The organism is Cellulosimicrobium marinum (assembly GCF_020551945.1).
Classification (GTDB): domain Bacteria; phylum Actinomycetota; class Actinomycetes; order Actinomycetales; family Cellulomonadaceae; genus Cellulosimicrobium; species Cellulosimicrobium marinum.
Map to the genome: position 1 here is coordinate 114,052 of NZ_JAJBZH010000005.1, position 57,671 is coordinate 171,722.

A 57,671-nucleotide genomic window follows, 5' to 3' on the forward strand; every position below is an offset into this window, starting at 1 on the left:
GGCGCATGACGTCCCAGCCGCTCGCGCCCACCGGCGCAGACCTCGACCTCGACCCGGCCAACCCGTTCGCCGCGCCGTCGACCCTGCCCTACGAGCTCCCCGACTACACCGCCGTGCGGGAGGAGCACTACGCCCCGGCGCTGCGTGCCGCGATGGCCGCGCAGCGCGCCGCCGTCGAGGCGATCGTCACCGACCCCGACGCGCCGACCGTCGCGAACACGCTCGACGCGCTCGAGCGCTCGGGGCGGTCCCTGGCGCGCGTCGCGAACGCGTTCTACAACCAGCTCAGCGCGGACGCGACGCCCGGCCTGGAGGCGATCGAGGAGGAGCTCGCGCCCGAGTACGCGGCGCACCGCGACGCGATCTCCATGGACGCCCGGCTCTTCGCGCGGGCCCGCGCGCTGCAGGACGCGGCGGACGCGGGCGACGTCGTCCTCCAGCCCGACGCCGCGTGGCTGCTGCGCACCCTGCTCGTCGACGTCCGTCGTGCGGGCGTCGAGCTGGGCGCCGCCGACCAGGAGCGCCTGCGCGAGATCAACGGCCGCCTCACGAGCCTGGAGGCCGCGTTCGGACGCCGGCTGCTCGCGGGCGCGAACGCGGCGAGCGTGCTCGTCACCGACCCGGCCGAGCTCGACGGGCTCCCGGACGACGCGGTCGCCGGGGCCGCCGCCGCGGCAGCCGCACGCGGGCACGACGGCGCGTGGCTGCTCGAGATGCAGCTTCCCACCCAGCAGGGCGTGCTCGCCTCCCTCACGGACCGGGACGTGCGCGAGCGCGTGCAGCGCGCGTCGGAGGCCCGCGGCGCGACCGGGGACGACCACGACACGCGCGAGATCGTCCTGGAGACGGTGCGCCTGCGCGCCGAGCGTGCGCGGCTGCTCGGGTACGAGCACCACGCGGCCTACGTCGCCGAGGACGCCACGGCGAAGACCACCGAGGCCGTGGACGCGATGCTCTCCCGTCTCGCCCCTGCCGCCGTCGCGAACGCGCGGCGCGAGGCCGCCGACCTGGAGGCCGCCCTGCACGCCGACGCGCCCGGCGCGACCCTGCGCGCGTCGGACTGGTCGTTCTACGCCGAGCGGGTCCGCAAGGACCGCTTCGCGCTCGACGACGCCCTCCTGCGCCCCTACCTCGAGCTCGAGAAGGTGGTGCACGACGGCGTCTTCCGCGCCGCGAACCGCCTCTTCGGCATCTCGTTCACCGAGCGCACCGACCTCGTCGGGTACCACCCCGACGTGCGCGTGTTCGAGGTGTTCGACGCCGAGACGCCCGGCGCGCCGGGGGAGGGCATGGGCCTGTTCCTTGCCGACTGGTACACGCGCGAGGCCAAGCGCGGCGGCGCCTGGATGAACAACCTCGTGGACCAGAACCACCTGCTCGGCCAGAGGCCCGTCGTGGTGAACAACCTCAACATCGTCAAGCCCCCGGCGGGCCGGCCCACGCTGCTCGTCTGGGACGAGGTCATCACCCTCTTCCACGAGTTCGGCCACGCCCTGCACGGCCTGTTCTCCGACGTCCGGTACCCGTCCCAGTCCGGCACCGAGGTGCCGCGCGACTTCGTCGAGTACCCCTCGCAGGTCAACGAGATGTGGGCGTGGGAGCCGGAGATCCTGCGCGCCTACGCCGTGCACCACGAGACGGGCGAGCCGATGCCGTCGGAGTGGGTCGACACGATGCTCGCGTCGCGCCAGTTCAACGAGGGCTTCGGCACGACGGAGTACCTCGCTGCCGCCCTGCTCGACCAGGCGTGGCACCTGCTCGGGCCCGACGCCGTCCCGTCCGCCGTGGACGACGTCGTGCCGTTCGAGGTGGCGGCGCTCGAGGACGCCGGGGTCGCGTTCGCGCCCGTCCCGGCGCGCTACCGCACGACGTACTACAACCACGTGTTCGGGGGCGGCTACGCGGCCGGGTACTACTCGTACATCTGGTCGGAGGTGCTCGACGCCGACACCGTCGAGTGGTACCGCGAGAACGGCGGTCTCACGCGCGAGAACGGCGAGCGGTTCCGCCGCGTCCTCCTCGCGCGCGGCGGCTCGCAGGACCCGCTGGACTCGTTCCGCGACCTGCGCGGCCGCGACGCCGACATCACCCCGCTCCTCGCCCGCCGCGGCCTCGACGCCTGACCCGCCCGACCTGCGGTACTACCCCGCGACCGGGGTAGTACCGCAGTCCAGGACGAGGCACCGCGGTGCCCTGTGCCCCCGGGACCAGGGTGAGGTGGTGCAGGGAGGGCGGGTGGGGGCGCCGCGTCGTGGTGGGCCTGGCGGGAGCCGCGAGGCACGAGCGGCGGATGGGAGACGCGGCGCCCCCGCCCGCCCGACACCCAGGGCGACCACGCGACGTCGGGCGACCGGGGTACTACCTCGCGCACCCGGGGTACTACCTCGCGCGACCGGGGTTTCGCCTCGCGGGTGCCGGTAGCGTGGGGTCATGACCACCGCTCGTCCTGAGGACCTCGCCGTGCCCGTTCCCACCGCCCAGGACGAGGTGGTGCGGATCTGCCAGGAGCTGCTGCGCATCGACACGTCCAACTACGGGGACGGGTCGGGGCCGGGCGAGCGGGCCGCGGCGGAGTACGTCATGGGACTGCTGCACGAGGTCGGGCTGGAGCCGGAGCTGTTCGAGTCGGCGCCGGGGCGGGCGAGCGTCGTCGTGCGGCTCGAGGGGCAGGACCCGACGCGTCCGGCGCTGGTACTGCACGGCCACCTCGACGTGGTGCCCGCGCAGGCGGGGGACTGGTCGGTCGACCCGTTCGCGGGCGAGGAGCGTGACGGCCTGCTGTGGGGTCGTGGCGCGGTCGACATGAAGGACATGGACGCGATGATCCTCGCGGTCGTGCGGCAGATGGTGCGCGAGGGGCGCAAGCCGGCGCGTGACGTCGTGGTCGCGTTCTTCGCCGACGAGGAGGCGGGCGGCACGTTCGGGGCGCGGTACGCCGTCGATCACCGCCCGGAGCTGTTCGAGGGGGCGACGGAGGCGATCAGCGAGGTCGGCGGGTTCTCGGTCGAGGTCGGGGGGCGCCGGGCGTACCTGCTGCAGACGGCGGAGAAGGGCATCGCGTGGCTGCGGCTCGTCGCCGAGGGGCGCGCGGGCCACGGGTCGCAGGTCAACCCCGACAACGCGGTGACGCACCTCGCGGAGGCGGTCGCGCGGATCGGCACCCACCACTGGCCGTACACCCTGACGCCGACGGTCGACGCGCTGCTGCGCGGCGTGGCCGACCTCACGGGCCTGCGGTACGACCCGCAGGACCCGGGCAGCGTCGACGCGCTCGTGGCCGCGCTCGGCCCGGCGTCGCGGTTCGTCGGCGCGACGGTGCGGCACACGTCCAACCCGACCCAGCTCGACGCGGGGTACAAGGCGAACGTCATCCCGGGGCGGGCGGAGGCCGCGATCGACGCGCGCCTGCTCCCGGGGCACGAGGAGGAAGGCTTCGCGCGTCTGCGCGAGCTGGCGGGCGAGCACGTGCGGGTCGAGGAGATCCATCGTGACATCGCGCTGGAGGTCCCGTTCTCCGGTGACCTCGTGGACTCGATGGTCGACGCGCTCGTCGCGGAGGACCCGGGGGCGACGGTGCTGCCGTACACGCTCTCGGGCGGCACGGACAACAAGTCGTTGGCGCGTCTCGGCATCACGGGCTACGGGTTCGCCCCGCTGCGTCTGCCCGCGGACCTCGACTTCTCGGGGATGTTCCACGGGGTCGACGAGCGGGTGCCGGTCGACTCGTTGCGCTTCGGTGTGCGCGTGCTGGACCGTCTGCTGCGCACCTGCTGAGGTCGGCGGGTCAGGGGGTGCCGAGGAGCGCGGTGACCGCGGCGCGCAGCTGCGCACGGTAGCCGCCGCCGAAGAGCACGGCGTGCACGGCGAGCGGGTACACCTGGTGGAGGGTGACACGGTGCCGCCAGCCGCGCGCGAGCGGGTGGACCTCCTCGTAGCCCGCGACGACCTCGGCCAGGTGCGGCGCGCCGAACAGCGCGAGCATCGCGAGGTCGGCCTCGCGGTGCCCGCCGTGGGCCGCCGGGTCGAGGAGCACCCCGTCGACACCGCCCGCACCGTCGGCGACCCACATCACGTTGCCCGACCACAGGTCGCCGTGCACGCGCGCGGGCGCGTCGTCGAGAGCGGGCCGGGCCAGGTCCGCGAGGCGGTCGGCGAGGCGGCCGAGCAGGGCGGCGTCGTCCGGCCCGAGGGCGCCGCGCTCGCGACCCAGCCGGGCGACGGGCGCGAGCCGGGCCTCGGCGTAGAACGTCGGCCAGTCGCCCCAGGCCCCGGTCGCCATCGGCAGCGGGTCGGCGAGCGGTCCGAAGAACGCGTCCCCCGCCCACCCGGGTGCGGGTGCGCCCCAGGCCGGCGCCCCGGCGTCGTGCACGACGGCGAGCCCTCGCCCGAGCGCACGGGCGGCGGCGGGCGTCGGGCGGACGGGGTGGAGACGTTCGAGGGCGAGGTGGTCGTCCGCGACGCCGAGCACGCGCACGACGCGCGGGCCGCCCGGCACGCGCAACCAGTCCAGGCCGGCGGCCTCGCACGCGAAGAAGCCCTCGGGCGCGCCGACGCGGGACTTCGTGAAGACGTCCTCCGCGGACGGCGTCACAGGGTCGAGCGGACCCGGATGATCTTGCGGCGCAGCCACACGCGGCGCTCCCCGCCGACGTACAGGCGGGTGCGGGCGAGCTCCCACCGCCCGTACTCCGCCTCGTCCGTGAGGAGCCTGCGCGCGTCGGACCGGCTCGTGGAGCGGTCGATCGTCAGGACGCGGTACTCGTACTGCCCGCCGTTCGTGGCCCGCCCGGGGCCTCGGCGTGACGTCGGCCTGCTCTCCACCTGTCACCGTCCCTCTCGCTCGCGCTAACGAGTGCCATTGTGCCCCTCCCAGGGCTACCGTCAGGGTATGACCGCTGACCCGCGTGCCGCGCTCGACCGGTTCGTCGCCGCTCTCGAGGCCCACTACAACGCCGTCGCCGCACGTCGCGGGGAGGACGACCCCGCCGTCGACGACGCCTACTACGTGCTCGCGGACGCCTTCGAGGTCTACGACGAGGCGCTCGGGCAGGTGCACGGGGAGGCGACGCCGTTCTACCTCGCGGAGGAGGACGACGACGAGGACGAGGACGAGGACGACGACGAGGACGACGAGGAGGACGACGAGGAGGACGACGACACGCTCGACGCCCTCGACGACTCGCTCGACGACGCGCTCGACGACGACGAGCTGGAGGGCGAGCTGGAGTCCGACAGGGCCCGTTGACGAGCGCGACGTCGACGAGCGGGCCCCTGTCGGGCCGGGCTCACCAGCGCTCGGGGTAGCCGATCTCGATCTCGCTCACGTCGTCGAGCGCGGCGCGCACCGCATCGGGGAGCACGAGGTCGACGGCGTCGAGCGACGCGCGCAGCTGCGCCGGGGTGCGGGCGCCGACGAGCGCGCTGGCGACCGCGGGCCGCCCGAGCAGCCAGGACAACGCGACGTCGAGGGGGGCGCGCCCGAGCCCGTCCGCCGCGGTGACGACGGCCTCGACGACGCGCGACGCGGTCCGGTCGAGGTACGGCTCGACGAAGCCCGCGAGGTGCGGTGACGCCCCGCGGGAGTCGGCGGGCAGGGTGCGCCGGTACTTGCCGGTGAGCACGCCGCGTCCCAGCGGCGACCACGCGAGGAGCCCCAGTCCGAGCTCCCGTGCGGCGGGAACGGCCTCGCGCTCCGCCCCGCGCTGCAGCAGCGAGTACTCGAGCTCGGTGGCCGCGAGGCCGACGTCGTCGGCGCCGCCGAGCAGCGCCGACGCGCGGGCCGTGGACCACCCGGGGTGGTTCGACAGGCCGACGTAGCGGGCCCGGCCCGAGGTGACGGCCTGCCGCAGTGCGGAGACGGTCTCGAGGAACGGCGTCGTGGGGTCGGGTGCGTGGACGAGGAACAGGTCCACGTGGTCCGTGCCGAGCCGTGCGAGGGACTCGTCGAGGGAGTCGAGCAGCGCGCCCCGGGAGGCGTCGACCACGGGCCCGTCCGCCGTGTGGCGCACGCCCGCCTTGGTGCACAGCACGACCTCGCGCCGGTCGACCTTCGTGCCGAGCAGCGACCCGATGAGCGACTCGGCGTCGCCGTCGGCGTACGACGCCGCGGTGTCCACGAGGGTGCCGCCCGCGTCGACGAAGTCGCGCAGCTGCTCGGCGGCGTCGATCTCGTCGGTGTCCCGGGCCCACGTCATGGTGCCGAGCCCGAGGGCGGACACGCGCAGACCGGTACGGCCGAGCTGGCGGAGTTCCATGGGAGCCGAGGGTACCGGCGACCACCCCCAGGCGCGGGTCGGGCGGGCCGTGCCGGGCGGGGTGGCGGCCAGGTTCACCCGGCGGGGGAGCGCAGCGCCGCGGGTGCTCCCGGGCGTCGCCCCGGGCGGGTAGGGTGACCGCTCGTGAACGCGTGGGAAGCCGTCCTCCTCGGCCTCGTCCAGGGACTCACCGAGTTCCTCCCCATCTCGTCGAGCGCGCACCTGCGCATCGTCGGTGAGCTGATCGGGTCCCAGGACCCGGGCGCGGCGTTCACCGCCATCACGCAGATCGGGACCGAGACCGCCGTCCTGCTGTACTTCCGCCGCGACATCGCGCGGATCTGCGCGGCGTGGTGGCGCTCCCTGCGCGGCGACCACGGCAGCGACTGGCGCTCGCGCATGGGACGCGCCGACCACGACGCGATGATGGCGTGGTTCATCGCGCTCGGGTCGGTGCCGATCGTCGTCCTCGGCCTGCTGTTCCAGGAGGCGATCGAGAACACGTTCCGCAACCTGTACCTCACGGCGCTCATGCTCGCGGTCTTCGCGCTGCTGCTCGGTTGGGCGGACCGGGTCGGGGCGAAGCGCCGGACGCTGCGCGAGCTCAGCGCGCGGCAGGCGATCGGGTTCGGCTTCGCGCAGGCGCTCGCGCTCGTGCCGGGCGTCTCGCGGTCGGGCGGCACGATCACGGCGGGGCTGCTCATGGGGTTCACGCGCGAGGCCGCGGCGCGGTACTCGTTCCTGCTCGCGATCCCGGCGGTGCTGGGCTCGGGCCTCTACCAGCTCGTGAAGTCCGCGGGGGAGGAGCCGCTGCCGGGTGCCCCGGACGCCGGTGCGACGCTCATCGCCACCCTCGTCGCGTTCGTCGTCGGGTACTTCGTCATCATCGCGTTCCTCAAGATCGTCTCGACGTTCTCCTACACGCCGTTCGTGGTGTACCGGCTCGCGCTCGCGGCGGTCGTCGTGCTGCTGCTCCTCACCGGCGTGCTGGAGCCGGGCGGGACGCAGGCCGCGACCCCCTGACGGCGCCGCCGCGGCCCGTGCGGGCGTGGGATCCGTCACGCCCGCGGGGACGCGTCCCCGGTCACGTCCCGGTCGGGCGTCTGCCGGGCGGGACGACGGCGCGGGGCCCGCGACCTGGCCGTTAAGGTGGTCGCGTGCACAGCTGGCCCGCCCCGCAGATCCCCGAGCTCCCCGGCCGCGGCCACCCCGTCCGGGTGCACGACTCCACCACCGGCGAGCTCGTCGTCGCCGCCCCGGGCGAGACCGCGCGGCTCTACGCGTGCGGGATCACGCCCTACGACGCCACGCACATCGGCCACGCCAACACCTACGTGGCGTTCGACCTGCTCGTGCGGGCGTGGCGCGACGCCGGCCAGCACGTCACGTACGCGTCCAACGTCACCGACGTCGACGACCCGCTGCTGGAGCGTGCCTCCGCGACGGGCGTCGACTGGCGGGCCCTCGCCGCGGAGCAGATCGCGCTGTTCGCCGAGGACATGACCGCGCTCGGCGTGGTCCCGCCGGACGTGTGGGACGGCGCGGTCGAGAAGATCCCGGCCGTGGTCGACGCGGTGAGCGAGCTGCTCGCGGCGGGCGCGGCGTACCGCGTCCCGGTCGAGCCCGGCGCCGGCGGCACCGACCCGGGCCTCGGCGACGTCTACGCCGACCTCTCGGCCGACCCGGCGTTCGGCTCCGTCTCCCGCTTCCCGCGCGACGTCATGGAGCGGCTGTTCGCCGAGCGCGGGGGAGACCCGGACCGCGACGGCAAGAAGGACCCTCTCGACCCGCTGCTGTGGCGGCGTGAGCGACCGGGCGAGCCCGCGTGGGACGGCGGCGTGCTCGGCACGGGCCGGCCCGGGTGGCACGTCGAGTGCGCGGTCATCGCGCGCGACGCCCTCGGCCTGCCGTTCGACGTGCAGGGCGGCGGCGCGGACCTGCTGTTCCCGCACCACGAGATGTCGTCCTCGCACGACCGGGTGCTGTCCGACGGCGCCGCGCCCCGCGTGCACGTGCACGCCGGGCTCGTGGGCTACGAGGGCCACAAGATGAGCAAGTCGCTCGGCAACCTCGTGCTCGTCTCGACCCTGCGGGCCGGCGGCGCGGACCCCATGGCGATCCGTCTCGCGCTGCTCGCGCACCACTACCGCGCCGAGTGGGAGTGGACCGACGACGACCTCCCGCGCGCCGCGCAGCGTCTGGAGACGTGGCGCGACGCCGTGTCCGGCAACGGCGGCCCGGACCCCAGCGTGATGCTCGACGCCGTGCGCGCCGCGCTCGCCACGGACCTCGACGCCCCCGCGGCGCTCGCCGCGGTCGACACGTGGGCGGCGACCGCCCTCGCGCCGGGCCGGGACACGACCGCCGACGACGAGGGTGCGCCCGGCGTCGTGGCGCGCGCCGTCAACGCGCTCCTCGGCGTCCGCCTCTGAGCGACGCGCCCGCGGTGTCCCGGCCTGCCGGGCGACCGGGCCGTCCGCCTCAGACCGTCGGGCCCTTGCCGCGCTCGCCCGGGCTGCCGGGGTCGCGGCGGCGCAGGTAGCGCTCGAACTCGCGAGCGATCGCCTCGCCGCTCGCCTCGGGCAGCTCCGCGGTGTCCTTCGCCTCCTCGAGCTGCTGCACGTACTCGGCGATCTCGGCGTCCTCCGCGGCGAGCTCGTCGACACCGTGCTGCCACGCGACCGCGTCCTCGGGGAGCTCGCCGAGCGGCACCGGCTCCGACAGCATCTCCTCGATGCGCGCGAGGATCGCGAGCGTCGCCTTGGGGGACGGCGGGTGCGCCACGTAGTGCGGCACCGCCGCCCACAGCGACACCGACTGCAGACCGCGCTCGGCGGCGGCGTGCTGGAGCACCCCGACGATCCCCGTCGGTCCCTCGTAGGCGCTGGGCTCGACGTCGAGCACCGCCTGCAGCCCGACGCTCTCCGACGTCGCCGTCATGGGGATCGGCCGGGTGTGCGGCACGTCGGCGAGGAGCGCGCCGAGCGTGACGACGGACGTCACGCCGTGCGCCTCCGCGAGGTCGAGGATCTCGCGGCAGTACCGGCGCCAGCGCATCGAGGGCTCGATGCCGTGCACCAGCAGCACCCGCCGCCCGCTCGGCTCGACGGTGGCGGCCGCGATCGTCGTGGTGGGCCACTCGATCTCCCGGCGGCCCTCGTCGTCGGTCGTGACGACGGGCCGGTTCACCTGGAAGTCGTGGTACTCCTCCGGGTCGAGGCTCTCGACGTCCTCGGCGCCCCACACCTCGTGCAGGTGCGTCAGCGCGGACGTGGCCGCGCTGCCGGCGTCGTTCCAGCCCTCGAACGCCGCGATCATCACGGTCTGCCGGGCGCCGTCCGGCGCGTTCTCGCTCATCGCCCCAGCCTATGCGGCCCGTCCGTCGCAGGTCGGAGGTTCGCGCGTGGCGAAGTGGGCACGTGTCCCGGCGGGACCCGGAGGAGCGCCACGTACCCTGGACGGGTCGGCACGCACCCGGCACCCCCTTCCCGATGGAGATCTCCCGTGACGTCCGCACGCCCGCAGCCCGCCCCGACGACCCTCCCGCAGGCGGTCCTGTGGGACATGGACGGCACGCTCGTCGACACGGAGCCCTACTGGATGACGGCCGAGCACGAGCTCGTCGCCGCGCACGGCGTGTCGTGGACGCACGCGGACGCGCTGTCGCTGGTGGGCAGCCCGCTGACGGTCTCCGCGGGCATCCTGCAGGAGCGCGGCGGTGTCGACCTGCCCGTCGACGAGATCGTCGGGTTCCTCCTGCGCCGCGTCGTCGAGCAGGTCCGCGTGGCGGTCCCGTGGCAGCCGGGCGCGCGCGAGCTGCTGGCGTCGCTGCGGGACGCGGGCGTCCCGTGCGCGCTCGTCACCATGTCCTACCGGGAGCTCGCCGTCCCGGTGGCCGAGCTCGCCCCGGAGGGGTCGTTCGCGACGCTCGTGTGCGGGGACGACGTCGAGCACGGCAAGCCGCACCCGGAGCCGTACCTCGAGGCGGCGCGCCGACTGGGTGTGGACGTGACGCGCTGCGTCGCGATCGAGGACTCGCCGACGGGCATCGCGTCCGCACGAGCGGCCGGCGCGGCGACGCTCGGCGTCCAGGCCGTCGTCCCGGTGACGGCCGCGCCCGGGCTGAGCCGCACGCCCTCGCTCGAGCTCGTCGACGTCCCGCTCCTCGGTCGGTTGGTCGGGGGCGACACGGTGGACCTGCTGACCGACGACGCGGCGTAGCCGACCGAGGCGACGCGCTGTCACGTCCGTCCCCGGCGAGCGCATACCCTTTCGGGGTGGACGGACCCGAGCCCCGAGACACCCGCACGCCCGCCGGCCCGCGCACGAAGGGCTGGGTCATCGGCCGGGTCGTCGGAGCCCCGGTGATCCTCACGCCGTCGTGGTTCCTCGCCGCCGCGGTGCTCACCGTCCTCTTCGCCCCGACCGTGCAGCGCCTCGCGCCGCGCCTGGGCGGCGAGATCTACCTCGTCTCCTTCGCGTTCGTCCTCCTGCTCTTCGCGTCCGTGTTCCTCCACGAGGTTGCGCACGCGGTCGTCGCGCGAGCCCGCGGCCAGCACGTCACCGAGCTCGCCGTCACCCTCTGGGGCGGGCACACCGCCTACTCCGGCACCTCGGCGCGCCCCCTCGACGGGTTCCTCATCTCCGTGGTCGGCCCTCTGACGAACCTCGCGCTCGCCGTCGTGTTCTGGCTGACGTTCCAGGCCCAGCCCACGTTCTCCGTCCCCGCCCTGCTCCTGTACGCGGCGGCGTTCTCCAACGCCTTCGTCGGGTTCTTCAACCTCCTCCCCGGGCTCCCGCTCGACGGCGGGCAGATCCTCGAGTCGGCCGTGTGGGCCGCGACGGGCTCGCGCACCAAGGGGACCGTCGCCGCCGGGTGGGTCGGGCGGGCCGTCGCCGTCGGCGTCGTCGCCTGGGCGCTGCTGTGGCCGCTCACGCTCGGCGTGCGGCCGGACCTGTGGACCGTGGCGTGGGCCGCGCTCATCGGCGCGTTCCTGTGGTCCGGCGCGGGCCAGGCCATCGCCGCGGGTCGCACGCGCGAGGCCGTCGCCGGGCTGTCCGTGCGGGCGCTCGCGGGGCCGGCGGTCCCCGTCGCGGCCGGAGTCAGCGTCGCCGCCGCCGGGGCCGAGGTGGGCCGCGCCGGCGGGCCGCACGTCCTCGCCGTCGTGGTCGACGCCGCGGGCGCGCCCGTCGGGTACGTCGACCCCGCCGCGGCGGCCGCCGTCCCCCCGGCCGACGCCGCCACGACACCCGTCTCCGCCGTCGTGGTGCCGCTGCCGCCCGGGGCGAGCGTCGACGTCGGGCTCTCCGGGCAGGACATGCTCGCGGCGCTGTCCCGCGCCGGCCGGCAGGCGGCCGTCGTGGCCGTGACCGACGGCGGGCGCGTCGTCGGGGTGCTCGAGGTCGCCCGGGTCGTCACCGCGCTGCGCGACGCCCGCGCCCGCTGACCCACGGGCGGGGCCGACCGGCCGCGCCGGACGGTGCGGCCGGTCGGCCCGTAGGATGGTCGCCCGTGACCCACGAGCCGAGCGCCACGACCCCGCCCACCGCACCCGGCCCCGCACGTCCGGACGGCCCCGCCCGCACCGCGACCGGAGCCGACGAACGACGCGGCCCGCTCCGCGTGGGCGACAAGGTGCAGCTCACGGACCCGCGCGGGCGCCTGCACACCATCACCCTCGCCCCCGGCGCCACGTTCCACACGCACAAGGGCTACCTGCGTCACGACGACCTCATCGGGAGCCCCGAGGGCACGGTCGTGCGCAACACCGCCGAGATCGAGTACCTCGCGCTGCGGCCCCTGCTGTCCGACTACGTGCTGTCCATGCCGCGCGGCGCCGCTGTCGTCTACCCCAAGGACGCGGGCCAGATCGTCGCCATGGCGGACGTCTTCCCCGGCGCGCGGGTCGTCGAGGCCGGTGTCGGGTCGGGCGCGCTGACCATGTCGCTGCTGCGCGCCGTCGGCGACGCGGGCGAGCTGCACTCCATCGAGCGGCGCGAGGACTTCGCCGCCATCGCGCGCGGCAACGTCGAGACCTTCTTCGGCGGCGAGCACCCCGCCTGGACGCTCTCCGTGGGCGACCTCGCCGACGTCCTGCCCACGGTCGCCCCCGACGGGACCGTCGACCGGGTCGTGCTCGACATGCTCGCCCCCTGGGAGAACCTCGACGTCGTGGCCCGCGCGCTCGTCCCCGGCGGGGTGCTCGTCTGCTACGTCGCCACCACCACCCAGCTCTCGCGCCTCGCCGAGGACCTGCGCGCCGACGGCCGGTACGCCGAGCCCGTCGCGTGGGAGTCCATGGTCCGCGGCTGGCACCTCGAAGGCCTCGCCGTGCGCCCCCAGCACCGCATGATCGGCCACACCGGCTTCCTGATCACCGCGCGCCGGCTCGCCGACGGCGTCGCGCCGCCCGAGCGCAAGCGTCGCCCCGCGAAGGGCGCCTACCCCACCGACGGCGAGCAGTGGTCGCCCGAGGAGCTGGGGGAGCGGCCCGTCTCCGAGAAGAAGATCCGCCGCGTGCGCCGCGACGTCGGCCAGGCGCCCGACACCGCACCCGACGGCCACACCGCGGACGACGGCGGCGGCAGCACCGCGCCCGCGGCCGACGCCGCACCGGACGAGTCGGGCGCGTGACGGTCGCGTAACGATCCGTCGCACGTCGTCTCAGCCCGGGTGTCGTCCGTGTACGCGCGGAAGAATTGTGTCTATGGTCGACACCCGGCGAGAGGGGACACCCGATGAGCGAGACATTCGGCCGCGGTGACGAGAGCACGACGAGCACGGCGCGCGAGCTCGCCCTGCTCTCCGCGAAGAACGAACGGCTCGCGGAGGCCCTGCGGGCCGCCCGCGACCAGATCCTCGACCTCAAGCGGCAGATCGACGAGCTCGCGAAGCCTCCGGGCACGTACGCCGTCTTCCTCGCCGCCCACCCCGACGGCTCCGTCGACGTCTCCGCCTCCGGGCGCAAAATGCACGTCGGCGCGAGCCCCAGCCTCGACGTCGAACGCCTGCGCCCCGGCCAGGAGGTCAAGCTCAACGAGGCCATGACCGTCGTCGCCGCGGGCGGGTACGAGCAGACCGGCGAGATCGTCACGATCAAGGAGATCCTCGACGCCGAGCGCGTCCTCGTCGTCGGGCGCGCCGACGAGGAACGCGTCGTGCGGCTCGCCGGCTCCGTCGCCCACACCGCGCTGCGCGTCGGCGACTCCCTGACCATCGACACGCGCAGCGGGTTCGTCTTCGAGGTCATCCCGAAGTCCGAGGTCGAGGAGCTCGTCCTCGAAGAGGTCCCCGACATCCGGTACGAGGACATCGGCGGGCTCGGCCCCCAGATCGAGCAGATCCGCGACGCCGTCGAGCTCCCCTTCACCCACCCCGACCTGTTCCGCGAGCACGGCCTCCGCCCGCCCAAGGGCGTCCTGCTCTACGGTCCGCCCGGGTGCGGCAAGACCCTCATCGCCAAGGCCGTCGCCAACTCCCTCGCGCACACCGTCGCCCGCTCCCGCGGCGAGACCCTCGAGCCCGGCACCGCCAAGAGCTACTTCCTCAACGTCAAGGGCCCCGAGCTGCTCAACAAGTACGTCGGCGAGACCGAGCGGCACATCCGCCTCATCTTCGCCCGCGCCCGCGAGAAGGCCTCCCAGGGCACCCCCGTCGTCGTGTTCTTCGACGAGATGGAGTCCCTGTTCCGCACCCGCGGCACCGGCCTGTCCTCCGACGTCGAGACCACGATCGTGCCCCAGCTCCTCTCCGAGATCGACGGCGTCGAACGCCTCGACAACGTCATCGTCATCGGCGCGTCCAACCGCGAGGACATGATCGACCCCGCGATCCTGCGCCCCGGCCGCCTCGACGTGAAGATCAAGATCGAACGCCCCGACGCCGAGGGCGCCAAGGAGATCTTCGCGAAGTACCTCACCGACGACCTGCCCATCCACGCCGCCGACGTCGCCGAGCACGGCGGGGACCAGCGCGAGGCCCTCGACGCCATGATCCGGTCCGTCGTCGAGCGCATGTACTCCGAGGACGAGGAGAACCAGTTCCTCGAGGTCACCTACGCCTCCGGCGACAAGGAGATCCTCTACTTCAAGGACTTCAACTCCGGCGCGATGATCCAGAACGTCGTCGACCGGGCCAAGAAGTCCGCCATCAAGGACCTCCTCGCCACCGGCCAGCGCGGCATCCGCGTCGACCACCTCCTCGCCGCCTGCGTCGACGAGTTCAAGGAGAACGAGGACCTGCCCAACACCACCAACCCCGACGACTGGGCGCGCATCAGCGGCAAGAAGGGCGAGCGCATCGTCTTCATCCGCACGATCGTCCAGAAGAAGGGCGAGGGCGGCTCCCCGCGCACCATCGACACCGTGACGAACACCGGCCAGTACCTGTAGCGCGACGGTTCGCCGCGTCGGTCGTCGTGGTGGTCGCCGGGACGGGGTCGGCTGTCGGGTTCGTCGCCGGGACGGGGTCGGCTGTCGGGTTCGTCGCCGGGACGAGGTCGGAGGGCGGCGGCCGTGCCGGGTCTACCATCCGCGCCGCTCGTTCCTCGCGTCGCTCCCGCCAGACCCACCACGACCCGGCACGGCCGCCGCCCTCCGACCCCCTCCCGGCTCGGCCGCGTCCGGGCCGTCACCTCGTGAGCACCGATCGGGGCCGACGGCGCCGGCTCGCCTCCCGCAGCCGACTCGCCCGGGCGACCCGCCGGACGAGGCCGGGGCACGACGTCGGACAGGGCGAGTCGTGAGAGATGGTGACGTGCCGGGCGAGCGGGCGGTGCGGCGTCGGCCCTGTCGGGCTGGGGCGATGGTGACGTGCCGGGCGAGCGGGCGGTGCGGCGTCGGATGCGAAGGGCGTCGAGCCGCGCGCGACGACCGACGGCCGAGAGACCAGGGTGACGGCGCGGCAGCCCGAGCACCGAGGTCGCTCCGCCCGCGCACCCGACCCCAGGCGCGCGACGGAACCACCCGACACGCCCGACCACCGGCAGCGCTCCGGGCCCGTGGACACGGCCGTCGCGTCGTCGCAGGTCCGACGTAGGGTGGGCGCGTGAGCGTTCGACGGGTCATGGGCATCGAGACCGAGTACGGCGTGCTGCAGCCCGGGCAGCCCTTGGCGAACCCGATGCTCATGTCGAGCCAGGTGGTCACGACGTACCGTGCGCTCGCGGCGCGCAGCGACGGTGCGCGGGGTCGGGCACGGTGGGACTACGACGACGAGGACCCGCTGCAGGACGCGCGCGGGTTCCACGTGCCGCGGGCGTCGGCGCACCCGTCGCTGCTCACGGACGACCCGGCCGCTCCGGCGCCGTCGGGCCCGGTGGCGGGGCAGCGTGAGGGCACGTTCCAGGAGGTGGCGCGGCCGACGACGGAGGAGTACGACGACCCGAGCGCGGCGAACGTCATCCTGACGAACGGGGCGCGGTTGTACGTCGACCACGCGCACCCGGAGTACTCGTCGCCGGAGGTGACGGTGCCGCACGACGTGGTGTGCTGGGACGTGGCGGGGGAGCGGGTGATGCTGGCGGCGTCGCGGGAGCTGGCGAACGCTCCGGGGGCGCCGGTGGTGCTGTACAAGAACAACGTGGACGGCAAGGGTGCCAGCTACGGCACGCACGAGAACTACCTGGTGGAGCGGGACGTGCCGTTCGGCGTGGTGGTGGAGGTGCTGACGCCGTTCCTCGTGACGCGGCAGGTGTTCGCGGGGTCGGGCCGGGTGGGTCTGGGGCCGACGGGCGACGAGCAGGGGTTCCAGGTCTCGCAGCGGGCGGACTACGTCGAGGCGGAGGTGGGCCTGGAGACGACGTTGCGGCGCCCGATCGTGAACACGCGGGACGAGCCGCACGCGGACCGGGCGCGGTGGCGGCGGCTGCACCTGATCATCGGGGACGCGAACCTGTTCGAGACGGCGACGTACCTCAAGACGGGCACGGCGTCGTTGGTGCTGTTCGTGGTGGAGAACCTGGACGCCCTGGGCGCGGAGGTGCGTGCGCGGCTCGCGGGGCTGCGGCTGGCGGACCCGGTGGCCGACGTCGCGCGCGTGAGCCGGGACCTGGACCTGACGCGCAGGCTGTCGTTGGCTGACGGTCGTGCGCTGACGGCGCTGGAGATCCAGCGGGAGTACCTGGAGGTGGCGGCGTCCGCGGTGCGTGACCTCGCGGGCCCGGGCGGGGTGGACGCGCCGACGCGGGACGTGCTGGAGCGGTGGGACTCGGTGCTGACGCGGCTCGCGACGGACCGGGACGGGTGCGCGCGCGACGTGGAGTGGGTCGCGAAGCTGCGGCTGCTGGACCGGTTGCGCGAGCGGGACGGGCTGGACTGGGGGCACCCGCGGCTGGCGGCCCTGGACCTGCAGTGGTCGGACGTGCGGCCGGAGCGGGGGATCTACCACCGGCTCCTCGCGGCGGGCGCGGTCGACCGGGTGGTCGACGAGCGCGAGGTCGGTGCGGCGGTGCACCACGCGCCGGAGGACACGCGGGCGTACTTCCGCGGCGAGGTGATGGCCCGGTACGGCGACCAGGTGTCGGCGGCGAGCTGGGACTCGGTGATCTTCGACGTGCCCGGTGCGCCGTCGTTGCAGCGGGTGCCGATGATGGACCCGCTGCGGGGGACGCGGGCGCACATCGGGGCGCTGCTCGACGCGAGCCCGGACGCGGCCGCCCTCCTGGCGGGTCTGGCGGCACCGGGCTGAGCTCCGGCGACTAGGCTGGAGGCACGACGGCGCCCCGCCCCTCGGGGCGTCGCGTGCGAGCAGGAACCGTCCGGGGCCACGGGCCGCGGCGGGTCGTGACGAGCGCCGGCGCGCCGGCGGACGAGGAGGCAACCATGGCGGGTACGGAACGCACCCACGCGTCGCACGAGGACCGACGTCCGGACGACGAGCCGGACGTCCCGGCGGTCCCGACGGGCGGTCAGGCGCAGGCGCGGGACGCCGAGGTGGACGCCCTCCTCGAGGAGATCGACGAGGTGCTGGAGACGAACGCGGAGTCCTTCGTCCGGGGCTTCGTGCAGAAGGGCGGCGAGTAGGAAGGGTGGCCGACCGCTGATGAGCACCCACATGCCCGGACGGCTGCCCGACGCCTTCACGACGCCGGGGTCGTCGTCGTTCCTCGACTTCCTCGGCGGGCACGCGCCGGACCTGCTGCCGTCGCGGCTCGCCGCGGCGGGCGGTGGCGCCCCGGACGCGCCGCACGCCACGACGATCGTCTCGGCCGTGTTCGGTCCCGACGGCGCTGGCGGCGTCGTCATGGCCGGTGACCGGCGCGCGACGATGGGCTCGATGATCGCGCACCGGGAGATCGAGAAGGTGTTCCCGGCGGACGAGTTCTCCGCGGTCGGCATCGCCGGCACGGCGGGGATCGCGGTCGAGCTGGTGCGGCTCTTCCAGCTCGAGCTGGAGCACTACGAGAAGATCGAGGGCACGCTGCTGTCGCTCGACGGCAAGGCGAACCGCCTGTCGACGATGATCCGGCAGAACCTGGGCCTGGCGATGCAGGGCCTGGCCGTGGTGCCGTTGTTCGCCGGGTTCGACCTGGACCGCGGGCAGGGACGCCTCTTCTCCTACGACGTCACCGGCGGCCGGTACGAGGAGCGCGACCACCACAGCGTGGGGTCGGGCTCGGCGTTCGCGCGCGGTGCGCTGAAGAAGCTGTGGCGTCCGGGCCTGGACCGGGACGCGGTGGTGCGGGTCGCGGTCGAGGCGCTGTACGACGCCGCGGACGACGACTCCGCGACGGGCGGGCCGGACACGGTCCGCCGCATCTGGCCGGTGGTCGCGGTCGTGACGAGCGCCGGGTACGAGCGGGTCGAGGACGACGTCCTCGCTGCCGTGGTCGAGGACGTCGTCGCGCGGCGCCGGGACGCGCACGCCGAGCAGGGAGGTGGACCCGCATGACGATGCCGTTCTACGTCTCGCCCGAGCAGCTCATGAAGGACCGGGCGGACTTCGCGCGCAAGGGCATCGCGCGCGGCCGTTCCGTCGTGGTGCTCGCGTTCGACGACGGGATCGCGTTCGCCACGGAGAACCCGTCGCGCGCGCTGCACAAGATCTCCGAGATCTACGACCGGATCGCGTTCGCCGCGGTGGGCAAGTACAACGAGTTCGAGAACCTGCGCGTCGCGGGGGTGCGGTACGCGGACCTGCGCGGGTACTCCTACGACCGTACCGACGTGAACGCGCGCGGCCTCGCGAACGCGTACGCCCAGACCCTGGGCACGGTGTTCACCACCGAGTCGAAGCCGTTGGAGGTCGAGATCGTCGTGGCCGAGGTGGGCCCGACATCGGCGCAGGACCAGATCTACCGCATCTCCTACGACGGGTCCGTCGCGGACGAGCAGGGCTACGTGGTCATGGGCGGGCGCTCGGAGCAGCTCGGCGGCGTGCTCGCCGAGGGCTGGGAGCCGGGCCTCGGGCTCGGCGAGGTGCTGGCGCTCGCGGTGCGCGCGCTCGGTACGGGCGGTGACGGCGAGGAGGTGCGCGAGATCCCGGCGAACGAGCTGGAGGTCGCGGTCCTCGACCGGACGCGGCCGCGGCGGGCGTTCCGCCGACTGTCGGGCACCGTCCTCGACGAGCTCCTGGGCACGTCGGGCGCCGCCGGGACCGGGGGGTAGGGGATGGACCGCAGGATATTCGGTCTGGAGACCGAGTACGGCGTGACGTGCGCCGCCGACGACGGCCGCGGGCTGTCGGCGGACGAGGTGGCGCGCTACCTGTTCCGCAAGGTCGTCGCGTGGGGGCGGTCGTCGAACGTCTTCCTGCGCAACGGGTCCCGGCTGTACCTCGACGTCGGGTCGCACCCGGAGTACGCGACCGCGGAGTGCGACGACGTGCGCCAGCTCGTCGCGTACGACCGCGGGGGCGAGCGCATCCTCGAGGGGCTCGTCGCGGACGCCCAGCAGCGCCTGGAGCACGAGGGGCTCCCGGGGCGCATCCACCTGTTCAAGAACAACACGGACTCGGCGGGCAACTCCTACGGGTGCCACGAGAACTACCTCGTGCGGCGGCAGGGCGACTTCTCGCGCCTGTCCGACGTCCTGGTCCCGTTCCTCATCACGCGGCAGGTCCTCACGGGCGCGGGCAAGGTGCTCATGACGCCGCGCGGGGCCGTGTACTGCCTGTCGCAGCGCGCCGACCACATCTGGGAGGCGGTGTCGAGCGCGACGACCCGGTCGCGGCCGATCATCAACACGCGCGACGAGCCGCACGCGGACGCGGAGAGCTACCGGCGCCTGCACGTCATCGTCGGGGACTCGTCGATGGCGGAGACCACGACGATGCTCAAGGTCGGCTCGACGGACCTCATCCTGCGGATGGTCGAGGCGGGCCTGCCGATCCGTGACCTCGCGCTGGAGAACCCGATCCGGTCGATCCGCGAGATCAGCCACGACATGACGGGCAAGCACCCGGTGCAGCTCGCGAGCGGGCGCACCGTGACCGCGATCGACCTGCAGGGCGAGTACCTGCAGCGGGTCAAGGAGTTCGTGGAGTCCGACGTCTCGCCGACGCCGGTCGTCAAGCAGGTGCTCGACCTGTGGGAGCGGGGGCTGCGCGCCCTGGAGACGGGCGACCTGTCGCTCGTCGACCGCGAGCTGGACTGGGTCATCAAGTACCGCCTGATCCAGCGGTACCAGGCCAAGCACGGCCTGGAGCTCGACGACCCGCGGGTCGCGCGTCTCGACCTCGCGTACCACGACATCTCGCGGACCGAGGGGCTGTACAACCTGCTCGCGGCCCGCGGCATGGTCGAGCGGGTCACGACGGACCTCGAGGTGTTCGAGTCGACGGCCGTCCCGCCCCAGACGACGCGGGCGAAGCTCCGCGGCGACTTCGTGCGCGCCGCGCAGGAGGCGCGCCGCGACTACACGGTCGACTGGGTGCACCTCAAGCTCAACGACCAGGCGCAGCGCACCGTGCTGTGCAAGGACCCGTTCCGCAGCGTGGACGAGCGCGTGGACCGCCTCATCGAGTCGATGTGACGTGCGGGGCGTGATGTGAGGACCGTGCCCGTCACGGCCGCCGGACCCCCCGTGGGGACCGCGCGGCCGCTCCCTCGTCGTGCACGGCTGCTGCGCGGTGTCGCGGCGCTCCTGTCCGTCGTGCTCGCGCTCGTGCTCGGTGCGTGCCGAGAGCCGGAGGACGTGCCCCCGACGCCGCTGAACACCGAGCTGGAGGTGACCGGGTCGGCGGGTGCGCCTCCCGCGCTCGTGTACGACGAGCCCCTCGACGTGCCAGAGACGCGTACCGAGGTCGTGTGGCCGGGCACGGGCCGCGTGCTGGAGGACGACGGCCCGCTCCTGCTCAACCTCTACGCGGAGGACGCCGCCGCCGGGACCGTGCTGCAGAACACGTACGCCGACGCCCCCCAGTGGCTCCGCCTCACGGACGAGTCCGTGGGGACGGAGCTCGCGGACCTCCTGCGGGGGCAGCGCGTGGGCGCGCGCCTCCTTCTCGTCGAGGAGGACGACGGCGTCCCGGTGGTCCTGGTCGCCGACGTCCTGCCGACGCGCGCGGACGGGGAGGTCGTCGCGCCGCCCGACGCGGACGGCGTCCCCACCGTCGAGCTCGCGGAGGACGGCGCCCCGACGATCACCGTCCCCGCCGACACGCCCCCGCCGACCGACCTCGGCGTCCGCACGCTGGTCCGAGGCTCCGGCGCCCAGGTGGAGGCCGGGCAGGTCGTCACCGTCCGGTACACGGGCGTGCGCTGGTCGGACGGGGCGGTGGTCGACTCCTCGTGGGCCGACGACGCCGCCCCGTCGTCGGTGATGATCGGGATCGGCGAGGTCGTCGAGGGCTGGGAGCAGGGCCTGCTCGAGCAGTCGGTGGGCAGCCAGGTGCTGCTCGTCGTCCCGCCCGAGCTGGGGTACGAGGGGACCGCGAACCCGCTCGCGGAGGAGACGCTCGTCTACGTCGTCGACGTCCTCGACGCGCACTTCCCCGTGTCCGCCGAGGAGGCGGCGGGGGGTGCCGACGACGCCGCACCGGACCAGACCGGCGACGCGCCGGCCGACGAAGGAGAGAACCCATGACCGTCGCGATCCGTGTGATCCCGTGCCTCGACGTCGACGCGGGCCGCGTCGTCAAGGGCGTGAACTTCGAGAACCTGCGGGACGCGGGGGACCCGGTCGAGCTCGCCGCCCGGTACGACAGCGAGGGCGCCGACGAGCTGACGTTCCTCGACGTCTCGGCGTCGTCGGGCAACCGGGAGACCACCTACGACGTGGTGCGGCGCACGGCGGAGCAGGTGTTCGTCCCTCTCACCGTCGGCGGCGGGGTGCGCACGGTCGACGACGTCGACCGGCTCCTGCGCGCCGGTGCCGACAAGGTCGGGGTGAACACGGCGGCGATCGCCCGCCCCGAGCTCGTGGCGGAGATCGCGGACCGGTTCGGCAGCCAGGTGCTGGTCCTGTCCGTGGACGCGCGGCGTACGACGGGCGACACCCGCACGGAGTCGGGGTACGAGGTGACGACGCACGGCGGGCGGCGCGGGACCGGCATCGACGCCGTCGGGTGGGCGGTGCGAGCCGCGGAGCTCGGTGCGGGCGAGATCCTGCTCAACTCCATGGACGCGGACGGCACGACCGCCGGGTTCGACCTGGAGATGCTCTCGACGGTGCGCCGCGAGGTGCGGGTGCCGCTCGTCGCGAGCGGCGGCGCGGGCACCCCGGGGCACTTCGTCGACGCCGCGCGCACCGGCGCCGACGCGGTCCTCGCGGCGAGCGTGTTCCACTTCGGCACCCTCACCGTCGGCGAGGTCAAGGGCGCCCTGTGGGAGGCCGACGTCACGGTCCGGTAGGCCCCGGAGGCGTGGGTCGCCTGTGAGAAGATCGTCGCATCCCGACGAAAGACGAGGTACGTCCCGTGCCCGGCAGCACGACGCGCCCGACCGGTGCCGACGCCCAGCCCTCCCCGCCCTCTCCCGACACCCTCCCCGCCGAGCCGCACGTCCGCCGAGCACACGCGCTGACCGGCTCGCGCGTCCGCCGATCCCTCGCCCTCATGGGGCGCGGGCTGCGCGACGAGTGGCGCACCTACGTCCTCGCGATCGGCTCGTCCGCGCTCTTCGGCGCCCTGACCGTCGGGGTGAGCCGGGCGATCGGGACGGTCACCGACGAGGTCGTGGTGCCGGCCCTCGCGGGCGACGAGGTCGCGCGCGGCCGCATCGGGGTAGCCGGTCTCGTCCTCGCGGGCATCGCGGTCACCCTGGCGGCGAGCGTCGCCGCGCGCCGCATCTTCGCCGGCAACGGGTACGCGGCCCTGCAGGCCCGGCACCGCACGGCCGTGACCCGCCAGTACCTGCGGCTGCCGATGTCCTGGCACAGGTCCCACCCCGCGGGCCAGCTCCTGTCGAACGCCAGCTCCGACGTCGAGGCCGCCACGGGCGTGTTCAACCCGCTGCCGTTCGCGCTCGGCGTCGTGGTGATGATCGGGGTCGCCGCGGTCATGCTCTTCCGGGTCGACGTGTGGCTCGCGTGCGCCGCGCTTCTCGTCATCCCGGTCGCCGTCGCGGTCAACGTCGTGTTCCAGCGCTACATGTCCCCGGCGGTCACGCGTGCGCAGCAGCTGCGCGCCGAGGTCGCGGACGTCGCGCACGAGAGCTTCGAGGCCGCCCTCCTCGTGACGTCGCTCGGCACCGCGGACCGGGAGGAGCGCCGGTTCGCCGAGCGCACCGACGCGCTGCGCGCCGCGAACGTGCGGGTCGGCGTCGTGCGCGCGTTCTTCGACCCCGTCATCGAGCTCCTGCCCTCGCTCGGCACGCTCCTCGTGCTCGGCGTCGGGACCGTGCGCCTCGCCGCCGGCGGCCTCGAGGCCGGCGACATCGTCACCGCGGCCTACCTCCTCACGATCATGGCCGTGCCCGTGCGGGCGTTCGGCTGGGTCCTCGGCGAGCTGCCCCGCGGTCTCGTCGGGTACGAGCGCATCAGCCGGGTCGTGGACGCGGGCGGCGTGCTGGCTCCCGGCACGGGACCGCTCCCCGGCACCGGGGGCGTGCGCGTCCGCCTCGAGGGCGTGGGCGTCGACGTGCGCGCCGCAGGCCGTGCCGTGACCCTCCTGCACGACGTCGACCTCGACCTCGCGCCCGGGTCCACCGTCGCGGTCGTCGGCTCGACCGGAGCCGGCAAGACGACGCTCGTCTCCCTCCTCGCCCGCCTGTCCGACCCGACCCGCGGCCGCGTGACCCTCGACGGGACCGACGTGCGCGACGTGCGCGAGGCCGACCTCACGGCCCAGGTGGCGCTCGTCGCGCAGCAGGCGTTCGTGTTCGAGGACACCGTGCGCGCGAACGTCACCCTCGCCGACGACGGCGACGGGCCGGACGACGACCGGGTGTGGGACGCGCTGCGCCTCGCGCGCGTCGCCGACGTCGTCGAGCGCCTGCCCGACGGTCTCGACGCCCCGCTGGGCGAGCGGGGTGCGAACCTGTCCGGCGGCCAGCGTCAACGCCTCGCGATCGCCCGCGCCCTCGTCCGCCGCCCCCGCCTGCTCGTGCTGGACGACGCGACGTCGGCCGTCGACCCGCGCGTCGAGCAGCAGATCCTCGCCGGGCTGCGGCACGAGAGGGCGGACCGGCCGACGGTCGTCATGGTCGCCTACCGCATGGCGAGCGTGGCGCTCGCGGACGTCGTCGTGCACGTCGAGTCCGGCCGCGTGGTCGACGTCGGGACGCACGACGCGCTGCTCGCGCGCGACCCCGGCTACCGGGCCCTGGCGACGGCGTACGCGCGCGAGGCGGAGCGGCGCGCGGCCGACGAGCAGGACGCGACGGACGACGAGATCCGCAGGCGCGAGGCGCGGGACGCCGACGCGACCGCGGAGGTGCCGGACGACGAGGTCGACCGGCGCGAGGACGAGGAAGCGGACGACCTGGCCCGTCGGGCCGAGGCAGGGGCGCTGGAGGAGTGAGCACCACGACCACGGAGGCGCGCATCGCCTCGGCGAGCACGCTGGGCGTGCTCGCGACCCTGCGCCGCGGCGTGCAGGTCTCGCCGCAGATCCTCGACGGCCTGTGGGTCACGCTCGGGCTCGCGGTCGCGGCCGCGCTCGGACGCATCGTCGTGCCGGTCGCCGTCCAGCAGACCATCGACACCGGCGTGCTCGCGGACGGCGGCCCGGACACGGGCCGCGTCGCGCTGCTCGTGGGCGCGGCGGCCGCGGTCCTCGTGGTCGCGGGGCTGTGCTCGGCGTTCGTCAACGTCCGCCTGTTCCGCTCGACGGAGGCCGGCCTGGCGAACCTGCGCGTGCGCGCGTTCCGCCACGTCCACGACCTGTCGGTGCTCACCCAGAGCACCGAGCGCCGCGGCTCGCTCGTCTCGCGCGTGACGAGCGACGTCGACACCATCTCGCTGTTCGTGCAGTGGGGCGGCATCATGCTGCTCGTCTCCGTGCTGCAGATCGGTGCGGCGACCGTGCTCATGGCGATCTACTCGTGGCAGCTCACGCTCGTCGTGTGGGCGTGCTTCGTGCCGCTCTTCCTCGTGCTGCGACCCGCCCAGCGGCGCGTCAACGAGGCGTACACGACCGTGCGGGCGCGCGTCGGCGCGATGCTCGGCGCGATCTCCGAGTCCGTCGTCGGCGCCGAGACGATCCGTGCCTACGGCGTGGGCGCGCGCACCGCGCGACGCATCGACGCCGCCGTCGACGGGACGCGGCGGGCCATGGTGCGCGCGCAGAAGCTCGTCGCCGTCGTGTTCTCGAGCGGCGTCCTCGTCGCGAACCTCGTGCTCGCCGTCGTCGTCGTGGTCGGCTCCCTGCTCGGCGTCGCGGGGGACATCTCCGTGGGCCGACTCCTCGCGTTCCTGTTCCTCGTCCAGCTCTTCACCGGCCCCGTCCAGATGGCGACGGAGATCCTCAACGAGCTGCAGAACGCCGTCGCCGGCTGGCGCCGCGTGCTCGCGGTGCTCGAGACGCCCGTCGAGGTCGTCGACCCGGGGGACGCCGGCACGACGAGCCCGCGCGGCCCGGCGCACGTGCGCCTGGAGGGCGTGCGGTTCGCCTACCCGGACGGGCCGGAGGTGCTGCACGGCGTCGACCTCGACCTGCCCGCGCGCGCGTCCGTCGCGGTCGTCGGCGCGACCGGATCGGGCAAGACGACGATCGCGAAGCTCGTCACGCGGCTCATGGACCCCACGGCGGGCCGCGTGCTGCTCGACGACGTCGACCTGCGCGAGATCCGGGGCGCGAGCCTGCGCGAGCGCGTCGTCCTCGTGCCGCAGGAGGGGTTCCTCTTCGACGGCACCCTCGCCGAGAACGTCGCCTACGGGCTGCGCGGCGAGGTCGGCGACCCCGGGCCGGGCACGCCCGAGCGCGCGCGGATCGAGGCCGCCGTCGACCGGCTCGGCCTGGTGGACTGGGTCGCGGACCTGCCCGACGGACTGGACTCCGCCGTGGGCCAGCGCGGGGAGTCGTTGTCGGCCGGCGAGCGACAGCTCGTCGCGCTGCTGCGTGCCTACCTCGCCGAGGCGGACCTGCTCGTGCTCGACGAGGCGACCTCCGCCGTCGACCCGGCGACGGAGGTCCGCATCGCCCGTGCCCTCGCGTCGCTGACCGCCGGCCGCTCGACGATCACGATCGCGCACCGCCTCTCGACGGCCGAGGCGGCCGACCTCGTCGTCGTGGTCGATGCGGGCCACGTCGTCGAGGTGGGCCACCACGACACCCTGGTGCGCGCGGGCGGCGTCTACGCCCGCATGCACGACGCGTGGGTCGCGCAGACGCGGTGAGCGCCGGACCACGCCCGGGCGGCGAGACGTGGCGCCCGGTGCCCCGCGGCGTCTGGCAGGATTCTCGGGTGCCCGACGACACGACCCTCCCCGCGCCGGCCCCGTCCCTCGACCCTGCCGTCGCGTCGCGCCTCAAGCGCGACGACGCCGGTCTCGTCGCCGCGATCGTCCAGCAGCACGACACCGGTGACGTGCTCATGCTGGGCTGGATGGACGACGAGGCCCTGCACCGCACCCTGACGAGCGGGCGCGTGACGTTCTGGAGCCGGTCCCGGCAGGAGTACTGGCGCAAGGGCGACACGTCCGGGCACGTCCAGGTCGTGCGGTCCGTCGCGCTCGACTGCGACGGTGACGCCCTGCTCGTGCGCGTGGACCAGGTGGGCGCCGCGTGCCACACCGGCACCCGCACGTGCTTCGAGGCCGGGGGCGACCTCGGCGCCGTGGTCGGCGCGCTGCCCGGTGCCCCCGGGACCCCCGACGCGCCCGCGACCGACCCCGAGGAGGAGGACCAGTGACCGCGACCGGCACCACGGAGCCCACGACCGTCCCGCAGGGAGGACCCGCCTGGGGCGAGACGTGGCCCGCGGTGGACGGCTTCCGCGCACTGGCGTCGTCGCGGCGCGTCGTGCCCGTGGTGCGTCGCCTGCTGGCCGACGACGTCACGCCCGTCGGCCTGTACCGCAGCCTCGCGCAGGGCCGGCCGGGCACCTTCGTCCTGGAGTCCGCGGAGTCGGACGGCACCTGGGGGCGCTGGTCGTTCGTCGGCGCGTCGTCGCTCGCGACGCTCACGTCCCGCGACGGCCGCGCCGTCTGGTCCGGCGACGTCCCGGTGGGCATCCCGACCGAGGGCGACGTCGTCGACGTGCTCGAGGCGACGCTCGAGGCGCTGCGCACCCCGCCGGTCGACGGCCTGCCGCCCCTGACCGGCGGTCTCGCCGGGGCGATCGGGTGGGACGTGATCCGGCACTGGGAGCCCACGCTTCCCGCCGCTGCTCCCGACGAGCTGGGCGTCCCCGAGCTCACGCTCTGCCTCGCCACGGACCTCGCGGCGGTCGACCACCGCGAGGGCAGCGTCTGGCTCGTCGCCAACGCGATCAACGTCGACGGCACGGACGAGCGGGTCGACGAGGCGTACGCGGACGCCGTCGCGCGCCTCGATGCGATGCAGGCGCGCCTCGCGTCCGGGATGTCCTCCGTGGTGTCGGTCGCGTCGGGGGAGCCGGAGCCCGAGCTCGAGTTCCGGTCGACGCGCGAGGAGTTCGAGGCGTCCGTCGTCGCGGGCAAGGACGCGATCCGCGAGGGCGAGGTGTTCCAGGTCGTGCTGTCGCAGCGCCTCGACCTCGACTGCCCGGCCGAGCCCCTCGACGTCTACCGCGCGCTGCGCACCATCAACCCCAGCCCGTACATGTACTACTTCCAGCTCACCGACGCGGACGGACGCGACTTCGCCGTCGTCGGGTCGAGCCCGGAGACGCTCGTCAAGGTCACCGCCGGTCGCGTCGTGACGTTCCCCATCGCGGGCTCGCGCCCGCGCGGGGCGACGCCGGAGGAGGACGTCGCGCTGGGGGAGGAGCTCCTCGCCGACCCGAAGGAGCGCGCCGAGCACATCATGCTCGTCGACCTCTCGCGCAACGACCTCGTGAAGGTGTGCGAGCCGACGTCCGTCGAGGTCGTCGAGTTCATGGCGACCAAGCGCTTCAGCCACATCATGCACCTGTGCTCGACCGTCGTCGGGACGCTGCGGGACGGCGCGAGCGCGCTCGACGCGTTCCGTGCGACGTTCCCCGCCGGGACGCTCTCCGGTGCGCCCAAGCCGCGTGCGATCGCGCTCATCGACGAGCTCGAGCCCGCGCGTCGCGGGATCTACGGCGGCACCGCCGGTTACTTCGACTTCGCGGGCGACATGGACATGGCGATCGCGATCCGGACCGCGCTCGTCCGCGACGGGCGCGCGAGCGTCCAGGCGGGCGGCGGGATCGTCGCCGACTCGGTGCCCGCCCTGGAGTACGCCGAGTCGCGCAACAAGGCCGCCGCGGCGGTCCGGGCGGTCCAGGTGGCGGCCGGGCTGCGGAGCCTCGCATGACGTCGCGCGGGCCGTCGCGCCGCGCGGCGATCTGGGTCCTCCTGCTCCTCGGCGGCGCGACGCTCGCCGTGTCCGCCGTCACGTGGTCGACGACGACGGGCGCGACCGCGCTCGAGCCCGTCGTGGACGTCGCGGTGAGCGGCACGACCGCGGCCCCGGGCGTCGGGGCGGCCGCCCTCGTCCTCGTCGCGGCCGCCCTCGCGCTCGGCCTCGTGGGCCGGGTCGGGCGGTGGGTCGTGCTCGCCGTCGCCGCGGCCAGCGGCGTCGTCACGACGGCCTCCGCGCTCGGTGTCGCCCTCGACCCGGAGACGTCGGCCCGGTCCGCCGTCGCGGACGCGACGGGCGTGACCGAGCTCACCGCCCCGGTGACGCTCACGCCCGCGCCCTGGGCCGCCGTCGTCCTCGGCGTGCTGACCGTGCTCGTCGTGGCAGGGGTCGCGGTCGCCGCCCGGGGCTGGACGAGCGCCTCGACGCGGCACGAGCGCGACGCCTCCGCGGCGCCCGCAGCAGCCTCCGCCGGAGCCTCCGGTGACGAGGGGCCCGGTGCGGCGACGCAGGACGCCGCGCTGAGCGACCACGACGCCTGGGACGCCCTCTCGCGTGGCGAGGACCCGACCGACACGTCCCGCTGACCGCCCCTCCGAGGTCGGATAGTCTGGGCGCACATCATGACGAAAGGCACCACCCTCATGGCCGAGAACCAGAAGACCGAGATCGCGTACCTGCCGCCCGCCGCGCCGCCCACCAACCACGGTCACACCGTCGCCGCGTGGACGACGATGATCGGGATCATCCTGGGGACGCTCGTCGCGGCCGTCGGCGTGGTGATCGCCGCGGTCTGGCTCTTCTGGGTCGGCATGGGCGTCGTCGCCGCGAGCCTCGTCGTCGGGGTCGTGCTCCGCAACATGGGGTACGGCCAGAAGACCGTCCGCCGCTGACGCTCGCGGCCGTGACGCACCCGGGCACCCCTGCGGGCACGGCAGCGGTCGTGCCGCGCGGGCTGCGCGGTGCCACGGCGCCGGTCGTGACGGGTGCCGTCGTCGTCGCGGCGGTCCTCTACGTCGCGCTGACCGACCCGCACCGCCCGGGTGGCTTCCTCACGTGCCCGCTCCTCGCGCTGACGGGCCTGGCGTGCCCGGGGTGCGGGGGCCTGCGCGCGACGTACGACATGGTCCACCTGGACCTCGCGGGCGCGTGGTCGATGAACCCGCTCTGGGTGCTCGTCGCGCCGGTCCTCGTGGTCCTGTGGGGCGCGTGGCTCGTCCGGGCGTGGCGCGGCAGGCCGGGGCCGCTCCTCTCGCCGAGGGTGTCACCGACGGTCGCGTGGACCGCGCTCGTGGTGCTCGTCGCCTTCGGCGTGCTGCGCAACGTGCCGGTCCTCGAGGCGTGGCTGGGGCCCGCCGCCGGATGAGCCGCAGGAGGGCTCGCCCCGTCTCGTGAGGTGGGCCGTGGTCAAGGTCACGCGAGCACGGCCCTACGATGGCAGGAACCTCCGTGTCAACGGTCGGGGCCAGAACCTGTGGATGATCATCGTGTGGATGGTCACGGCCCGGACCACCGACGACGGAGCCGAGGGGACGAGCACGGGGAGTGTGATGGGGCGATGACGGTTCTGGACGACATCGTCGCGGGCGTACGCGAGGATCTCGCGGTGCGCCAGGCGGCGACCTCGCTGGACGAGCTGAAGGAGCGCGCGGCGCGGGTGCCCGGTGCGCTCGAGTGCGTGAGCCGCCTCAAGGCCGAGGACGCCGTGGCGGTCATCGCCGAGGTGAAGCGCTCCAGCCCGAGCAAGGGGGCGCTGGCGTCGATCGCCGACCCCGCCGAGCTCGCGGGCGAGTACGAGAAGGGCGGCGCGTCCGCGATCTCCGTCCTCACCGAGCAGCGGCGCTTCAACGGCAGCCTCGCCGACCTCGACGCGGTCCGGGCCCGTGTGGACGTGCCGGTGCTGCGCAAGGACTTCGTCGTCACGCCGTACCAGGTGTGGGAAGCCCGGGCCCACGGCGCGGACATCGTGCTCCTCATCGTCGCGGCCCTGGAGCAGACCGTGCTCACCTCGCTCGTCGAGCGGGTCCACTCGCTCGGCATGACGGCGCTGGTCGAGGTGCACACCCTCGACGAGGTGGAGCGCGCGCTCGATGCGGGGGCACGCGTCGTCGGGGTGAACTCGCGCGACCTCAAGACCCTCGACGTCGACCGGACGACCTTCGCCCGGCTCGCGCCCGCGATCCCCGACGACGTCGTGCGCGTCGCCGAGTCCGGCGTGCGCGGGCCCCACGACGTCATGGACTACGCCCGCTCCGGTGCGCACGCCGTCCTGGTCGGCGAGGCGCTCGTGACCGACGACGCCCCGCGCGCGTCCGTGGCCGACCTGGTCGCGGCAGGGGCGCACCCGTCGCTGTGGTCCGTGCGGCCCTGAGGTCCGGCCCGAGCCGCCGACCGCAGGGCCGCGCCCCCGTTCCCCCCCCCCCCCCCCCCCGCCGCGCCCGCGCCCCGGTCCCGCCCACCCACCACGCAGGAGGTCCGGCCCCGTGCCCGACTCGACACCCCGCCCGCCGGCGCCCGCCGGTGCCGTCCCCGGCTCCGTGCGCGCCGACCTGACCCGCTCCCTCGCGAACCACGAGGGCCCCTACTACGGCGACTTCGGCGGACGGTTCGTCCCCGAGGCGCTCATCGCCGCGCTCGACGAGCTGGAGACCGAGTACCGCAAGGCGCTCGACGACCCGGCCTTCGTGGGCGAGCTCGCGCGTCTGCAGCGCGAGTACACGGGGCGGCCGAGCCCGCTGACGGAGGTCCCGCGCTTCGCCGCCGAGATGGGCGGGGATCCGGGCGCCGTCCGCGTGTTCCTCAAGCGCGAGGACCTCAACCACACGGGGTCCCACAAGATCAACAACGTCCTCGGCCAGGCGCTCCTCGTCAAGCGCATGGGCAAGACGCGCGTCATCGCCGAGACCGGTGCCGGCCAGCACGGCGTCGCCACCGCCACCGCCGCCGCCCTGCTGGACCTCGAGTGCGTCGTGTACATGGGCGAGGAGGACACGCGGCGCCAGGCGCTCAACGTCGCCCGGATGCGGCTCCTCGGCGCCGAGGTCGTCCCCGTGTCGATCGGCCAGCGCACGCTCAAGGACGCGATCAACGAGGCGTTGCGCGACTGGGTCGCGAACGTCGAGTCCACGCACTACCTGCTCGGCACCGTCACCGGGCCGCACCCCTTCCCGGAGATGGTGCGCGAGTTCCACCGCGTCATCGGCGAGGAGGCGCGGGCCCAGATCCTCGACCGTGTGGGTCGGCTCCCCGACGCCGTCGCCGCGTGCGTGGGCGGCGGGTCGAACGCGCTCGGGATCTTCAACGCCTTCCTCGACGACGACGGCGTGGAGCTGTACGGCTTCGAGGCCGGGGGCGAGGGCGTGGAGACGGGCCGCCACGCGGCGCGGTTCAGCGGCGGGGCACCCGGGGTGCTGCACGGTGCGCGGTCGTACCTGCTCCAGGACGACGACGGCCAGACGCTCCCGAGCCACTCCGTCTCGGCGGGGCTCGACTACCCCAGCGTGGGGCCCGCGCACTCGTGGCTCCACGACCTCGGCCGGGCGACGTACCGGCCGGTGACGGACGACGAGGCGATGGAAGCGTTCCGGCTCCTGTGCCGCACGGAGGGCATCATCCCGGCGATCGAGTCCGCGCACGCGCTCGCCGGGGCGCTGAAGGTCGGACGGGAGGCCGTCGCGGCCGGACGGACGGACCAGGTCCTGCTCGTGAACCTCTCCGGCCGGGGGGACAAGGACGTCGCGACCGCCGCTCGGTGGTTCGACCTCGTGGACGACGACGCGATCGCCGAGACGGCGACGGGCACGGAGGGAGAGCTGTGAACCACGCGCAGGACGTCGCCGGGACGGCCGGGCCACCGGCCGCCGTGCGCTCGCGCACCGCGGAGCGGCTGGCCGAGGTGCGGGCCGAGGGGCGTGCCGCGCTCGTCGGCTATCTCCCGGTCGGGTTCCCGACGGTCGAGCGGTCGGTCGAGGCCGCGCTCACGCTCGTCGACTCCGGTGTCGACGTGCTCGAGCTCGGCATCCCGTACACGGACCCCGTGATGGACGGGCCCGTCATCCAGGCCGCGGCGCAGACCGCGATCGACGCAGGGCTGCGCGTGGCCGACGTCCTCGGAGTCGTCGCGGCGGTCGCGGAGCACACCGACGGCCGCGTGCCGGTGCTCGTCATGACCTACTGGAACCCGGTGCTGCGCTACGGCGTCGACGCGTTCGCGCGCGACCTCGCCGCGGCCGGGGGAGCGGGGCTCATCACGCCCGACCTCATCCCCGACGAGGGGCGCGACTGGGTCGAGGCGGCGGACCGCCACGGCCTGGACCGGGTGTTCCTCGTCGCGCCGAGCTCGACGCCCGAGCGGCTGCGTCTCACGGTGAACGCCTCGCGGGGCTTCGTGTACGCCGCGTCGACCATGGGCGTGACGGGCGAGCGCACGCAGGTGGGCCCGCGCGCGGAGCAGCTCGTCGCGGACACGCGCGCCGCGGGCGCGTCGTTCGTGTGCGTGGGCCTCGGCGTGTCGACCGCGGAGCAGGCGGCACAGGTCGCCCGGTTCGCCGACGGCGTCATCGTCGGCTCGGCGTTCGTGCGCCCGCTGCTCACGGACGCGCCGTGGGGCGAGCGGCTGGCCGCGCTGCGGTCCGTCGCGTCCTCGATCGCGGCCGGTGTCGCGTCGGGCGAGGTGGTCGCATGAGCGCCGCCCTCGCCGTCGCGCAGGTCGTGGACGCCGCGGCCGTGCTGCCTGCCGCGATCCCCAGCCCGCCCCAGCACACGTGGTACCTCGGTCCCTTCCCGGTCCGCGCCTACGCGCTCGCGATCCTCGCGGGGATCGCCGTCGCGCTCTGGCTGACCCGACGACGTTGGGTCGCCCGCGGCGGGGAGGCGGACGACGTCCTCGAGATCGCGTTCTGGGCGGTGCCGTTCGGCATCGTCGGCGGGCGGATCTACCACGTGTTCTCGACGCCGGACCCGTACTGGGGGCCCGACGGCGACCCCGTGCGTGCCCTGTACGTGTGGGAGGGTGGCCTCGGGATCTGGGGCGCGGTCGCGCTCGGCGCGGTCGGCGCCTACATCGGCTGCCGCCGGCAGAAGGTGAGCTTCCCCGCGTTCGCCGACGCCCTGGCGCCGGGGCTCCTGCTCGCGCAGGCCGTCGGTCGCCTCGGCAACTGGTTCAACCAGGAGCTGTTCGGCTCGCCGACGACGCTCCCGTGGGGCCTGCGCGTGGACGACAGCGTCGCCGCGGCGGCCGGGTATCCTCCCGGGACGCTGTTCCACCCCACGTTCCTGTACGAGATGGTCTGGAACATCGGGGCTGCCCTGCTCCTGATCTACGTAGACCGTCGGTTCCGCCTGGGTCATGGTCGGGTATTCTGGTTGTACGTGTTCGTCTACACGCTCGGTCGGGTGTGGATCGAGATGTTGCGCATCGACGAGGCGGAGCTCGTCCTCGGCCTCCGGCTCAACGTCTGGACCTCGATCCTCGTCGGTCTTGGTGCGTTGGTAGCGTTTATCGTTGTCGGGCGCCGCCACCCGGGGCGCGAGGAATCGGTGTCCCTCGTGGAGTCACCCGAGGAGACGACGACCACGGCGTCCGAGGAGCCGGTCGAGGGTTCGACCGACGACGACGACGAGAAGGGCACCTCCGCCGCGGCGGAGGAGTCCGAGGAGACGGGTGCCGCGCGACCAGACCCAGGTCGCTGAGCCCCTGTCGTTCGACGGCGAATCCGCTGAGCGACCGCTCGGCGGGTTCTGTCATGTCCGTAGGGCCGAAGACGTCCCGAATCCCCCCAGCTGGAAACAGCCCGGCCTCGCGGCCGGGCGCCTGTGAGGACGGTGTTGATGACCACGCCGCAGCATCGGGAGACCGGCAGGGCTCGCGCCCTGACCGCCCCTCCCACGGCTCTCGGTCTGTACGACCCCGCCGCCGAGCACGACGCGTGCGGCGTCGCCTTCGTGGCGACGCTCCGCGGCACGCCCGGGCGCGACATCGTTGACGCGGGGCTGACCGCCCTGCTCAACCTCGACCACCGCGGCGCCGTCGGCGCCGAGGAGAACAGTGGCGACGGCGCCGGGATCCTCACGCAGATCCCCGACGCGTTCGTGCGCGACGTGGTCGACGCCGAGCTGCCGCCCGCCGGCCACTACGCCATCGGCATGGCGTTCCTCCCCCAGGACGGGGAGGCGGCGGCCGCGGCCGCGCGCGGGGTCGAGGCCATCGCGGCCGAGGAGAAGCTCGACGTCCTCGCGTGGCGCGACGTGCCCGTCACGGCCGACCTCGTCGGACCGTCGGCCCGTGCCTCCATGCCGACGTTCCGGCAGCTCGTCGTCGCCGACCCGGCGCGCGAGCTCTCGGGTCTCGACCTGGACCGGCGTGCCTACCGTCTGCGCAAGCGGGCAGAGAACGAGCTGGGCCTGTTCTTCGCGTCGCTGTCCGCACGGACCCTGACGTACAAGGGCATGCTGACGACGGCGCAGCTCGAGCCGTTCTTCCCGGACCTGTCCGACCCGCGGTACGCGAGCGAGATCGCGCTCGTGCACTCGCGCTTCTCGACGAACACGTTCCCGTCGTGGCCGCTCGCGCAGCCGTTCCGGATGATCGCGCACAACGGCGAGATCAACACCGTGCGGGGCAACCGCAACTGGATGGCGGCGCGCGAGGGGACGCTGGAGAGCGACGCCCTGGGTGACCTCGCCCCGCTGCTGCCCGTCTGCTCCGACGGGTCGAGCGACTCGGCGAGCTTCGACGAAGTGCTCGAGCTGCTCCACCTGTCGGGGCGGCCGCTGCCGCACGCCGTGCTCATGATGATCCCGGAGGCGTGGGAGAACCACGCCGAGATGGACCCGGACCTCCGCGCGTTCTACGAGTACCACGCGACGCTGATGGAGCCCTGGGACGGGCCGGCCTGCCTGAACTTCACCGACGGCACGCTCATCGGTGCCGTGCTCGACCGCAACGGGCTGCGCCCGGGCCGCTACTGGGTCACCGAGGACGGCCTCGTGGTGCTCGCGAGCGAGGCGGGCGTGCTCGACCTCGACCCGGCGACCATCGTCCGCAAGGGCCGCCTCGAGCCGGGCCGCATGTTCCTCGTCGACACCGGCCAGGGCCGGATCGTCGAGGACGAGGAGATCAAGGCGCAGCTCGCCGCGAAGCGTCCCTACGCGCAGTGGGTCGCGGACAACTCGGTCTACCTCGACCAGCTCCCCGAGCGCGAGCACGTGGCGCACAGCCCCGCGTCGGTGCAGCGCCGCCAGCGGGCGTTCGGGTACACCGAGGAAGAGCTCAAGGTCATCCTCAGCCCCATGGGCAACACCGGGGCGGAGCCCCTGGGCGCCATGGGCACGGACACGCCCGTCGCGGTGCTCTCGCAGCGCCCGCGCCTGCTGTTCGACTACTTCACCCAGATGTTCGCCCAGGTGACGAACCCGCCGCTCGACGCGATCCGCGAGGAGCTCGTCACCTCGATCGGCGGCGCGATCGGGCCTGAGCCGAACCTGCTCGTCGACACCCCCGACCACGCGCGCAAGCTCGTGCTGCCGTTCCCGGTGCTCGACAACGACCAGCTCGCCAAGATCATCCGCGTCGACAAGGACCCGAGCCTCGCCGGGGTGTTCCGCTCCGTGACGGTCAAGGGCCTGTACCGCGTCGCCGGAGGGGGAGAGGCGCTCCTCGCGCGCCTCGAGGAGATCTTCGCGGAGGTCGACCAGCACGTGGAGGCGGGGGCGAGCTTCATCGTCCTGTCGGACCGCGACTCCGACTCCGAGCTCGCGCCGATCCCGTCGCTGCTCCTGTCGAGCGCGGTGCACCACCACCTGCTGCGCCGGCACACGCGGACCCAGGTCTCGCTCGTCGTCGAGGCCGGCGACGTGCGCGAGACCCACCACGTGGCGCTGCTCATCGGGTACGGCGCGGCCGCGGTCAACCCGTACCTCGCCATGGAGACCGTCGAGGACCTCGCCCGGCGAGGTCACCTCGCGGTCGCCCCGGAGAAGGCCGTCGCGAACCTCATCAAGGCGCTCGGCAAGGGCGTGCTCAAGGTCATGAGCAAGATGGGCATCTCGACCATCTCCTCGTACCGCGGTGCGCAGGTGTTCGAGGCCGTCGGGCTCTCGCACGACCTCGTGCGCGACTACTTCGCGGGCACGACCTCCCGGCTCGGCGGTATCGGCCTCGACGTCATCGCGGCGGAGGTCGCGGCGCGCCACGCCGAGGCGTACCCGGCGTCGGGCAACCACCAGGCGCACGTGCGCCTCACCACGGGCGGCGAGTACCAGTGGCGCCGCGACGGCGAGGAGCACCTCTTCGACCCGGAGACCGTGTTCCGCCTGCAGCACTCGACGCGCGAGCGCCGGTTCGACATCTTCCGCCAGTACACGGGACGCGTCGACGAGCAGTCGTCGCGCCTCATGACGCTGCGCGGTCTCCTCGAGCTGCGCGAGGGCGAGCGCCCTGCCGTGCCGCTCGACGAGGTCGAGCCGGTGAGCGAGATCGTCAAGCGGTTCAACACCGGCGCGATGTCCTACGGCTCCATCTCGGCCGAGGCGCACGAGACGCTCGCCGTCGCGATGAACCGCCTCGGCGGACGCTCGAACACGGGAGAGGGCGGCGAGGACCCCGAGCGCCTGTACGACCCCGAGCGGCGCTCCAAGGTCAAGCAGATCGCCTCGGGCCGCTTCGGCGTCACGAGCGAGTACCTGACGAACGCGGACGACATCCAGATCAAGCTCGCCCAGGGCGCCAAGCCCGGCGAGGGCGGTCAGCTCCCCGGGCACAAGGTGTACCCGTGGGTCGCGAAGACCCGGCACTCCACGCCGGGCGTCGGCCTCATCTCGCCGCCGCCGCACCACGACATCTACTCCATCGAGGACCTCGCGCAGCTCATCCACGACGCGAAGAACGCGAACCCGTCCGCACGCATCCACGTCAAGCTCGTCTCCGAGTTCGGCGTGGGCACGGTCGCGACGGGCGTGTCCAAGGCGCACGCGGACGTCGTGCTCATCTCGGGGCACGACGGCGGCACGGGCGCGAGCCCGCTGACCTCGCTCAAGCACGCGGGCACCCCGTGGGAGATCGGCCTCGCCGAGACCCAGCAGACGCTCGTGCTCAACAACCTGCGCGACCGCATCGTCGTGCAGGTCGACGGTCAGATGAAGACCGGCCGCGACGTGGTCGTGGCGGCGCTGCTCGGGGCGGAGGAGTTCGGCTTCGCGACCGCGCCCATGGTGGTCTCGGGCTGCGTCATGATGCGCGTCTGCCACCTCGACACCTGTCCCGTCGGCGTCGCGACGCAGAACCCGGAGCTGCGCTCGCGGTTCACCGGCAAGCCCGAGTTCGTCGTGAACTTCTTCGAGTTCATCGCCGAGGAGGTCCGCGAGTACCTTGCACGCCTGGGCTTCCGGAGCGTCGAGGAGGCCGTCGGCCACGTCGAGATGCTCGACACCCGCCAGGCGGTCGACCACTGGAAGGCGCAGGGCCTGGACCTCGGTCCGGTCCTCGAGCGTCCCGTCCCCGTCGAGGGCTCGTCCCTGCGCAACACCACGACGCAGGACCACGGCCTCGACAAGGCGCTGGACAACCAGCTCGTCGCGCTCGCCGCCGACGCCCTGGAGCGACGCGAGCCGGTCCGCATCTCGGTGCCGGTGCGCAACGTCAACCGCACCGTCGGCACGATGCTCGGCCACGAGGTGACCAAGCGGTACCGCGGCGAGGGCCTGCCCGACGACACGATCGACGTGACCCTCACGGGGTCCGCCGGGCAGTCGTTCGGCGCGTTCGTGCCGCGCGGCGTCACCCTGCGTCTCTTCGGCGACGCGAACGACTACGTCGGCAAGGGGCTCTCGGGCGGGCGGATCGTCGTGCGCCCGGACCGCAGCGCCGTCCTCACCGGGTCGAGCAACGTGGTGGCGGGCAACGTCATCGGCTACGGCGCGACGTCGGGCGAGATCTTCCTGCGCGGTCGTGTGGGCGAGCGCTTCGGCGTGCGCAACTCGGGTGCGACGCTCGTCGTGGAGGGCGTGGGCGACCACGGCTGCGAGTACATGACGGGCGGCACGGTGCTGGTCCTCGGGCCGACCGGCCGCAACTTCGGCGCCGGCATGTCCGGCGGGACCGCGTACGTCCTGGACCTGCGCGAGGGGGCCGTGAACGGCAGCGCCCTCGCGACGGGCGAGCTGGGCCTGGGCCCGCTCGAGGACGCCGAGGTGGAGCTCGTCGAGCAGCTCGTGCGGCGGCACCACGAGGAGACCGGGTCGCCGCTCGCGGCGGAGCTCCTCGCCGACTTCCCCGCGGCGGCGCGACGCTTCACGCGCGTGCTGCCGACCGACTTCGCGCGCATGCGCTCCGCGCTGGAGAAGGCCGAGTCCTCGGGTCTCGACCCGGCGGCCCCCGGCGTGTGGGACCAGATTCTGGAGGTGGCCCGTGGCTGACCCCCGTGGCTTTCTGAAGGTGCGGGAGCGCGAGCTCCCGCCGAACCGCCCGGTGGCCGTGCGCCTGCGGGACTGGAAGGACGTGCACGCCCACCTCGAGGACGGCCAGGTCTTCCTCAAAGAGCAGGCGGGCCGCTGCATGGACTGCGGCATCCCGTTCTGCCACCAGGGCTGCCCGCTCGGCAACCTCATCCCCGAGTGGAACGACCTCGTGTACCGCGAGCAGTGGGCCGAGGCGATCGACCGGCTCCACGCGACGAACAACTTCCCGGAGTTCACGGGCCGCGTGTGCCCCGCGCCGTGCGAGTCGAGCTGCGTGCTCGGCATCAACCAGCCCGCGGTGACCATCAAGAACGTCGAGGTCTCGATCATCGACGAGGCGTTCGCCCGCGGGTACGTGACCCCGCAGGTGCCGCAGCGCCTGACGGGGTGGACGGTCGCGGTCGTCGGGTCGGGGCCGGCCGGTCTGGCCGCGGCCCAGCAGCTCACCCGTGCCGGGCACACCGTCGCGGTGTACGAGCGGGACGACGCGATCGGCGGCCTGCTGCGGTACGGCATCCCCGACTTCAAGCTCGAGAAGGTCCACATCGACCGGCGCATCGCCCAGATGGAGGCCGAGGGCACCCGGTTCCGGCCGGGTGTCGAGATCGGCGTCGACATCACGTGGGACGAGCTGCGCGCTCGGTACGACGCGGTCGTCGTCGCGACGGGCGCCACGGTCCCGCGCGACCTGTCGATCCCCGGGCGCGAGCTCGGCGGCATCCACTTCGCGATGGAGTTCCTGCACCAGGCGAACGCCGTCGTCGGCGGCCGCGAGGTCCCCGAGCAGATCACGGCGGAGGGCAAGCACGTCATCGTCATCGGCGGCGGCGACACCGGCTCGGACTGCCTCGGCACGTCGCTGCGCCAGGGCGCGGCGAGCGTCACGACGCTGGCGATCGGCAAGCAGCCGCCGCTGGAGCGAGCGGCGAACCAGCCGTGGCCCACGGACCCGATCCTGTTCGAGGTGTCGTCCTCGCACGAGGAGGGCGGCGAGCGCGAGTACCTCGCGTCGACCGTGGAGTTCGTCGGCGACGCGTCGGGCACCGTGCGTGCGCTGCGGGTCGCCGAGACCGAGTACCTGCCCGACGGGCGTCGCGTGCCCCGGGAGGGGACGGAGCGCGAGATCCCCGCGGACCTCGTGCTCGTCGCCATGGGCTTCACCGGGCCCGAGACGGAATCGCTCACCGCGCAGGCCGGGGCCGGGCTGACGGGCCGTGGGCTCGTCGCGCGGGACGACGACTTCGCGTCGGACCTGCCCGGCGTGTTCGTGGCCGGGGACGCCGGCCGGGGGCAGTCGCTGATCGTGTGGGCGATCGCCGAGGGACGCGCAGCGGCGGCGTCCGTCGACGCCTACCTGCAGGGAGGGACGGAGCTGCCCGCGCCGGTGCGCGCGAGCACGGTGTCCCTGCGCGCCTGACGTGCACCCCCGACGTCGGATGTCCGGCGTCGGGACGATGAGCGGGGCATCCTTGGGAGGGGCACCCCGCGACGATGATCGGCCCCGGCCGGTCGGAGGACTAGAGGCTGGAGATATGCGCAGAGCAAAGATCGTCTGCACCATCGGACCCGCGACCGCGTCGAAGGAGCAGCTCCGTGCGCTCGTCGACGCCGGCATGGACGTCGCACGCATCAACCGGAGCCACGGCAGCGCCGAGGAGCACGAGGCCGTCTACCACGGCGTCCGCGAGGCGGCCGCGGCGTCGGGCCGCTCCGTCGCCGTGCTCGTCGACCTGCAGGGCCCGAAGATCCGCCTGGGCCGGTTCGGCGGCGACGAGAAGCACTGGCTGGACGTCGGCGACGAGTTCGTCATCACCACCGAGGACGTCGTCGGGACCAAGGAGCTCGTCTCCACGACGCACAAGGGCCTGCCGGGCGACGCCCGTGTCGGGGACCCGATCCTCATCGACGACGGCAAGGTGCTCGTCCGCGTCACCGCGGTCGAGGGGCCGCGCGTCGTGACCCGTGTCGAGGTCGCGGGCCCCGTGTCCAACAACAAGGGCCTGAACCTCCCGGGCGTCGCGGTCTCCGTGCCTGCGCTGTCCGACAAGGACACCGAGGACCTGCGCTGGGCGCTGCGTCTCGGCACCGACTTCATCGCCCTGTCGTTCGTCCGGTCCGCGAAGGACTTCGACGACGTCAAGCGGATCATGGAGGAGGAGGGGCGCACCGTCCCCGTCGTCGCCAAGATCGAGAAGCCGCAGGCCGTCGACAACCTCGCCGAGATCGTCGACGCGTTCGACGGCGTCATGGTCGCCCGTGGCGACCTGGCGGTCGAGCTCCCGCTCGAGCAGGTCCCGCTCGTGCAGAAGCGCATCGTCGAGCTCGCGCGCCGCAACGCCAAGCCGGTCATCGTGGCGACGCAGGTCCTCGAGTCCATGACGACGAACCCGCGGCCGACGCGCGCCGAGGCGTCCGACTGCGCCAACGCCGTGCTCGACGGCGCGGACGCGGTCATGCTCTCGGGCGAGACGAGCGTGGGCGACTACCCGATCGTCACCGTCCAGACGATGGCGCGGATCATCGAGGCGACGGAGGAGGCGGGCCGCGAGCGCATCGCCCCCCTCGGCTCCACCCCGCACACGCGCGGTGGCGCGATCACGCGGGCGGCGGCCGAGGTCGGCGAGATCCTCGGCGTGAAGTACCTCGTGACGTTCACGCAGTCGGGCGACTCGGCGCGCCGCATGTCGCGCCTGCGCTCGTCGATCCCGCTGCTGGCGTTCACGCCGCGCGAGCACGTGCGCAACGTCCTGTCGCTCACGTGGGGCACGCAGACGTACCAGGTGCCCGAGGTGGAGAACACCGACGCGATGGTCGGTCAGGTCGACACGACGCTCCAGGCCAACGGTCTCGCCGAGGTGGGCGACCTCGTCGTCGTCGTGTCGGGCGCGCCCGTGGGCCAGCCCGGGACGACCAACTCGATCCTCGTGCACAAGATCGGTGACCACTCCGACACGCGCAAGTGATCCGCCGCCCCCACGGGGGCGGTCCGCAGCACGCCGGACGGCGGCGCTCCTTCACGGGGTGCCGCCGTCCGGCGTTCCCGACGCGAGCACGGGGTCGGGCCGAGCACGGGGTTGGTGCCGTTCCGGGGCTGTTGCCGACAACAACCTCGTGCTCGGCGTCAGCACGCCTCCGGCGGTCACACCGCGGCGGGCTCCCAGGGGGTGAGCCAGGCAGGGGCGTCGGGGGTGAGCGCGAGCGAGCGCAGCATGGCGTCGAGCACGGCGGCGCGGTCGAACTGCAGGGCGTGGGTGCGGGCGGCCTCGCGCGCCCGGGCGCGCTCGTCCGGGGTCGCGCCGAGCACGTCGTCGAGGGCGCGGGCGATCGCGTCGGGGTCGCCCACGGGCACGATGGTCGCGTGGTCGCCGACGGCCTCGCCGATGCCGCCGGTGTCCGTCGTGATGACGGGGCCCCCGCCGGCGAGCATGGACTCGACGAGCGCGATGCCGAACGTCTCGACGAACTCGGGGCGGGGCTTGCTCGGCAGGACGAACGCGGCGCTGGCGGCCATGAGGTGCGGCTTCTCGGCGTCGTCGACGTCGTCGAGGAAGACGACCCGTTCGGCGACGGCGCTCGCCGCGGCCTGGGCGCGCAGCTCCGCCTCCTGCGGGCCGCGGCCCGCGACGACGAGCCGGTGCGTCGTCGCGGCTCCGGAGCGGGCGAACCCGTCGAGGAGGTCGTCGACGCCCTTGGCGGCGGCGAGGCGGGACAGGTAGAGCACGTAGCCGTCGGCGTCGAGGCCGCGGCGCGCGAGGATGTCGGCGGTCCGGGTGGGGTCGAGCCCCGTGTAGGCGGCGGTGTCGATCGCCGGGTAGGACACGCGGACGCGCTCGCGGAGCTGGGCGGCGAAGAAGGTGCCGTGGCGCTCGTCGACCTGCTGCGCGCACTCGACCACGAGGTCGCGCGTGTAGCGCGAGACGGCGACGCACAGGTCGTTCGCGAGGTAGTCGGACAGGACGTGCGCCGCGGCGCCGAAGCGTCCGGCCTCCACGCACGACCGGACGACGTTGGTCACGTCGGACCCGACGGCCTCCGCGACGGTGGCGACGTCGACGGGCAGCCCGGTGCTGCGCGCGACCCGCACGGCGTCGGTGACCGCGGTGGTGTGGGGGCTGAGGTAGAGCGACAGGCAGACCGTGGGGACGCCGTCGGTGAACAGCTCGACGAGGCGGCCGGTGAGACCGGCGAGGTACCGCGCGTCGGGCACCTTGTAGTCGCCCACGGGCTCGGGCCGCTCCACGGTGATGCCGGGGCTGTAGGGCAGCACGGTGTCGAGCGGCTTGAGGGGGAGGCCGGCCTCGCGGAGCCGGTCGAGCGGCCACGTGACGATCCGCACGTCGGTGAACCCGCGGTCGAGCGCGGCCTCGGCGAGGTTGCGCGCCTCGCCGGAGTGGCCGCAGATCACGGGGTCGGCGCGGACGACGACGACGAGACGGCGGTCGCGGGGTGCGTCGGTGGGGTTCATGGCGTCTCCCGGGGTGCGGTGGTGGGTGGTGCGGGGGGCGGGGTCGACGGTGGCCGGTCGGCCGGGTCGGTGCCCCACGCGGAGGGTTCCGGGCCGAGCTCGAGCAGCAGGCGTCCGCCGCGGCGGACGGTGCTCGCGGGGAGCCAGGTCCGGGTGAGGGGGCGGCCGTCGAGCCAGGCCGCCCGGACGTACTGCGGCGGGGTGTCGGGCCCCGGTGGTGCGAACCCGGTCGTCTCGACGGTCAGGACGCCGCCCGGCAGGTGCAGCCGGGACTCGCAGAACGCCGGGGCGTTGACGAGGAAGAGGGCCTGCCCGGCGACGGGGAAGAGCCCGAGCGACGCCCAGACGTACCAGGAGCTCAGCGCGCCGGAGTCGTCGTTGCCGGGCAGGCCGCCCGGACCGGTGCCGAACCGCTGGTGCACGGCGGCGTGCACGACCTCCGCTGTGCGGTCGGGACGGCCCGCGTAGTGGTAGGCCCAGGGGGCTTCCATGTCGGGCTCGTTGTTGAGCCCTTCGAACCGGTCGAGGGCGTACCCGGCGGCCATCTCGGCGGGGCCGGGCCGTTCCCCGGGCTGGACGACGGGCTCGGCGCCGTAGCCGAAGAAGCGGTCGAGGAGCGCGACGAACGCGTCGTCGCCGCCGGCGAGGGCGATCCGTCCGGCCATGTCGTGCAGCAGGCGGAACGAGTAGTTCCAGCGTCCGCCCTCGTAGTACGTCGAGTCGCGCAGGAGACCGGTACCGGGGTCGAAGGCGTTGACCCAGCCGGCGGCGAGCCGGGCGAGCTCGTCGGCGAGCGCGGCGTCGCCCACGCGACGCGCGACGCGCTCGGTGCACCAGTAGCCGAACGCGAGGTCGAGCGTGTGGCTGATCGGGTGCGCGACGCCCTGCAGGAGGTAGTCCTCGCCGTAGGTGCGGCGCAGGTCGTTGTGCATGTGCACGAGCGCCCAGTCCCAGTCGAGGCCGGGCAGGTCGAGCGCGCACAGGTCGGCGAGGAACGTCTGGGCGAGGGCGCTCGCCTGGCGGGAGAAGCGGTCCGCGCCGCGGGCCATGCGGTATCCGACGGGGAAGTTGCCCTCCTCCTCGCAGATGTGCAGCAGGGCGGTCGCGAGCTCGACGGCCCGCTCGGGCCAGAACGTGGTGAGCAGGGGGAGCTGGGTGCGGTAGATGTCCCACATCGTCGACAGGTCGTAGGCGAACGGTCCGTCGGTCGGCCAGAAGGGGCTCTCGTCGGGGGCGAGGCAGGGCTTGACGAGCGAGTGGTAGAGGGCGGTGGCGAACACCGAGCGGCGGTCGTCGTCGACGCCGTCGACCTCGACGAGCTCGAGGTGGTCGTCCCACGTCGTCGACGTCGTCGCGCGGCGCACCGTGAACGACTCCGGGCCGGGTCCGCAGTCGGCGACGAGGTTGTCGTGCGCCTGGTCGGTGCCGCGCAGGGAGAACCCGATCCGCAGCTCGACGACCTGCCCGGCGCGGGTCGGTCCGGCCCAGACGAGGCCGAAGGGCCGCAGCGTCGTGGGCCGGATGTCGCCGAACTCGAGCCGGGTGCTGCCCGGCATGAGGCGCCGGTCGTACCAGAGCATCTGCCGCCAGCGCGGGGCGTCGCACTCGAGGTGCGCGGCGAGCGGGGCACCCTCGACGACGATCTCGCCCGCCGCGGCACCGGGGCCGAGGGTCGCCAGGTGGGCGCGCAGCGGGACGGTCGCGCCGTAGGGGATGGCGAGGCCGCCGAGCGAGAGGTCGACGACGACGCGCGCGTCACGGTGCTCGGGGAAGGTGAAGCGGTGGACCGCGCTCTTGGGCCCGACGGTCACCTCGCAGCGCACGCCGCTGCCGAGCGTCGCCGCGTAGTACCCGGGGACGGCCACCTCGTCGTGCAGGGCCCAGGTGCGACCGAGGGCGTCGAGCGGCTCGAGCATCGGGGTGACGCGCAGGTAGTTGTAGTACTTGCGGATCGCGCCGGTGCCCGACTGCTGGAAGTGGGTGACGCCGGACGCGACGTGCTCGTCGACGAGCGCCGTCGGCAGGCCCTCGGTGCTGATGTCGTAGCGCCCGTACCCGGTGGGGTAGGCGCCGGAGTAGGCGCACGCGGACACCATGCCGAGGGGGTGGCACGCGCCGGGGTGGGTGTTGCCGACCTGCGGCTTGGGCGCCCACCACGTGGCGGCGATCCCCGTGGCGGGGGGCAGCGCCGTCGCCTCCGTCCCGACGAACGGGTCGACGTGGTCGAGCATCCTCCCGCTCATGGTCGTCCCCCTCTCCCGTGGGCCGCGGCGGCGCGTCGTGCTGCGACGGTACGGCCGCGGTGTGTCGGGGGCGTTTCCGCGAGGTGTCGCCGGGGTCGGGTGCCGGACACGTGTCGTCCACCCGCCGTGCACCGACCCGGACTACCCTTCGCCCAGAAGCGTCCCCGGCCCTGGAGCAGCGTGCAGCCCACCTCGACCTCGCCCGACCCCCTCCTCGCGGGGTACCGGGCCCCGGCGCCACGGACGCTGCTCGACGTCCTCGCGGCCACCGCGCAGGCCTACCCGGACGCCCCCGCGATCGACGACGGCACGGTGCTCACGTACCGCCAGCTGGAAGCGGAGGTGGGGCGCCGGGCGGCCCGTCTGGTCGACCAGGGGGTCGGGCCGGGCGAGCGGGTGGGGGTGCGTGCGACGTCGGGCCGGGCGGACCTGTACCTGTCGGTGCTCGCGGTGCTCGCGGCGGGCGGCGCCTACGTCCCCGTCGACAAGGACGACCCGCCGGAGCGTGCGGAGCTCGTCTTCACCGAGGCAGGGGTGCGCGCCGTCGTGGGCGACGACGGGAGCCTCGCGGTGCTGCCCGACACCGACGCGGGCCCGCGGGCGGGTGAGCGCCCCGGACCCGGGGACGACGCGTGGGTGATCTTCACGTCCGGGTCGACGGGCACGCCCAAGGGCGTCGCCGTGACGCACCGCAGCGCGGCGGCGTTCGTCGACGCCGAGGCGAGCCTCTTCCTGCGCGACGCGCCCCTGGGCCCGGGGGACCGGGTCCTCGCGGGGCTGTCGGTCGCGTTCGACGCCTCGTGCGAAGAGATGTGGCTGGCGTGGCGCCACGGCGCGTGCCTCGTTCCCGCGCCGCGCGCCCTGGTGCGCACCGGCGCGGACCTGGGCCCGTGGGTCGCGGAGCGGGGGATCACCGTCGTCTCGACCGTGCCGACCCTGGCGGGGCTCCTCCCGCCGGAGTCGTTGCGGTCGGTGCGGCTGCTCATCTTCGGCGGGGAGGCCTGCCCGCCGGAGCTCGCCGACCGTCTCGCCGTCCCGGGCCGCGAGGTGTGGAACACCTACGGGCCCACGGAGGCCACGGTCGTCGCGTGCGCGGCGCCGCTCGGCGGCCCCGGCCCCGTGCGGATCGGGCTCCCCCTGGACGGGTGGGACCTCGCGGTCGTCGGGCCCGACGGCGCGCCGGTCGCCCCGGGCGCCACGGGCGAGCTGGTGATCGGCGGCGTCGGGCTCGCCCGGTACCTGGACCCCGCGAAGGACGCCGAGAAGTACGCCCCGCACCCCGGCCTGGGCTGGGAACGCGCCTACCGGTCGGGCGACCTCGTCGTGCGCGACGACGCGGGCCTGCTCTTCGTCGGCCGCGCCGACGACCAGGTGAAGGTCGGCGGGCGGCGCATCGAGCTCGGGGAGATCGACGCGGCCCTGCTCGCCCTCGACGGGGTCGGCGCGGCCGCGAGCGCGGTGCGCCGCTCCGACGCGGGGACCTCGGTCCTCGTGGGCTACCTCGTCCCCGAGGCCGCCCGGTCGGACGCGCTCGACGCCCGGGCGTGCGTCGACGCCCTGCGCCACGTCCTGCCCGCCGCGCTCGTGCCGCTCCTCGCGGTCGTCGACGAGATCCCGACCCGGACGTCCGGCAAGGTCGACCGCGACGCGCTCCCGTGGCCGCTGCCGGAGGGTGCACGGCTCGCGGCGCAGACGACGGCCACCGACGACGCACCGCACCTCACGGGGACCGAGGAGTGGGTCGCGGGCATCTGGCAGCGCGTGCTCGGGGCCGAGCCGCGCGTCGCCGACGACGACTTCTTCGAGCTCGGCGGCGGGAGCCTCACCGCTGCCCAGGTCGTCTCGGCGCTGCGCGAACGGCTACCGAGCGTCACCGTCGCCGACCTGTACGACAACCCGTCGGTGGGGGAGCTCGCCGCGCTCGTCGACGACGGGTCCGCGGGGACGCCGGCGAGCGGGCCGGTCCACGAGGGGGCGTCGCCGGGGTCGCGTGGCGCACCGGCCTTGCCCGTGCCGCGGCGCACGCAGGCCGTGCAGCTGCTCGTGCTGCTCGCCCTGCGCACCGTCGCCGGGCTGCGCTGGCTGGTCTGGGTCGCGGCGCTGGGTAACGTCCTCGCCGCCACGACAGCGCTGCCCTTCGTGCGCCCGGTGTCCTGGTGGTGGGTCGTCGCGGGCTGGCTCCTGCTCGTCAGCCCGCCGGGCCGGATGCTCGTGTCCGCCGTCGGTGCCCGCCTCCTCCTGCGGGGCCTGCGACCGGGGCGCTACCCGCGCGGCGGTTCCGTCCACCTGCGGCTGTGGGCGGCGGAGGGCCTGGTCGGCGCGAGCGGCGGCGTGACGGTCGCGGGCGCCCCGCTCGTCGGGCTCTACGCCCGCCTCCTCGGCGCGACCGTGGGCCGCGACGTCGAGCTGCACGCCCTGCCCCCGGTCACGGGGATGCTCACCCTCGGGGCCGGGAGCGCGGTGGAGCCCGAGGTCGACCTGTCGGGCCACTGGCTCGACGGGGACACGCTCCACGTCGGGCGCGTCCGCGTGGGCGCCGGCGCGACCGTCGGGGCACGGTCCACCCTGCTGCCGGGCGCGCGCGTCGGCAAGGGCGCCGACGTCGCCGCCGGGTCCTGCGTCGCCGGCCGCGTCGGCGCCCGCGAGTACTGGGCGGGCTCGCCCGCCGTGCGCGTGCGGAGCGAGGTCAGGCACCCCTGGCCCGACGAGCGGCCGCCGCGCCGACGACGCTGGGCGCTCGCCTACGGGCTGAGCGGGCTCGGGCTGAGCCTGCTCCCGGTCGTCGCGGTCGGCGTCGGGCTCGTCGTGCTGCTCGCGGGCGTGCCCCTCACGGTCGGATCGCCCGGGCTGGGCGAGCTCGTGGGCCCCCTCGCGGCGTGGGTCCCGGCCGCGGCGCTCGCGGCCGCCGCGACCTACGCGGCGCTCGTCCTCGGCTGCGTGCGGCTCCTCGCGGTCGGCCTGCACGAGGGGTACCACCCCGCGCACAGCCGGCAGGGCTGGCAGGCGTGGGTGACGCAGCGGCTCATGGACGCGGCGCGCACCTCCCTGTTCCCGCTCTACTCGAGCGTCTTCACCCCGGGGTGGCTGCGGCTCCTCGGTGCGCGCGTGGGGCGCGACGTCGAGGCGTCGACCGTCGTCGGCCTGCCGTCGATGATGGAGGTCGCGCGCGGGGCCTTCCTCGCCGACGACACGATGGTGGCGCCCTACGAGCTCGGCGGCGGGTGGGTGCGCGTGGCCCGCGCGCGCGTCGGCAAGCGCGCGTTCCTCGGCAACTCCGGGATCACCGCACCGGGACGGTCGGTGCCCAAGAACGGGCTCGTCGCGGTGCTGTCCGCCGCCCCGCCCAAGGCCAAGGCGGGCTCGTCGTGGCTCGGCAGCCCGCCCACGCGGCTGCGGCGCGTCGCGCAGGGCGACGCGGACGAGTCCCGCACCTTCGCGCCGCCGCCCCGCCTGCTCGCCGCGCGCGGTGCGTTCGAGGTGCTCCGCTGGGCCGCCGCGGTGTGCTCGGCGTACCTCGCGGTGGCCGTGGTCGCCGCCCTCCTGCACCTCGCGGACACGTGGGGGCCCGGGTGGGCGGCCGCGTCGTCCGGCGCCGTCCTCCTCGCCGCCGGCGGGGTGGCCGCGCTGCTCACCACGGCCGTGAAGGGGCTGCTCGTCGGCCGGTTCCGGACGGGCGACCACCCGCTGTGGAGCTCGTTCGTGTGGCGCAACGAGCTCCAGGACACGTTCGTCGAGGTCGTCGCCGCGCCCTGGTTCGCCGAGCACGCCTACGGCACGCCCCTGCTCACCGGGTGGCTGCGCACCCTCGGTGCGCGGGTCGGCCGAGGCGTGTGGTGCGAGACGTACTGGCTCCCGGAGGCGGACCTCGTCCACCTCGCCGACGGCGCGACCGTGGGACGCGGCTGCGTCCTGCAGACGCACCTCTTCCACGACCGCGTGATGAGCCTCGACACGGTCGAGGTGGGCCCGGGCGCGTCGGTCGGGCCGCACAGCGTCGTCCTGCCCGCCGCCGTCGTCGCCGACGGCGCGCGCGTCGGCCCGGCGTCCCTCGTGATGCGGGGCGAGGTCGTGCCGACCGGCTCGGCCTGGCACGGGAACCCGATCGTGCCGTGGGACACCGACCCGGCCGTCGCCGGGCAGCGGTGAGCGGCGCCGTCGTCGCGTACGATGCGGCGCACCCGACCCAGGAGGACGCCGGACCGTGGCCCACCGCCGACCGATGAACGGCCCCGACCCGTACGCCCCGCACCGCGGGACGACCGACCACCACGTGGACCGCTACCGGCTCGACCTGACGTACCGCGTGCGGCCCAACCGCCTCGACGGCGTGGCGACGCTCGACGTCGTGCTCGACGCGGACGTCGACGTCGTCGAGCTCGACCTCGTCCACCTCAAGGCCGGTCGGGTGCGGGTCGACGGCGCGACGGCACGCTTCGCGCACGCGGGGGGCAGGCTCCGGGTCCGGCTCGGCCGGACCGTCGCGGCGGGCACCGCGCTGCAGGTGGAGGTCGAGTACGGGGGGCGCCCGCGGCCCTGGATCGGCCCGTGGGGCGACGTCGGGTGGGAGGAGCTCACGGAGGGCTCGCTCGTCGCCGGCCAGCCCGACGGCGCCCCGACCTGGTTCCCGTGCAACGACACCCCGGCGCACAAGGCCGTGTTCGAGATCACCGTGACGACGGACGCCGGGTACACCGTGGTGGCGAACGGCCCTCTCCTCGACGTCTCGCGCCGCGCCTCGACCCGGACCTGGCGCCACGGCCCCACCGCGCCGATGTGCACGTACCTCGCGACGGTCGTCGTCGGGCGGTTCGACGAGCTGGACGTCGCACGGCGTCCCGGTCCCGCGGGGCTGGTCGACGCGCTGCGGCGCACGGTCCACCAGACGGCGCTCGCTCACGCCGGGCAGCGCGACGCCGTGCGTCGCGACCTCGCCCGGCACGGCGAGACGATGGCGGCGTTCGAGTCGATGTTCGGCCCGTACCCGTTCGCGGAGGGGTACCGGGTCGTCGTCACCGAGGACGAGCTCGAGATCCCGCTGGAGGCGCAGGGTCTGTCCATCTTCGGCGCGAACCACCTCGACGGCGCCGGGACGTGGGACCGCCTCGTGGCCCACGAGCTGGCCCACCAGTGGTTCGGCAACAGCGTCTCCGTGGCGCGGTGGCAGGACATCTGGCTCAACGAGGGGTTCGCCTGCTACGCCGAGTGGCTGTGGTCCGAGGCCGCGGGCCGCGAGACCGCCGACGCGCACGCCCGGGCCGCCCACGACCGGCTCGCCGGGCTGTCCCAGGACCTCGTGATCGCCGACCCCGGCCCCGCGTCGATGTTCGACGACCGGCTGTACAAGCGCGGCGCGCTCACGCTGCACGCGCTGCGGCTCACGCTCGGAGACCCGGCGTTCTTCGACGTGCTGCGCGGGTGGACCGCGACGCACCGGCACGGGTCGGTGACCACGGGGGACCTGCGGGCGGCGCTGCGGTCCGCGGGGGCCGACGTCGACGGTCTCCTCGACACGTGGCTCCTCGACGCACGGCTGCCCGCGCTGCCGCCCGCGCCGGACGCCTGAGTCGCACGGCCCGACGTCGGCGGGAGAGGGACGCTCGTGGGTGGAGCGTCGACGAGCGAGAGGGTGCCCCGGGTGGGATTCGAACCCACACTGGATCGGGTTTGAGCCGAACGCCTCTGCCGGTTGGGCTACCGGGGCTTGCGCGGGCGTGCCGCGCGGGCTCCATCGAACCACACGCGAGGGCGCGGCACGGACACCGACCGGGATCACAGTCCGCGCCGGGCGAAACCCGGGGGCGGCAGGGGGTGGTGCGCACTACGATGTTCAGCGTGAGTGACGAGACAGCGCAGCCCGAGGACAAGAAGCCGCTCGACCTGCCCCCGATGATCGAGCCCCAGCCCGCCGAGACGCCGCAGCCGTCGACGGGTCGTCCCGCGCGTCGCGCGGTCGTCGCCGAGGACGAGGCGCTCATCCGCCTCGACGTCGTCGAGACGCTGCGCGAGGCCGGGTTCGACGTGGTCGGCGAGGCCGGCGACGGCGCGACGGCGGTCAAGCTGGCGCTGGAGCTCAAGCCGGACGTCGTGGTCATGGACGTGAAGATGCCCGAGCTCGACGGCATCTCCGCGGCCGAGCAGATCGGCAAGGCGCACGCCGCGCCGGTCGTCCTGCTCACCGCGTTCTCCCAGGCCGAGCTCGTCGAGCGCGCGCGGGACGCCGGCGCCATGGCGTACGTGGTCAAGCCCTTCACCCCGGCCGACCTGCTCCCCGCGGTCGAGATCGCGATCTCGCGCTACTCGCAGATCTCGGCGCTCGAGTCCGAGGTCGCCGACCTCGCGGAGCGGTTCGAGACGCGCAAGCGCGTGGACCGTGCCAAGGGCCTGCTCATGACGAAGATGGGCCTGTCGGAGCCGGAGTCGTTCCGCTGGATCCAGAAGACGTCGATGGACCGTCGCCTCACGATGCGCGAGGTCGCGGACGCCGTCATCGAGCAGGTCGGCGGGGCCTGACGGCCCGGGCGACCGCGCTCGGCCCGCACGGCTGAACTGGACCTTTGTCACGTGGCCCCGGCCGGGCTATCGTCTTGGACTGGCGTCCAGTAGTTCCGGGGCGGTGAACGCGGTCGCCACGTAGTGCTCGAGGTCGGCGGCCGCCGACGTCGTCGCAGCGACGTGGTCTTCCTCACCCCCCACGTCCTCGATGTCGCGGCCCACGGTGCGAACGAGGAGGAACGGCGTGCGTCCAGCAGTCGAGGTCCGTCCGGCGGTCGGTGACGACCTGCCCGGCATCGCCGCCCTGTGCGCCGAGGCACGCGCGGAGTCCGCGTCCGGCGCCCAGATCTGCGCTCCCGACGAGGACCGCCTGGTGCGGCACCTGTCGGTGCTCCTCGCGCTGCCCGGCGGCGGTGTGCTCGTCGCTCTCCAGGAGGGTCGCCCGGTCGGCTTCGTGCTCGCCCGCGTGCTCGACCCGCACCTCTTCGCGGACGAGCCGAGCCTCTACGTGGAGGCCGTGTACGTCGGGGAGGAGTCCCGACGCCGCGGCGTGGGTCACGCGCTGCTCAGCGCGACGGCGGACCTCGCCTCCGCGGCGGGCGCGACCCACGTGTACTCGGTCCCGATCCCCGGGTCGCGAGGCGTCCAGCGCTTCCTCGCCCGCCTCGGGTTCGGCCCCGTGGCGGGTCACCGGGTCGTGCAGACCGCGGTGCTCCAGCGGCGCCTCGCCGCCGATCTCGGGCCCGCCCGTCGCGGCACGCGGTCCCTCGAGGACCTCATCGCGCGGCGCCGTCGTGCGCGCACCGAGGGCCTCAGCGGTCCGGTCGACCTGCGGGAGTTCCAGGCGGAGCACCGTCGGCGGACGGGCGTCGTGACGCCCGCCGCCGAGCGCGAGACGCTCCCCGGCTGACGCCCGCCGGGCAGCCCGGCCCGTCTCAGGCGGGGCCGAGGACCATGCAGCTCAGGCGCGCCGTGCACACGCGCCGCCCCGCGTCGTCGGACACCACGATCTCGTAGCTGGCCGTCGTGCGCCCGAGGTGCACCGCCGTGGCCTCCCCGTGCACCCAGCCCTCCCGCACGGCCCGGTGGTGGGTCGCGTTGACCTCCGTGCCGACGGCGGCCCGGCCCGCCCCCGCGTGGAGCTGCGCCGCGACGGAGCCGAGCGTCTCCGCGAGCACCACCGACGCCCCGCCGTGCAGCAGCCCGGCCGGCTGCGTGTTCCCCGCGACGGGCATGCGGGCCGTCACCCGCTCCGCGGACACCTCCTGGAGCTCGATGCCCATGCGCTCGATGAGCGTGCCCCGCGTCCGCAGGCCCAGGGCCTCGTAGGCGTCACGAGGCTCGGTGGGCTGCTCGGTGGGCTGCCCGGTGGCGGGCTCGGGCGCGGGTCCGTGCGTGTCGGTCATGGGCGATAGGTTGGCACCCGTGACGACCTCCGCGCGACCCCGCCTCCTGCTCATCGACGGACACTCGATGGCCTACCGCGCGTTCTTCGCGCTCCCGGCCGAGAACTTCTCGACCACGACGGGGCAGCACACCAACGCCGTCTACGGCTTCACGTCGATGCTCATCAACCTCCTGCGCGACGAGGAGCCCACGCACGTGGCGGTCGCGTTCGACGCCGGCCGGCAGTCGTTCCGCACCGAGATGCTCCCGAGCTACAAGGGCACGCGCGAGTCCACGCCCGAGCCGTTCCGCGGACAGGTGCCGCTCATCAAGGAGATCCTCGAGACGCTGCGGATCCCCACGCTGGAGCGCGAGGGGTACGAGGCGGACGACATCTTCGCGACGCTCGCCACGCAGGGTGCCGCGGCGGGCATGGAGGTGCTCGTCTGCTCCGGGGATCGCGACGCGTTCCAGCTCATCGGGCAGGACGTCACGGTCCTCTACCCGAAGAAGGGCGTCTCCGAGCTCGCGCGCATGGACTCCGCGGCAGTCGTCGACCGGTACGGCGTGCCGCCCGAGCGGTACAGCGACCTCGCGGCGCTCGTCGGCGAGACGTCGGACAACCTCCCGGGCATCCCGGGCGTGGGGCCCAAGACGGCCGCGAAGTGGATCACCGCGTACGGGGACCTCGAGGCGCTCCTCGACCGCGCCGACGAGATCAAGGGCAAGGCGGGGGAGAACCTGCGCGCCCACCTCGAGCAGGTGCGGCTCAACCGGCGCCTGAACGCCCTGCTGCGCGACCTCGAGCTGCCCGTCGGGCCCGACGACCTCGCCGCGCAGCCCTGGGACCGCGAGGCCGTGCACGCCGTGCTCGACGCGCTGGAGTTCCGGGTCCTGCGCGACCGGCTCTTCGCGATCGCCCCCGAGGGCGAGGTCGAGACCGAGGCGGGGTTCGACGTCGAGCTCGCCACGGTCCTGCCCGGCGGCCTCGGCGCGTGGCTGGCCGAGCACGGCGACCGCCGGCTCGGCATGGACGTCTCCGGCAAGGCCGTCCCCGCGGGCGGGGACGCGTGGGCGCTCGCGCTGTCCGACGACGCCGGGTCGGCCGTGGCGTTCGAGCTCGCCGACCTCGGCCCCGCCGACGACGAGGCGCTCGCCGCGTGGCTGCGCGACCCGGCGCGACCGAAGGTCGTGCACGGCGCGAAGTCGGCGTCCCACGAGCTCGCCGCCCGCGGGTACGCGCTGCACGGCGTCGCCTTCGACACCGAACTCGCGGCGTACCTGTGCCACCCGGACCAGCGCGGCTACGACCTCGGCGACCTCGTCGTGCGGCACCTGCACCGCGAGCTCCGCCCGGACACCGAGGGCGGCGGCGACGCGCAGGGCGCGCTCGACCTCTCGCTCGACGGCGGCGGGGAGCAGGAGCGCGACGCGGTGCGCGCGCTCGCCGTCGCCCAGCTCGCCGACGTGCTGGCGGGAGAGCTCGACGACCGGGGCGCCTCCGGCCTCCTCACGGAGCTCGAGCTCCCCCTCACCGGGGTGCTCGCGCGCATGGAGCGCACCGGCATCGCCGCCGACGTGGAGTACCTGCGCGAGCTCGAGAGCCACTTCGGCGACCTCGTCGTCACGGCCGCGTCGGAGGCCTACGCGGTCATCGGCCGCGAGGTGAACCTCGGCTCGCCGAAGCAGCTCCAGGAGGTGCTGTTCGACCAGCTCGGCATGCCGAAGACGAAGAAGATCAAGACGGGGTACACCACCGACGCTGCGGCGCTCGCGGACCTGTTCGTCAAGACGCAGCACCCGTTCCTCGAGCACCTGCTCGCGCACCGGGACGCCTCCCGGCTGCGCCAGACCGTCGACGGCCTGCTCAAGTCGGTCGCCGACGACGGGCGCATCCACACGACGTTCCAGCAGACCATCGCGGCGACGGGCCGGCTGAGCTCGACCGAGCCGAACCTGCAGAACATCCCGATCCGCACCGAGGCCGGCCGGCGGATCCGGCGCGCGTTCGTCGTCGGTGACGGCTACGAGACCCTCATGACGGCGGACTACAGCCAGATCGAGATGCGGATCATGGCCCACCTGTCGGGCGACGAGGGGCTCATCGCCGCGTTCCGCTCCGGCGAGGACCTGCACAGCTATGTCGGGTCGCGCGTGTTCGAGGTCCCCGCCGCCGACGTCAACCCGGCCATGCGGTCGAAGATCAAGGCGATGTCCTACGGCCTCGCCTACGGGCTGTCGGCGTTCGGCCTCTCGCAGCAGCTCACCATCGAGGTGGGCGAGGCGCAGAAGCTCATGGACGACTACTTCGAGCGGTTCGGCGGCGTGCGCGACTACCTCACCGGCGTGGTCGACGAGGCCCGCGCCACCGGGTACACGGCGACGCTCCTCGGCCGGCGCCGCTACCTGCCCGATCTCACGAGCGACAACCGCCAGCGCCGCCAGATGGCCGAGCGCATGGCGCTCAACGCCCCCATCCAGGGCAGCGCCGCCGACCTCATCAAGGTCGCGATGCTCGGCGTGCAGCGCGCGCTCGACGAGCAGGGCCTGCGCTCGCGGCTGCTCCTGCAGGTGCACGACGAACTCGTCGTCGAGGTGGCCGCGGGCGAGCGGGACGCCGTCGAGGCGGTCCTGCGGACCGAGATGGGGGCCGCGGCGCAGCTCGACGTGCCGCTCGACGTGTCCGTCGGCGTCGGGACCACGTGGCACGACGCCGGGCACTGACCCGTCGAGGTCGGGGTCGGGCTCAGCCGGGGCGGCGGGCGCGGAAGATCGCCGTCCCGGGCAGGAGGGCGCCCCGCACCGGGCCCCACCCGCCCCAGACCTCCGTGTGGCCCTCCGGCCAGGCGGGCTCGACCACGTCGACCAGCTCCAGGCCCGCGCCGACGAGCTCGCGCACGTGGTCGCCGAACGTCCGGTGGTACTCGGCGTACACGACTCGTCCCGCGGCGTCGGTCTCCACGTAGGGCCGCCGGTCGAGGTAGGGGCGGTTCGCCGTGAGCCCGTGCTCGCCCGGGTCGTCGGGAAAGGCCCAGCGCACCGGGTGGGTGACGGAGAACGTCCACGTGCCGCCCGGCCGCAGGACGCGCGCTACCTCGCGGTGGACCGCCTCGGCGTCGGGGACGAAGGGGATGGCGCCGAACGCCGTGAACGCGACGTCGAACGCCGCGTCGGCGAACGGGAGCCGGCGGGCGTCGGCCTGGACGAGCGGCACGTGCACGCCCGTGCTGCGGTCCAGGGCGCGGGCGGTCCTCAGCATCCCGGCGGACACGTCCGTCGCGACCACCTGCACGCCCTGCGTCACGAGCCACCGCGAGCACTGCGCCGCCCCGGAGCCGACCTCGAGGACGCGCCGTCCGGCGAGGTCCCCGAGCAGGTGCGCGTCGTGCTCGCGGAGCCCTTCGGGGCACCAGCAGAAGTCCGTCGCGCCGAGGAAGTCGCCGTGCTCGTCGAGGTACTCGTCCGCGTTCGCGTCCCACCAGGAGCGGCCCGCCCGGCCGCCCTCCGTGGCGGGGACGTCGCGGTACCCGGCGTGCGCCGTCGGTCCGGGCGGCGTGCTGCGGTCGGGCGGTGCGCTCGGGTCGGGCTCGTGCATGACGGCATTCTGCCGGAGCCGACGACGGTCCTTCCGTCCGTCGCGTGCGGGACCTTGGTCGTCGGCGCGCCCGGATGGCAGGACGGGTCCGGGGTGACGCGCGCCACCTGGCTAGGGTGGTGCCGACGCGGCGCCGCGGGGCAGCGCCCCGTCCGCCGCCGGGCGCGTCACGCGCCGGGAGACGACGAGACGGAGGACCAGGTGCGCATCGGACTTCTCACGGGCGGCGGCGACTGCCCCGGGCTCAACGCGGCGATCCGTGCCGTGGTGAAGCAGGGGACGGGGGAGTACGGGCACACGATCATCGGCTTCCGCAACGGGTGGCGCGGCGTGGTCGACGGGGACGTGTTCCCCCTCGGGCGCCAGGACATCCGCAACGTGCTGCCCGTCGGCGGCACGCTGCTCGGGACGGCCCGCTTCCACCCGAGCACCGAGGACGGGAGCATGGACGCGGTGCTCGCGACGGTCGAGGCCGAGCGTCTCGACGCGCTCATCTGCATCGGCGGGGACGGCACGCTGCACGCCGCGAGCCGGGTCGGCGAGGCGGGTGTCCCGATCGTCGCGATCCCCAAGACGATCGACAACGACGTCGAGGGCACGGACCTGTCGATCGGCTTCCACACCGCGGTGAACATCGCGACCGAGGCGCTCGACCGCGTGCACACGACGGCGGAGAGCCACAACCGGGTGATGGTCGTCGAGGTGATGGGTCGGCACGCGGGGTGGATCGCGGTGAACTCGGGCATCGCGGGCGGTGCCGAGGTGGTGCTGGCGCCCGAGGAGCCGTTCGACATCGACCAGGTGGTGAAGTTCCTGCGGCACCGGCACCGCGCCCACGCGAACTTCTCGATCGTCGTGGTCGCGGAGGGTGCCGTGCCGCGCGCGGGGTCGTCGATGGAGTTCACGCAGCAGCTCGGGCGGTACGGGGAGATCGTCG

The 57,671-nt window shown here is 74.4% G+C and carries 44 protein-coding genes and 1 tRNA gene (1 of these 45 running past the window's edge); 36 read left to right on the plus strand and 9 right to left on the minus strand.

Annotated features, from left to right (window positions below; translation table 11 throughout):
• The first annotated feature begins 5 nt into the window (after positions 1 to 5).
• Together LGQ04_RS12370 and LGQ04_RS12375 are read left to right on the plus strand one after the other, a co-directional pair.
• A complete protein-coding gene (locus tag LGQ04_RS12370; RefSeq protein WP_229244067.1) occupies positions 6 to 2,123 on the plus strand; it encodes a M3 family metallopeptidase in 2,118 nt (705 codons plus the stop codon).
• A gap of 307 nt (positions 2,124 to 2,430) precedes the next feature.
• Positions 2,431 to 3,774, plus strand: coding sequence for a M20/M25/M40 family metallo-hydrolase (locus LGQ04_RS12375; RefSeq protein ID WP_229244069.1), 1,344 nt, complete (start codon positions 2,431 to 2,433; stop codon positions 3,772 to 3,774).
• Between the two features lie 10 nt (positions 3,775 to 3,784).
• On the opposite strand, the gene LGQ04_RS12380 is transcribed toward LGQ04_RS12375, so the two are convergent.
• Both LGQ04_RS12380 and LGQ04_RS12385 read right to left on the minus strand, forming a co-directional pair.
• A complete protein-coding gene (locus tag LGQ04_RS12380; protein ID WP_229244077.1) occupies positions 3,785 to 4,591 on the minus strand; it encodes a fructosamine kinase family protein in 807 nt (268 codons plus the stop codon).
• Positions 4,588 to 4,821, minus strand: a complete 234-nt coding sequence (locus LGQ04_RS12385; RefSeq protein WP_229244079.1) for a DUF5703 family protein — start codon at positions 4,819 to 4,821, stop codon at positions 4,588 to 4,590. The genes LGQ04_RS12380 and LGQ04_RS12385 overlap by 4 nt, the downstream gene beginning before the upstream one ends.
• 67 nt (positions 4,822 to 4,888) lie before the next feature.
• On the opposite strand from LGQ04_RS12385, the gene LGQ04_RS12390 reads away from it, so the two are divergent.
• On the plus strand, positions 4,889 to 5,245 hold the full coding sequence (locus LGQ04_RS12390) for a primosomal protein (protein WP_229244081.1): 357 nt from the start codon (positions 4,889 to 4,891) through the stop codon (positions 5,243 to 5,245).
• 40 nt (positions 5,246 to 5,285) lie between these two features.
• Here LGQ04_RS12390 and LGQ04_RS12395 read toward each other — a convergent pair whose 3' ends face one another.
• Positions 5,286 to 6,254, minus strand: a complete 969-nt coding sequence (locus LGQ04_RS12395) for an aldo/keto reductase (RefSeq protein ID WP_229244083.1) — start codon at positions 6,252 to 6,254, stop codon at positions 5,286 to 5,288.
• Positions 6,255 to 6,398: 144 nt separating this feature from the next.
• Here LGQ04_RS12395 and LGQ04_RS12400 point away from each other — a divergent pair, with 144 nt between their 5' ends.
• A complete protein-coding gene (locus LGQ04_RS12400; protein ID WP_229244085.1) occupies positions 6,399 to 7,277 on the plus strand; it encodes an undecaprenyl-diphosphate phosphatase in 879 nt (292 codons plus the stop codon).
• 134 nt (positions 7,278 to 7,411) lie between these two features.
• Positions 7,412 to 8,686 (plus strand): cysteine--1-D-myo-inosityl 2-amino-2-deoxy-alpha-D-glucopyranoside ligase, encoded by a 1,275-nt coding sequence (gene mshC / locus LGQ04_RS12405; RefSeq protein ID WP_229244086.1) that lies wholly within the window; start codon positions 7,412 to 7,414, stop codon positions 8,684 to 8,686.
• A gap of 49 nt (positions 8,687 to 8,735) precedes the next feature.
• On the opposite strand, the gene LGQ04_RS12410 is transcribed toward mshC, so the two are convergent.
• Positions 8,736 to 9,611 carry a PAC2 family protein gene (locus tag LGQ04_RS12410; protein ID WP_229244087.1) on the minus strand — a complete coding sequence of 292 codons (876 nt, stop codon included), beginning with the start codon at positions 9,609 to 9,611 and terminating at the stop codon, positions 8,736 to 8,738.
• A 147-nt stretch (positions 9,612 to 9,758) separates the two neighbouring features.
• Here LGQ04_RS12410 and LGQ04_RS12415 point away from each other — a divergent pair, with 147 nt between their 5' ends.
• The 25 genes from LGQ04_RS12415 to pyk all read left to right on the plus strand — a co-directional run bounded on the left by LGQ04_RS12415 (position 9,759) and on the right by pyk (position 41,516).
• Positions 9,759 to 10,475 carry an HAD family hydrolase gene (locus tag LGQ04_RS12415; protein WP_308016402.1) on the plus strand — a complete coding sequence of 239 codons (717 nt, stop codon included), beginning with the start codon at positions 9,759 to 9,761 and terminating at the stop codon, positions 10,473 to 10,475.
• A 56-nt stretch (positions 10,476 to 10,531) separates the two neighbouring features.
• Positions 10,532 to 11,701 (plus strand): site-2 protease family protein, encoded by a 1,170-nt coding sequence (locus tag LGQ04_RS12420; RefSeq protein WP_229244090.1) that lies wholly within the window; start codon positions 10,532 to 10,534, stop codon positions 11,699 to 11,701.
• A 176-nt stretch (positions 11,702 to 11,877) separates the two neighbouring features.
• The gene (locus tag LGQ04_RS12425) at positions 11,878 to 12,888 is read left to right on the plus strand and encodes a tRNA (adenine-N1)-methyltransferase (RefSeq protein ID WP_229244509.1); all 1,011 of its coding nucleotides are present in this window, start codon (positions 11,878 to 11,880) and stop codon (positions 12,886 to 12,888) included.
• A 104-nt stretch (positions 12,889 to 12,992) separates the two neighbouring features.
• The gene (gene arc / locus LGQ04_RS12430) at positions 12,993 to 14,645 is read left to right on the plus strand and encodes a proteasome ATPase (RefSeq protein ID WP_229244098.1); all 1,653 of its coding nucleotides are present in this window, start codon (positions 12,993 to 12,995) and stop codon (positions 14,643 to 14,645) included.
• 673 nt (positions 14,646 to 15,318) lie between these two features.
• The gene (dop, locus tag LGQ04_RS12435; protein ID WP_229244510.1) at positions 15,319 to 16,941 is read left to right on the plus strand and encodes a depupylase/deamidase Dop; all 1,623 of its coding nucleotides are present in this window, start codon (positions 15,319 to 15,321) and stop codon (positions 16,939 to 16,941) included.
• A gap of 134 nt (positions 16,942 to 17,075) precedes the next feature.
• Complete coding sequence (locus LGQ04_RS12440; protein ID WP_229244099.1) at positions 17,076 to 17,276, plus strand: ubiquitin-like protein Pup; 201 nt, start codon at positions 17,076 to 17,078, stop codon at positions 17,274 to 17,276.
• Positions 17,277 to 17,295: 19 nt separating this feature from the next.
• Positions 17,296 to 18,144, plus strand: coding sequence for a proteasome subunit beta (gene prcB / locus LGQ04_RS12445; RefSeq protein WP_229244106.1), 849 nt, complete (start codon positions 17,296 to 17,298; stop codon positions 18,142 to 18,144).
• Positions 18,141 to 18,860 (plus strand): proteasome subunit alpha, encoded by a 720-nt coding sequence (gene prcA / locus LGQ04_RS12450; protein WP_229244109.1) that lies wholly within the window; start codon positions 18,141 to 18,143, stop codon positions 18,858 to 18,860. The genes prcB and prcA overlap by 4 nt, the downstream gene beginning before the upstream one ends.
• Before the next feature lie 3 nt (positions 18,861 to 18,863).
• Complete coding sequence (gene pafA / locus LGQ04_RS12455; RefSeq protein ID WP_229244118.1) at positions 18,864 to 20,225, plus strand: Pup--protein ligase; 1,362 nt, start codon at positions 18,864 to 18,866, stop codon at positions 20,223 to 20,225.
• Positions 20,226 to 20,249: 24 nt separating this feature from the next.
• Entirely contained in the window at positions 20,250 to 21,278 is a 1,029-nt protein-coding gene (locus LGQ04_RS12460; protein ID WP_229244120.1) for an FKBP-type peptidyl-prolyl cis-trans isomerase, read from the plus strand.
• Positions 21,275 to 22,045, plus strand: coding sequence for an imidazole glycerol phosphate synthase subunit HisF (hisF, locus tag LGQ04_RS12465; RefSeq protein WP_229244125.1), 771 nt, complete (start codon positions 21,275 to 21,277; stop codon positions 22,043 to 22,045). Before LGQ04_RS12460 ends, hisF begins: the two co-directional genes overlap by 4 nt.
• A gap of 203 nt (positions 22,046 to 22,248) precedes the next feature.
• Positions 22,249 to 24,153, plus strand: a complete 1,905-nt coding sequence (locus LGQ04_RS12470) for an ABC transporter ATP-binding protein (RefSeq protein WP_229244511.1) — start codon at positions 22,249 to 22,251, stop codon at positions 24,151 to 24,153.
• The gene (locus LGQ04_RS12475; protein ID WP_229244126.1) at positions 24,150 to 25,970 is read left to right on the plus strand and encodes an ABC transporter ATP-binding protein; all 1,821 of its coding nucleotides are present in this window, start codon (positions 24,150 to 24,152) and stop codon (positions 25,968 to 25,970) included. The genes LGQ04_RS12470 and LGQ04_RS12475 overlap by 4 nt, the downstream gene beginning before the upstream one ends.
• A gap of 68 nt (positions 25,971 to 26,038) precedes the next feature.
• Positions 26,039 to 26,485, plus strand: a complete 447-nt coding sequence (hisI, locus tag LGQ04_RS12480; protein ID WP_229244128.1) for a phosphoribosyl-AMP cyclohydrolase — start codon at positions 26,039 to 26,041, stop codon at positions 26,483 to 26,485.
• Positions 26,482 to 28,053, plus strand: coding sequence for an anthranilate synthase component I (locus LGQ04_RS12485; RefSeq protein ID WP_229244130.1), 1,572 nt, complete (start codon positions 26,482 to 26,484; stop codon positions 28,051 to 28,053). The genes hisI and LGQ04_RS12485 overlap by 4 nt, the downstream gene beginning before the upstream one ends.
• Positions 28,050 to 28,685, plus strand: a complete 636-nt coding sequence (locus LGQ04_RS12490) for a Trp biosynthesis-associated membrane protein (protein WP_229244132.1) — start codon at positions 28,050 to 28,052, stop codon at positions 28,683 to 28,685. Before LGQ04_RS12485 ends, LGQ04_RS12490 begins: the two co-directional genes overlap by 4 nt.
• Before the next feature lie 36 nt (positions 28,686 to 28,721).
• Positions 28,722 to 28,991, plus strand: a complete 270-nt coding sequence (locus tag LGQ04_RS12495; protein ID WP_229244134.1) for an HGxxPAAW family protein — start codon at positions 28,722 to 28,724, stop codon at positions 28,989 to 28,991.
• A gap of 11 nt (positions 28,992 to 29,002) precedes the next feature.
• Positions 29,003 to 29,464 carry a DUF2752 domain-containing protein gene (locus LGQ04_RS12500; protein WP_229244137.1) on the plus strand — a complete coding sequence of 154 codons (462 nt, stop codon included), beginning with the start codon at positions 29,003 to 29,005 and terminating at the stop codon, positions 29,462 to 29,464.
• 192 nt (positions 29,465 to 29,656) lie between these two features.
• Positions 29,657 to 30,469 carry an indole-3-glycerol phosphate synthase TrpC gene (trpC, locus tag LGQ04_RS12505; protein WP_229244139.1) on the plus strand — a complete coding sequence of 271 codons (813 nt, stop codon included), beginning with the start codon at positions 29,657 to 29,659 and terminating at the stop codon, positions 30,467 to 30,469.
• Between the two features lie 178 nt (positions 30,470 to 30,647).
• Positions 30,648 to 31,916, plus strand: a complete 1,269-nt coding sequence (trpB, locus tag LGQ04_RS12510) for a tryptophan synthase subunit beta (RefSeq protein WP_229244512.1) — start codon at positions 30,648 to 30,650, stop codon at positions 31,914 to 31,916.
• On the plus strand, positions 31,913 to 32,782 hold the full coding sequence (gene trpA, locus LGQ04_RS12515; protein ID WP_372470061.1) for a tryptophan synthase subunit alpha: 870 nt from the start codon (positions 31,913 to 31,915) through the stop codon (positions 32,780 to 32,782). Before trpB ends, trpA begins: the two co-directional genes overlap by 4 nt.
• Complete coding sequence (lgt, locus tag LGQ04_RS12520; protein ID WP_229244147.1) at positions 32,779 to 33,789, plus strand: prolipoprotein diacylglyceryl transferase; 1,011 nt, start codon at positions 32,779 to 32,781, stop codon at positions 33,787 to 33,789. The genes trpA and lgt overlap by 4 nt, the downstream gene beginning before the upstream one ends.
• A 138-nt stretch (positions 33,790 to 33,927) precedes the next feature.
• Positions 33,928 to 38,511, plus strand: coding sequence for a glutamate synthase large subunit (gene gltB / locus LGQ04_RS12525; RefSeq protein WP_229244149.1), 4,584 nt, complete (start codon positions 33,928 to 33,930; stop codon positions 38,509 to 38,511).
• Positions 38,504 to 39,970 carry a glutamate synthase subunit beta gene (locus tag LGQ04_RS12530; protein WP_229244151.1) on the plus strand — a complete coding sequence of 489 codons (1,467 nt, stop codon included), beginning with the start codon at positions 38,504 to 38,506 and terminating at the stop codon, positions 39,968 to 39,970. Before gltB ends, LGQ04_RS12530 begins: the two co-directional genes overlap by 8 nt.
• Before the next feature lie 115 nt (positions 39,971 to 40,085).
• Positions 40,086 to 41,516, plus strand: a complete 1,431-nt coding sequence (pyk, locus tag LGQ04_RS12535) for a pyruvate kinase (RefSeq protein WP_229244153.1) — start codon at positions 40,086 to 40,088, stop codon at positions 41,514 to 41,516.
• Positions 41,517 to 41,692: 176 nt separating this feature from the next.
• On the opposite strand, the gene LGQ04_RS12540 is transcribed toward pyk, so the two are convergent.
• Complete coding sequence (locus tag LGQ04_RS12540) at positions 41,693 to 43,018, minus strand: glycosyltransferase (protein WP_229244155.1); 1,326 nt, start codon at positions 43,016 to 43,018, stop codon at positions 41,693 to 41,695.
• The gene (locus LGQ04_RS12545) at positions 43,015 to 45,261 is read right to left on the minus strand and encodes a glycoside hydrolase domain-containing protein (RefSeq protein ID WP_229244157.1); all 2,247 of its coding nucleotides are present in this window, start codon (positions 45,259 to 45,261) and stop codon (positions 43,015 to 43,017) included. The genes LGQ04_RS12540 and LGQ04_RS12545 overlap by 4 nt, the downstream gene beginning before the upstream one ends.
• Positions 45,262 to 45,441: 180 nt before the next feature.
• Between LGQ04_RS12545 and LGQ04_RS12550 the strand changes: the two genes are divergently transcribed.
• Together LGQ04_RS12550 and LGQ04_RS12555 are read left to right on the plus strand one after the other, a co-directional pair.
• Complete coding sequence (locus tag LGQ04_RS12550; protein WP_229244159.1) at positions 45,442 to 49,407, plus strand: Pls/PosA family non-ribosomal peptide synthetase; 3,966 nt, start codon at positions 45,442 to 45,444, stop codon at positions 49,405 to 49,407.
• 55 nt (positions 49,408 to 49,462) lie between these two features.
• A complete protein-coding gene (locus LGQ04_RS12555; RefSeq protein ID WP_229244160.1) occupies positions 49,463 to 50,824 on the plus strand; it encodes a M1 family metallopeptidase in 1,362 nt (453 codons plus the stop codon).
• A 64-nt stretch (positions 50,825 to 50,888) separates the two neighbouring features.
• Here LGQ04_RS12555 and LGQ04_RS12560 read toward each other — a convergent pair.
• Positions 50,889 to 50,962 (minus strand) — tRNA-Leu (locus LGQ04_RS12560).
• Positions 50,963 to 51,084: 122 nt separating this feature from the next.
• On the opposite strand from LGQ04_RS12560, the gene LGQ04_RS12565 reads away from it, so the two are divergent.
• Together LGQ04_RS12565 and LGQ04_RS12570 are read left to right on the plus strand one after the other, a co-directional pair.
• Positions 51,085 to 51,771, plus strand: coding sequence for an ANTAR domain-containing response regulator (locus tag LGQ04_RS12565; RefSeq protein ID WP_372470062.1), 687 nt, complete (start codon positions 51,085 to 51,087; stop codon positions 51,769 to 51,771).
• Between the two features lie 226 nt (positions 51,772 to 51,997).
• The gene (locus tag LGQ04_RS12570) at positions 51,998 to 52,663 is read left to right on the plus strand and encodes a GNAT family N-acetyltransferase (protein WP_229244161.1); all 666 of its coding nucleotides are present in this window, start codon (positions 51,998 to 52,000) and stop codon (positions 52,661 to 52,663) included.
• 25 nt (positions 52,664 to 52,688) lie between these two features.
• Here the strand turns inward: LGQ04_RS12570 and LGQ04_RS12575 are convergent, their stop codons facing one another.
• A complete protein-coding gene (locus LGQ04_RS12575; protein ID WP_229244515.1) occupies positions 52,689 to 53,036 on the minus strand; it encodes a hotdog fold thioesterase in 348 nt (115 codons plus the stop codon).
• A gap of 121 nt (positions 53,037 to 53,157) precedes the next feature.
• Between LGQ04_RS12575 and polA the strand changes: the two genes are divergently transcribed.
• The gene (gene polA, locus LGQ04_RS12580; protein ID WP_229244162.1) at positions 53,158 to 55,863 is read left to right on the plus strand and encodes a DNA polymerase I; all 2,706 of its coding nucleotides are present in this window, start codon (positions 53,158 to 53,160) and stop codon (positions 55,861 to 55,863) included.
• Positions 55,864 to 55,885: 22 nt separating this feature from the next.
• Here the strand turns inward: polA and LGQ04_RS12585 are convergent, their stop codons facing one another.
• Positions 55,886 to 56,734: a class I SAM-dependent methyltransferase gene (locus tag LGQ04_RS12585; protein ID WP_229244163.1), complete on the minus strand. Its 849-nt coding sequence runs from the start codon at positions 56,732 to 56,734 to the stop codon at positions 55,886 to 55,888.
• A gap of 201 nt (positions 56,735 to 56,935) precedes the next feature.
• Here LGQ04_RS12585 and LGQ04_RS12590 point away from each other — a divergent pair, with 201 nt between their 5' ends.
• On the plus strand, positions 56,936 to 57,671 hold the 5' portion of the coding sequence (locus LGQ04_RS12590) for a 6-phosphofructokinase (RefSeq protein WP_229244164.1). 290 nt of this gene lie beyond the right edge of the window; only the first 736 of its 1,026 coding nucleotides appear in the window; its start codon is at positions 56,936 to 56,938; its stop codon lies off the right edge, out of view.

What these genes read in the sequence shown, in the direction of transcription:
- LGQ04_RS12370 (WP_229244067.1), top strand. Translation starts at nt 6, where the DNA reads ATGACGTCCCAGCCGCTCGCGCCCACCGGCGCAGACCTCGACCTCGAC.
- LGQ04_RS12375 (WP_229244069.1), top strand. Translation starts at nt 2,431, where the DNA reads ATGACCACCGCTCGTCCTGAGGACCTCGCCGTGCCCGTTCCCACCGCC.
- LGQ04_RS12390 (WP_229244081.1), top strand. Translation starts at nt 4,889, where the DNA reads ATGACCGCTGACCCGCGTGCCGCGCTCGACCGGTTCGTCGCCGCTCTC.
- LGQ04_RS12395 (WP_229244083.1), bottom strand. Translation starts at nt 6,254, where the DNA reads ATGGAACTCCGCCAGCTCGGCCGTACCGGTCTGCGCGTGTCCGCCCTC.
- LGQ04_RS12410 (WP_229244087.1), bottom strand. Translation starts at nt 9,611, where the DNA reads ATGAGCGAGAACGCGCCGGACGGCGCCCGGCAGACCGTGATGATCGCG.
- arc (WP_229244098.1), top strand. Translation starts at nt 12,993, where the DNA reads ATGAGCGAGACATTCGGCCGCGGTGACGAGAGCACGACGAGCACGGCG.
- dop (WP_229244510.1), top strand. Translation starts at nt 15,319, where the DNA reads ATGGGCATCGAGACCGAGTACGGCGTGCTGCAGCCCGGGCAGCCCTTG.
- LGQ04_RS12440 (WP_229244099.1), top strand. Translation starts at nt 17,076, where the DNA reads ATGGCGGGTACGGAACGCACCCACGCGTCGCACGAGGACCGACGTCCG.
- prcB (WP_229244106.1), top strand. Translation starts at nt 17,296, where the DNA reads ATGAGCACCCACATGCCCGGACGGCTGCCCGACGCCTTCACGACGCCG.
- prcA (WP_229244109.1), top strand. Translation starts at nt 18,141, where the DNA reads ATGACGATGCCGTTCTACGTCTCGCCCGAGCAGCTCATGAAGGACCGG.
- pafA (WP_229244118.1), top strand. Translation starts at nt 18,864, where the DNA reads ATGGACCGCAGGATATTCGGTCTGGAGACCGAGTACGGCGTGACGTGC.
- hisF (WP_229244125.1), top strand. Translation starts at nt 21,275, where the DNA reads ATGACCGTCGCGATCCGTGTGATCCCGTGCCTCGACGTCGACGCGGGC.
- LGQ04_RS12470 (WP_229244511.1), top strand. Translation starts at nt 22,249, where the DNA reads ATGGGGCGCGGGCTGCGCGACGAGTGGCGCACCTACGTCCTCGCGATC.
- LGQ04_RS12490 (WP_229244132.1), top strand. Translation starts at nt 28,050, where the DNA reads ATGACGTCGCGCGGGCCGTCGCGCCGCGCGGCGATCTGGGTCCTCCTG.
- LGQ04_RS12495 (WP_229244134.1), top strand. Translation starts at nt 28,722, where the DNA reads ATGACGAAAGGCACCACCCTCATGGCCGAGAACCAGAAGACCGAGATC.
- trpC (WP_229244139.1), top strand. Translation starts at nt 29,657, where the DNA reads ATGACGGTTCTGGACGACATCGTCGCGGGCGTACGCGAGGATCTCGCG.
- lgt (WP_229244147.1), top strand. Translation starts at nt 32,779, where the DNA reads ATGAGCGCCGCCCTCGCCGTCGCGCAGGTCGTGGACGCCGCGGCCGTG.
- gltB (WP_229244149.1), top strand. Translation starts at nt 33,928, where the DNA reads ATGACCACGCCGCAGCATCGGGAGACCGGCAGGGCTCGCGCCCTGACC.
- pyk (WP_229244153.1), top strand. Translation starts at nt 40,086, where the DNA reads ATGCGCAGAGCAAAGATCGTCTGCACCATCGGACCCGCGACCGCGTCG.
- LGQ04_RS12540 (WP_229244155.1), bottom strand. Translation starts at nt 43,018, where the DNA reads ATGAACCCCACCGACGCACCCCGCGACCGCCGTCTCGTCGTCGTCGTC.
- LGQ04_RS12545 (WP_229244157.1), bottom strand. Translation starts at nt 45,261, where the DNA reads ATGAGCGGGAGGATGCTCGACCACGTCGACCCGTTCGTCGGGACGGAG.
- LGQ04_RS12565 (WP_372470062.1), top strand. Translation starts at nt 51,085, where the DNA reads ATGTTCAGCGTGAGTGACGAGACAGCGCAGCCCGAGGACAAGAAGCCG.
- LGQ04_RS12575 (WP_229244515.1), bottom strand. Translation starts at nt 53,036, where the DNA reads ATGGGCATCGAGCTCCAGGAGGTGTCCGCGGAGCGGGTGACGGCCCGC.
- polA (WP_229244162.1), top strand. Translation starts at nt 53,158, where the DNA reads ATGGGCGATAGGTTGGCACCCGTGACGACCTCCGCGCGACCCCGCCTC.
- LGQ04_RS12585 (WP_229244163.1), bottom strand. Translation starts at nt 56,734, where the DNA reads ATGCACGAGCCCGACCCGAGCGCACCGCCCGACCGCAGCACGCCGCCC.